The sequence below is a fragment of the Streptomyces rubellomurinus genome, from assembly GCF_000961885.1.
Lineage (GTDB): Bacteria > Actinomycetota > Actinomycetes > Streptomycetales > Streptomycetaceae > Kitasatospora > Kitasatospora rubellomurina.
In genome coordinates this window covers 56126-110680 of sequence record NZ_JZKH01000003.1, presented here as the reverse complement: position 1 = coordinate 110680, position 54555 = coordinate 56126, and the positions used below count along the sequence as shown (strand labels likewise).

The following is a 54555-nucleotide window of genomic DNA, read 5'->3' as shown; positions in this document are numbered from 1 at the left end:
AGCCGGGGAAGGCCGCCCAGTCGGCGTCCTCGGAGGGCAGCAGGACGCGGCGCGGCCCGGTGACCGTCCGCCCGTCCGCGAGCGGCACCGGCAGCGCGCCCAGCGCCTCCGGGTCGGCCCCGCCGAGCGCCGCGTACAGGTTGCGCCACCAGCCGGGGTCGCGGTCCAGGCCGCCGAGCTGGTCGACCACCTCGGCCAGCGGCACCCGTCGCACGTTCAGCACCCGCAGCTCGGTGCGGCGCTCCAGCCCGGCCGGCAGCAGCCCGGGGAAGATCGGCGCCAGCGCCTCGACCACCGATCCGTCCGCGCCCTCCAGCAGCGTCGCGTCCCGGGGCCGCAGCGCGGGCGTTTCCTCCTCGACCGGCGCGGGGTGCGGCAGGAACGGCGTGTCGGGCAGCCGGGAGAGGACGGCCGCGCGCAGCGCGTTGTCCAGCGCGCCCTGCCCGAGCGGGCCGGGGACGAGGCCGAGCGAGCCGAGGTCGGCGCCGCGGGCCCGCAGCAGGTCGGCGTAGCCGTCCGCGGCGCGCTCGGTGAGGAAGTCGGCGAGCGGGCCGGGGGCGACGTGCCGGCGGGTGGAGTCCAGCGGGTAGGAGGCGATCAGCAGCGCGGGCAGGCCGATCGGCTCGTCGCTGGGGGTGGGCGCGTGCAGCACCGGCGCGATCCCGGGCCGCTGCGGGGTACCGTCCTCGGCCACCGGCACCGCCCAGGTGACGGTCCAGTACGGGCGGCTGCGCTCCTCGGTGGGTCGGTCGGCGAGCAGCGCGGCGTCCAGGGTGCCGGAGGCGCCGGCGGTCTGCCAGACGGTGCGGCGCGGCAGCCCGGCCGCGTCGTCGGTGACGGTGACCTCGGTGACGCCGTCCGGGCGGGGCTCGGCGGCGGAGCGGGTGAGCGTCCGGACGCCCTCCGGGGTCTCCACCACGACCTCGGCCAGGCCGGGCAGGGTGAGCAGCAGCGCGTCGTCGATCCCGGCCAGCAGCCGGCGGGTGAGGTCCTCGGCGGCGGCGTCCCGCAGCGGCAGCACCACCACGGTGTCGTAGCCCGTGGGGGCCTCGCCCTCGGCCCCGAACGGCAGCCGCAGCAGCGGCACGTGGCCGTCCCGGCGGCGCAGCTCGTCGGCCAGCGCGGGCTGCGCCTCGGCGAGCGAGCGGGCCTCGGCCAGCGACCAGCGCACCCCGCCGGCGGCGCCGAGCACGGCCGGCTCGTCGGTGACGGCGAGGACGGCGGCGAAGCCGACGCCGAAGCGGCCCACGCTGGGCGCCTCGCCGCGCTTGGAGGAGGCGCGCAGGGTGGACAGCGACTCGACGGCGGCCGCGTCCAGCGGGGCGCCGGTGTTGGCGGCGGCCAGCACGCCGTCCGCGAGGGTGAGCCGCAGCCGCCCGGGGCCGTGTCCGGCGCGCAGCGCGGCGTCGGCCGCGTTCTGCGCCAGTTCGACGACCAGGCGGTCGCGGTAGCCGCCGAGCGCCAGTTCCTCCTCGGCGTTGGCGTCCTCCCGGAACCGGGCCGGCGAGGCGGCCCAGGCGTCCAGCACCCGCCGACGCAGCCCGGCGCACCCGAAGGGGTCCGCGAGGTGCTCGTCCGTGCCGCTGCCGATGATCCGAGGTTCCACGGGACCTGCCGCCTTCCGCCGCCCTGTACGTCGTAGGGGCATTCTTCCCTGCCCCACTGACTGCTCCGGACCACGGCCCCGCCGGAGCACCGCCGCGGGGAACGCCGAGGCCCGCCCCGCCGGATCGGCGGGACGGGCCTCGGGACGGAGCGTCAGGAGTGGCCGAGCTCCTCGGCCGGGGCGTCCGGCTCGACCGAGCCGGAGGCGCGGTCCGGGTGCAGCTGCATCGGCTCGACGACCAGCTCGTCGAGGATCAGCTCGGCCGGCGCCGGCGGGGCCGGGATCACGGCCGCCTCGGAGTGCCCGCCGCAGCCGTACGCGAAGGAGACGATCTGCCCGTCCGCCGGGCCGAACTCGTTGCCGCACACGCCGAAGGCCTGCCCGAGCGAGCCGCCGATCGGGATCAGGAAGCCGCAGCTGACGCACGCCGCGGGCGCGGCCTGCGCCATCGGGGACTGCGGGCCGTGCGCCTTCTCCCAGCGGTCGGCGGCCAGGTGCAGGCCGAGCCGGGAGAGCACCCGGCTGCGGCCCATGCCGAGCTCCTCGGCGACGGCGTTGATCTGGGCGCGGGCCGGGGCGGGCTGCACGTGCGGGTCGGTGACGACCACGTCCTCGTCGGCCACCAGCGCGACCGCGGAGTTCGGCGCCGGCTCGTCCTCGCCGCTCCAGCCGGGCTCCAGCCGCTCGTCGTCGGCGCCGGTGGGCAGCAGGTCGCCGGGGCCCATGTCGCCGGGGCGCAGCCGCTCGCTCCACGGCACCCACTCGGGGGCGAGGACGGCGTCGGCGCCGGGCAGCAGCACGACCTCGTCCAGGGTGACGTTCTTGGCGCGCGGGGCCCGGGCGACGGTGACCGCCCAGTGCCAGCCGCGGTAGGCGGCGTCCAGGCACTCGAAGGTGTGGGTGACGACGCGGTCGGCGTCCGCCTGGACCCCGAGGTGCGGCCCGACGACCTCCGCACCGACGGCCTCCTCGGCTGCCTGACGGGCGAGTTCGACGGCCTCGGCACAGAGCCGGTCGGGGGTACGGCTTCGCATCGCAGCACTCACGGCGTCGATTCTCTCCCAGTTCTTCTGTCGCCCACGGCGTGTTTGCCTGTTCCGTCGCGGCTCGGTGGTCCCTGGTCCATTCTGCGCGACCGTGGCCCGCCGCGGTACCGGCCGCGCCGCTCGTCCGGGCCGGTCGGCGCCCCGGCCGCGGGGTAGGACCTTGGGCAGGCTACCCGCCGGTCGGCGCCCGGGCACAGTCCGGGGCGGGCGGGCGGTCCGCCGGGGGCCGCGCCGAGGGCCGCACAATCCCGCGTCACCGCGGTGAATCTGGGGCAGGATGGGCTTGTGGCGGACGAGAAACCGTCGCAGCACGCACTGCGCGCCCCGCAGGCCGGCAGCCCCGACGACGCGGACGCCGTGCCGCGACGGCAGACCCCGGTCCTCGGCGCGGGCGAACCGCGGCCGGAGGGCGGCCCCGGGGCGCCCGGCACCCCGGTGAGCCTGGTCAAGCACCCGAAACCGGCCGAGCGGCCGCCGGCCGACGAGCCTCCTCCGGAGGAACCTCAGGACGAGGACCGGCTCGACGAGGACGCCCCCGAGCCCCGCCGCCACTTCCTGATCCGCACCGCCTCCGCCGCCGGCGCCCGCACCGGCAAGGTGGTGCACGGCACCGGCCGCCGGATCCGCCGCGCCACCTCCGCCGAGGGCGCCGGCGAGTCCGGCCTGGCGAAGCTGATCGAACTGCACGCGCTGAACTCCTTCGGCGACATGCTGATCACCGTCGCGCTGGCCTCGACCATCTTCTTCTCGGTGCCCACCGGCGAGGCCCGCGGCCGGGTCGCCCTCTACCTGCTGATCACGATGGCCCCCTTCGCCCTGCTCGCCCCGGTGATCGGCCCCCTGCTGGACCGGCTGCCGCACGGCCGCCGGGCCGCCATGGCGATGGCGATGCTCGCCCGCGCCGTCCTGGCCTGGACGATGGCCGGGGTGATCACCGGCGGCGGCCTCGCGCTCTACCCGGAGGCGCTGGGCGTGCTGGTCGCCTCCAAGGCGTACGGGGTGGTGCGCAGCGTGGTGGTGCCGCGGCTGCTGCCGAGCCGGCTGTCCCTGGTCAAGGCGAACTCCCGGGTCACCCTGGCCGGGCTGCTGGCCACCGGCGTGGCCGCCGGGGTGGGCGGGCTGCTGCACCTGATCGGGCCCGGCTGGCCGCTGCGCGGCGCGTTCCTGGTGTTCGTGGTCGGCACCCTGATGGCCTTCCACCTGCCGCACGAGGTCGACTCGGCGAAGGGCGAGCAGCGGGCCGTCCTGCACGCCGAGGTGCACGGCGAGGGCTCCCACCTCCTGCCCCACCGCACCCCGCCGGTCAAGGCCTCGCTGCGCACCGTCGGCCCGTCCGTGGTGCTGGCGCTGCGGGCCATGTCGGCGATGAAGTGGCTGGTCGGCTTCCTGGTGATGTTCCTGGCGTTCCTGCTGCGCACCGACCCGATCGGCGGACTGCGGCCGACCCTCGCCCTGGGCCTGGTGGCGCTGGCGGCGGGCACCGGCAACGCGCTGGGCTCGGTGCTGGGCTCCTGGCTGCGCACCCGGGGCCCGGAGGCGACGGTCACCGCGATGCTGCTGCTGGCCACCTGCGTGACGGCGGCGGCCGCGCTCTGGTACGGCGTGGTGACGGTGGTGCTGGTGGCGGGGGTGTCCGGGATGGCGGCCTCGCTGGGCAAGCTGGCCCTGGACGCGCTGATCCAGCGGGACGTCCCGGAGGCGGTGCGCACCTCGGCGTTCGCCCGCTCGGAGACGCTGATGCAGCTGTCCTGGGTGGCGGGCGGCGCGGTCGGCATCCTGCTGCCGCTGAACGGGGTGCTGGGCCTGTCGGTGGCCGCCGCGGTGGTCGGGCTGGTGCTGCTGTGGACGGCCCGCACCCTGCTGCGGGTGGGCCTGCGGCGGCGTCAGGCCGCGCCCCGGGTGGCCTGAGCGGCCGGCCGGGCCGCCCGCCCGGCAACACGCGGTGGCCACCCCCGCGTAGCGTGATCGCCCCGGCCCGGTAGATTCTGACCCATGAGCCTCAATCCCCGTGTCATCGCCGCCCTCGGCGCCGTCGTCGTGGTCGGCGCCGGCACGGTCGGCGGGTCCATCGCCGTCGCGTCCGACAAGCAGGAGATGAACGACCACCGCGTCACCCTGACGGTCGGCCGCTCCTCCTCGGCCCACGACCCGTTCTGCTACAACGACGGCAAGCCGCTGTCCGACGCCGACCAGGAGAAGTGCCTGGCGGACGCGAACAAGGCCTCCAAGGACGGCACCCTGCCGGGCTCCGACGTCAAGCTGAGCGACCGCGTCGGCATCGGCGTCTCCCCGCAGGTGGCGGACCAGGGCTGGATGGCGCTCAGCAACGGCGGCGGGGCGACCGGCAGCCGGCAGTTCCTGATCTCGGCCTACAGCAAGACCTCCACGTTCTCCGGCCTCCACCCGGCCGGCAGCGTGCTGAACAACAACGGGCAGCCGACGGTCATCACGGTGTTCGAGGGCGAGAAGGGCCTCGAGAACCCGACCGCCATCTGGTACTTCCAGCTGAACCCGCAGGACAGCTGACGGTCCTGCGATGACCGCGCAGACCGCGCCCGCCGTCACCGGCGCGCAGCACGAGCAGTCGGGCCCCGTACCGGCCCGGCTGCTCGTCGTCGTCGCGGTCCCGGCCGAGGCCGAGGCCGTCCTGCGCGGACTGCCCGGCCCCGCCGAGGCGCTGCCGCTGCCCGGCGGCGGGCTGTGGCGCTGCCCGGCGGCCGCCGTGGACGTGCTGGCGGCCGGCGTCGGCCCGGCGGCCGCCGCGGCCGGCGCCTCCGCCGCGCTGGCGGCGCGCCGCTACGCCCTGGCCGTCTCGGCCGGGATCGCCGGCGGCTTCGCCCCGCACGCCCCGGTCGGCGCCACCGTGCTGGCCGACGCGATCGTGGCCGCCGACCTCGGCGCCGAGACCGCGGAGGGCTTCGCCGACGTCGCCGAGCTGGGCTTCGGCACCGCCCGGCACACCCCGCCCCCGGCCGTCCTCGCGGCGGCCGTGAAGTCCCTGGACACGCCCGTCGTCGGCCCGGTGCTGACCGTCTCCACCGTCACCGGCAGCGCCGAGCGGGCCGCCGCGCTGGCCGCCCGTCACCCGGGCGCCGCGGCCGAGGCGATGGAGGGCTTCGGCGTGGCCGAGGCCGCCGCCCGGCACGGCGTGCCCGCCCTGGAACTGCGGACGGTGTCCAACCCCGTGGGCCCGCGCGACCGGGCCGCCTGGCGGATCGGCGAGGCCCTCGCCGCCCTGGAGCGGGCCTTCGCCGCGCTGCCCGTCCCCGTACTCATCGAGGAGGCCGGCCGTGGCTGAACGGCTGAGCATCGCGTACTCGCCCTGCCCGAACGACACCTTCGTCTTCCACGCCTGGGCGCACGGCCTGGTGCCCGGGGCGGACGCCCCCGAGGTGACCTTCGCCGACATCGACGTCACCAACGGCCTGGCCGAGCGCGGCGAACTCGACGTGCTGAAGATCAGCTACGGCGCGCTGCCGTGGGTCCTCGACGAGTACGCCCTGCTGCCCTGCGGCGGCGCGCTCGGGCGCGGCTGCGGCCCGCTGGTGCTCACCCTGCCGGGCGTCGACTCCCCCGAGGCACTGGCCGGCAGGACCGTCGCCGTCCCCTCCGAGCGCTCCACCGCCTACCTGCTGTTCCGGCTCTGGGCCGCGAAGGCCGTGCCGGGCGGCTTCGGCGAGATCGTCGTCCTGCCGTTCCACGAGATCATGCCCGCCGTCCGGGACGGCCGGGTGGACGCCGGCCTGGTCATCCACGAGGCCCGCTTCACCTACCAGCAGTACGGGCTGCACAGCCTCGCCGACATGGGCGAGGCCTGGGAGCGGGAGACCGGCCACCCGATCCCGCTCGGCGCGATCGTCGCCAGGCGTTCGCTCGGCGCCGAGCGGCTGCACGCCCTCGCCGAGACCGTCCGGGCCTCCGTCCGGCAGGCGTGGGCGGACCCCGCCGCCAGCCGGGAGTACGTGCTGGCGCACGCCCAGGAGATGGACCCGGACGTCGCCGACCAGCACATCGGGCTGTACGTCACCGAGTTCACCGAGGACCTCGGCGACGAGGGCTACGAGGCCGTCCGCGCGCTGCTCACCCGGGCCGCGGCGGAGGGGCTGGTGCCCCCGCTCGACCCGGGTGCGCTCGCGTTCCGGCCGTCCTGACCGGCCTCGGCCCTCGGACCGCCCGCACGTCTCACACCACTCGCACGGCTCGTACGCCTCGCACGGCCCCCGCGTCTCACACGTCGAACTGGTCGGCCACCGCGCGCAGCAGGCCGGCCAGCTTCTGGCCGGTCGGCTTGGCCGGGTAGCGGCCGTGCTGGAGGCCCGGCAGCACCGCGTCCAGCGTGGTGATCAGGTCCTGGACGATCGGCGCCATGTCGTCGGCGCTGCGGCGCTGGGCGGCGGCCACCGAGGGCATCGCCTCCAGCAGCTGCACGGCCATCGCCTGGTCGCCGCGGTGGCCGGCGACCACGCCGAACTCGACCCGCTGGCCCGGCTTCAGCGACGTGATGCCGGCGGGCAGCGCCTTGGTGTGCACGAAGACGTCGCCGCCGTCGTCGCGCGACAGGAAGCCGAAGCCCTTCGTCTCGTTGAACCACTTGACCTGGCCGGTGGGCATCTCGAACAGTCCTCGAATGGGTGTGAGGGATTCCCGGCCCGGGCCGGGGATCACGGGGTGATGGGGAAACTGCGGCCGATCTCGACTCGGCGCCCGCGGGCGCTCACGGTCGGCACGCTGTCGGGAGCAGACTAACGGTCCGTCACGGCCTCATCCGCGTACCGCGAGGGATCGGCGGTCCAGGATCCGCTCGGGGCGGTGCGGACGCGGGGATCTCGCGCACACGGGCGACCCGGTCCTGGCACGGCCGGGGCGCGGCTCTGCACTGTCCATCGGCTCACACCCCCGGATCAGAGGACACGGGGCGCACCAGTCGCACCCCTCGGCATCCCGGGCATACCCCCGCTCAGCAGGGATCAAAACGCATCGCTGCCGGAAAACTGCGCAACGTGACCGGTCCGCTCCGGCGGACCGGCCCGGCGGCCGCTCTGCGAGACTGGTGGCAGCACAGCCCACCCCGAGGAGCGAGCAGTCGTGAGCAGCCAGAGCGCCGACCCCGGCGACGCGTACGTCAAGGCCGGGACGATCGTCTTCGGCGTCGGCGCGCTCGTCACGCTGGCCACCTTCGTGCCGCTGTTCCTGCACCTGACGCGGCTGCCGACCGCCGCGTACTGGCTCAGCATGCTGATGCCGGCCGGCTTCCTGTGCGCGCTCGTCGGGCTGCTCCTGAACGCCCGGGCCCAGCGCCGCCGGGTGCAGCCGTAGCGGTCCCTCAGCCCAGGTGCCCGGCGAGCCAGGCCGGGAAGGCGGTGAGGTCCGCCAGTACCACGTCGGCGCCCGCCGCGCGCAGCTCGTCCGCGCCGAACGGGCCGGTGGCCACCGCCACGGCGACGGCGTCCGCGTGCCTGGCGCCGCGGATGTCGCCGAGGTGGTCGCCGACGTAGACGCTCGCGCCGTGCGCGCGCAGCGCCTCCCCCTTGGTCTCCGCCCACAGGTCGCCGACCACCGCGTCCGCCGTCAGCCCGGCGTGCTCCAGGTGGAGGACGGCGTTCGGCTCGTACTTGCCGGTGATGACCGCGACCCGGCCGCCGTGCGCGCGCACCGCCTCGACGGCCTCGTGCGCGCCGGGCAGGGCCACGGTCGGGGCGAAGGCGTGGTCGCGGTAGAGCGTGCGGTAGCGGGTCGCGATCTCGTCCAGGTGCTCGGCCGGGAACCAGTTGCGCAGCTCGTCCAGCAGCGGCGGGCCGAGCCGGGTGACCACCAGGTCGGCGTCGATGAAGGCGCCGGTCTCGGCGGCGAGCGCCAGGTAGGTGGCGTGGATACCCGGCCGGGTGTCCAGCAGCGTCATGTCGAGGTCGAAGCCGACGGTGAGCGGGGCGGGCGCGGACGAGGTATCGGGCATGCCGCCAGGCTATCCAACCGATCGCCGCACCCGCCCCGGGCGCCGATCGGGCACTTAGCGGAAATCCACCCACCAATCCGGACATAATCGACGCACCCCGAAGCCCCGGCCGCCCGAGGACCCCGCCGATGCACCGCACCGCCCGCCGCACCCAGCTCACCCGTCGCGCCCTGCTCGCCGGCCTCGGCGCGGCCGCCCTGGCCGGGTGCACCGGACGGCATCCGGCCGCGCCGACCACGGACGGCGTGGAGACGGCGGCGCAGCCCTCCCCCGCCCCGCTGCCGCAGGTCACCGTGACCGCCGCGACCGGCCCGGTCCTGGTCCCGGGCGCGCCGATGCGGGTGGTCGTGCTGGACACCGACGCCCTGGACTCGGCGCTGACCCTCGGCATCACGCCGGTCGGCGCCGCGCTCCCGGCCGGGGACACCGGCTTCCCGGACTACTGGCCGGCCTCCCGGGTGGCCGGCATCCGCCTGGTCGGCCCGGCCGGCGCCCCCGACCTGGCCGCCGTCCGCGCGCTGCGGCCGGACCTGCTGCTCTCCAACCAGACCCGCGACGGCGACCGGTACGAGCAACTGCGGGAGATCGCCCCGACCGTGCTCAGCCAGACCACCGGGGCGCCGTGGAAGGCCGACTTCCAGCTGCACGCGCAGGCGTTGAGCCGGGAGGCGGCCGCGGCGGCCTTCGTCGCCGCGTACCAGAAGCACGCGGGCCAGGTGGCGCAGGCGCTGTCGGCGGCCAAGCTGTCGGGGCGCAAGGTGAGCCTGGTGCGGTTCACGGCGGGCGGCGGGGTGCGGATGTTCGGGCGGCAGAGCTTCCCGGGGATCGTGCTCGCGGACGCGGGGGTGGCGCGGCCGGACGCGCAGAACACCGACCAGTCCGACGTCGAGCTGCCGCCGGACCAGCTCGCGCGCGCGGACGGCGACCTGCTGCTCTACGCCACGTACGGCGATCCGGCCGCGGCGGGCACCGCGGCGGTGCTGGCGAGCCCGGGCTGGCAGGCGCTGGGGGCGGTGCGGGCGCACCGGGCGTTCCCGGTGGACGACCAGCTGTGGTTCCAGGGCATGGGGTACACGGCCGCCAACTTCGTGCTGGACGAGCTGCAGCGCCTGCTCGGGGCCTGAGCCGGCCGGCGCCTCAGCGTGAACCCGCGTAGCGGGCCGGGGAGATGCCGACCGCGGCGGTGAAGTCCCTGGTGAGGTGGGCCTGGTCGGCGTACCCGAGCTCGGCGGCGAGCGCGGCCAGGTCCAACTCGCCGCCGGAAACCGCCCGTTGCGAGGCCTCGTGCAGCCGGGCGCGGCGCAGCACCCACTTCGGGGAGGCGCCGACGTACTCGGCGAACAGGCGCTGGAGGCGGCGCACGGGCAGGCCCGACTCCCGGGCCAGTTCGTCGACCCGGCGCAGGTCCGGCGAGCGGGTGATCCGGTCGACCAGGGCGGCGGCCTCCTCGGCGAGGGGGTCGGGCGCGGGCAGCCGGGGGCGGAGGAAGGCGTCGACGCGCCCGGCGTCCGGCGCACCGTCGACCAACTCCTCGTTGAGCCGGTCGACTTCGGGCCCGAAGTAGTCGGCGGCGGGGACGGACCGGTCGGCGAGGTCGCTCACCGGGTGCCCGGCGAGGCCGCGGAACGCGCCGGGGAGGAACCGGACGCCCAGCACGTGCCCGGCGCCCTCCAGCCGGCGGACGAACAGCGAGCGGTCCACCCCGTACACCCGGGCCCGGGGCGCCTCGAGGACCAGGTGGACGTTGGGGTGGGAGAGCACCTTCTGCTCGTACGGGGCACGGCCGTTCAGGTCCCAGCGCACCAGCCAGTAGTACTCGACGAACCGCGCCACCTCGGGGTGCGGGGCGAGCCGCTCGACGGTGATCAGTTCGGCGGCCCGGGCGGGGTGGAGCACGCCGCGGCCGAGCTCGGGTGAGTCCATGACCGCCAGCGTAGGACGTGTCGCGTTTCTTCAAGACCGGGCGGCACCGGCCCGCGCAGGATCGGGGGCATGACCGTTCACCCGATGCACCCCTTCCTGGCCCGCGCCGCCGCCCTCGCCGCCGGAGCGGCCGCCGCCGTCCCGGCCGGGCAGCCGCTGGACGCGCCGACTCCCTGCACGGAGTTCGACACCCGGGCGCTGATCAACCACTGGGTGCTGTACACCGGGCACGGCCTGGAGCACCGGGCCCGGCGCACCGAGCTGCCCGGGGAGCTGATCGCCCGCGACTTCGCCGCCGACGCCGACTGGCGCGCGGCGTACGCGGCGCAGCTGGAGCGGGCCGCCGCGGCCTGGGAGGCACCGGCCGCGTGGGAGGGCGAGGTCGACCTCGGCGGGTCGCCGGTGCCGGCGGTGGGGATCGCGCGGATGCTGCTCCTGGAGCTGGTGCTGCACGCCTGGGACGTCGCCGTGGCGACCGGCGGGCAGGTCGCGGTCGACGACGAACTCGCCGCGCTGGTGCGGGAGATCGCCGAGGAGAACGCCGAACTGTACCGCCAGTACGCGGGCTTCGCCGGGGCGGTCGCGCTGCCGGAGGGCGCCTGCGCGTGGGAGCACGCGCTGGCCGCCTCCGGCCGCGACCCGCGCTGGAAGGCCTAGCCCGGGAAGGCCTGGCCCGGGGAGGCCTCGCCGGCCTCCTGCGAGGTGGTGTGCACGACCCGGTCGCAGACGTGGCACACGGCGGGGCCGCCCTGCCGCCACCAGCGGCAGGTCGGGCGAACGGCGCACGGCGGCAGCGGGCCGCCCAGGCCGTCCGCGCCGACCTCCTGCGCGGCGCCCGCCAGCGCGTCGCCGATCGAGCACCGCTCCGCCACCCACTGACCGCAGGCCGCCCCGACGCAGGGCCCGGCGAAGCGGAATCGCGCCTCCGGCGGGCGCAGGCCGGGGGCGGCGGCCCGGGCCGCGAACTCGGCGTCCACCGTCAGCGGCCGACGCAGCGCGGCGACGGTCCCGTCCGGCCGGACGATGCCGAGCAGCAGGTGGCCCGGAGCGCAGAGACTGCTCGGGCACGTCACCCCTGCCCCGGCCGCCCCGGCCTCGGCGTCGCCCACTACTTCTCCGGCGCCATGACGATCCCGATCGGACCCGGCCGCTTGATCACCGCCTCCACCGCGTCGCGCAGGCCTCCGTGCTCGCCGAACGGCACCTCGTGCAGCGGGTGTGCGAGGTCGAGCGACGCGACCTCGCTGAGGACGGCCCTGCGCACCGCCTCACCGATCCGCTCCAGCACCTCGTGCGGCAGCTCCCCCTGGACGGTGACCCGCAGTCCTTCCTTGGCCATGGCGTTTCCTTCCCTCGGAACGGTCGGCCGGCGGCCCGACGGCGCCGGCTCACCGACGACGCTGTCACCGGGCCCCGGGCCGGGCGAGCGCTGCTGGCCGATTGGAGTGAGCCGGCTACGGCCTCGCGGCGCGCTCGGCCTCGGGGGCCCGAACGGCTTCGGGAACACCCGCCGTCCGGGCTCCCGGCCGCAGGGCGAGGACCAGGACGGCCAGCCCCGCGAAGATCGCCGCCGCGACGAGGCCGGTGACGTGCAGGCTCGCGGTGAACGCCGCCCGCGCGCCGCGCAGCAGCTCCGCGCCCCGGTCGGCGGGCAGGTGCTCGGCGGCGGCGAGCGCGCCGGCCAGCGAGTCCGAGCCGCCGGCCGCCCGGTCCCGGTAGACCACCGCGGCGAGCACCCCGAGCAGCGCGAAGCCGAGCGAGCCGCCGAAGTAGTTGCCGGTCTCCGACATCGACGCGGCCGAGCCGGCCCGCTCGGGCGGCACGGACCTCATGACCAGCCCGGTGCCCAGCGCGAACAGCGGCCCGGTGCCCAGCGCCAGGACGGCGATGCCGGCCATCACCAGCGGCAGCGAGCCCGGCCCGTCGACGCCGACCAGCAGCAGGGCGCCGAGCGCCGACACCGCGAGGCCGCCCGCGATCGCGGTGGTCTGCGGCACCCGCTCGGCGAGGGCCGGCGCCGTCATCGTCCCGACCGCGACGCCCAGGCCCATCGGGGCGAACAGCAGCGCCGACACGACCGGGGAGTGGCCCAGTACGCCCTGCAGGTACTGGGTCACCAGCAGGCCCGTCCCGGCCATCGCGACACCGGCGAGGACCAGCGAGACCAGCACCGCCGCGAACGGGCGGCCGCGCAGCAGGCGCAGGTCCAGCAGCGGGGTCTCCAGCCGCAGTTGCCGCCGGACGAAGACGGCGCCGACCGCCGCGCCCAGGACCAGCGCCGCCGCCGGGACGACCGCCCCGCCCGAAGTGCCCCGCACGGCCAGCTGCTTGATGCCGTAGACCATCGGCAGCACCGCGGCGAGCGACAGCGCGACGCTGGTCGGGTCGAGCCGTCCGGCCGCGCCGCCCCGGAACTCCGGCAGCACGAACGGCCCGGCGAGCAGCAGCACCGCCATCGGCGGGACGGCGGCCAGGAAGACCGACCCCCACCAGAAGTGCTGCAGCAGCAGTCCGGCCAGCACCGGCCCGGCCGCGCCGCCGGCGAACTGGCAGGTGGCCCACAGCGCGATGGCCCGGCCGCGCTCGCGGTCGTCCCGGAACAGGTTGGTGATCAGCGCGAGGGTGGACGGGGCGAGGGTCGCCCCGGCGACGCCCAGCAGCGCCCGGACGACGATCAGCATCAGCGGCCCGGCCGCGAAGGCCGCGACGACGGACAGCGCCGCGAACGCCGCCGCGCCGCCCAGCAGCAGCCGGCGGCGGCCGATCCGGTCGCCGAGCGTGCCCATGGTGATGACCAGGCCGGCCACCATCAGCCCGTAGCCGTCGCTGATCCACAGCTGCTGGACGTTGTCGGCCCCCAGGTCGGCGCTCAGCCGGGGCAGCGCGAGGAGCAGTGCCGTCGTGTCCATCGCGACGATCAGGGTCGGCAGCATGAGGACGGCCAGTCCCAGCCGTGCCCGGGTGACTCGCATCTCGGGAACTCCGTGTTCTCTCGGGTCGTGGAGCGTTCGGACCGGGGTCGGAGCGGCCGGGCGTTTCTTGACACCGGCGCGGCCGGCCGCGGTGACCGGAAAAGTCGTGGGAGATTTCCGCCGCGGGACGTCAAGAAGGCGGCGGCCGCTCCGACCACCCGTCGAAGGGCCCCGCCGGGGCCCGCGCACCCGAGGGAGTCCCGAGATGAAGTTCCTGATCAGCCTGCACATCAACCCGGCCGTGCTGGAGGCGCTGACCGACGAGGAGAAGGCCGCGATCGGCGCCGGCCACGGCGCGTTCATCGAGGACCTGAAGGCGTCCGGTGAGCTGATCACCACGCAGGCCCTGGTCGACCCGGCGCAGGCGGCCGTGGTGACCGTCCGCGGCGGGCAGCCGGTCGTCACCGACGGCCCGTTCCTGGAGGCCAAGGAGTTCCTCGGCGGCTTCTACCTGGTCGACTGCGAGGACCGGGAGCGCGCGATCGAGCTGGCCGCGCGCATCCCGGACGCCGCCGTCGAGGGCCTGGGTGTCGAGGTGCGGCAGGTGATGTTCTCCGACGGACACTTGGAGGCATGACAGCACCGGACTTCGAGGGCCTGCTGCGCGAGCTCGCGCCGCAGGTCCTCGGCACCTTGGTACGCCGCTACGGACAGTTCGAGGGCTGCGAGGACGCCGTGCAGGAGGCCGTCCTCGCCGCGACCGTCCAGTGGCCCGAGGAGGGGGTGCCGGGCAGTCCGCGCGGCTGGCTGGTGACGGTCGCCTCCCGGCGGTACGTCGACCAGCTGCGCAGCGACCACGCGCGCCGCGCACGCGAGGCGGCGACGGCCGCCGAACCCGCACCGCCCGAGGACGTGCCGGACACCGACGACACGCTGCTCCTGCTGTTCCTGTGCTGCCACCCCACGCTGACCGCCGCCTCCCGGACGGCGCTCACCCTGCGGGCGGTCGGCGGGCTGACCACGGCCGAGATCGCCCGCGCGTTCCTGGTGCCGGAGGCGACGATGGCGGCCCGGATCAGCCGGGCCAAGCAGCGGATCCGGGCGGCCGGCAGCAGGTTCGAGCTGCCGGCCGGCCCGGAGCGGGAGGAGCGGCTGCGGGTCGTCCTCCAGGTGCTCTACCTGATCTTCAACGAGGGCTACACCGCCTCCTCGGGGACCGACCTCACCCGCCCGGACCTCGCGGGCGAGGCGATCCGCCTCACCCGCCTGGTGCACGCGCAGCTGCCCGAGGACGGCGAGGTCTCCGGGCTGCTCGCGCTGATGCTGCTCACCCACGCCCGCCGGGCGGCCCGGACGACGGCCGCCGGGGACCTGGTGCCGTTGGCCGAGCAGGACCGCACGGCGTGGGACGGCGCGATGGTCGAGGAGGGCACCGCCCTGGTGAAGGCCTCGCTGGCGGGCCCGGTGCTCGGCCCGTACCAGCTGCAGGCCGCGATCGCGGCCACCCACGCCGACGCGGCCGAGGCCGAGGAGACCGACTGGCGGCAGGTGCACGCGCTCTACCTGATCCTGGAGCGCATCGCGCCCAACCCGATGGTCACGCTCAACCGGGCGATCGCCCTGGCCGAGGTGGCGGGCCCGGACGCCGGGCTGGCCCTGCTGGCGGCCCTGGACGGCGACGCGCGGATGGCCGGGCACCACCGGCTGCTCTCCGTCCGGGCGCACCTGCTGGAGCGCACCGGCGACACCGCCGGGGCGTACGAGCACTACCTGCGCGCCGCGAAGGCCACGGCCAGTCTCGCCGAGCGCCGGCACCTGGAGGCCCGGGCCGGGCGGGTACGGCCCGTCTCACCGGAGGCGGAGCGGCCTCGCTGAGTTCCTGAGCGCGCTCACGGGCGCGCTCGGGAGCACGCCGACGCTGCCGGTCAGCACTCCCGCAGCCCGGGAGCCGGGTCCTGACCGGTGGAGACGTCGACGGCGGGCACATTGCCCCAGGCGCCGTTGTCGAGCTCGGTCCAGTACCAGATGTCGTTGCCGCCCGGGTGGGGGTCGCCGTGGCCCCAGCACTGGAACCAGCTGAAGGTGCCGTTGAGCTGGCCGCGGGTCGCCGAGCGGTAGGAGCGGTCCGCATAGCCCTTGGCCCCGGCCTTGTTGCCGCAGTACAGCCTCCCGTCCGAGCGGACACCGCATTCGGCGGCGGAGGCCGGGAGGCCGAACGTGGCCAGGCCGGCCGTCAGTGCGGCGGTCAGGGCGAGGACGGCGATGTTCTTGCGCACGTTCACATGTGGTCCCTGCGGGTGAGGCGCCTTCGCGCGGTGGCGGTCGCGCGGGAGTCAGCGGGTGGTCACGGGTTCGGAGAGGCATCTACCCGCCCGCGAGGCGCCGAGCACCACCCGTGCGAGGGAAAGCTCGGCCCCCCTGTTGACGTGCTCGCGGAAGTATCAGCAACCCCCCAGTGCGGCAACGAGCTTGGCGTGCAGCAGGCGGACGGCCGGGGAGTGCTGGTCCGGGCGGGCGACCAGGCCGAGGCGGGAGTGCACGGCGGCGTCGGCGATCGGGACGGTCCGCAGGCCGGGGTTCTCGACCGAGGACGTGCTGAGGACGGCGACGCCCGCGCCGCGCTCGGCCAGGCGCAGGAGGGTGGCCGGGGAGCTGGCGTCGATGTCCACCCGGGCGGCGAGGCCGAGTTGGGCGCAGGAGCGCTCGTAGGCGGCGCGCAGGCCCGTCCCCGGGGAGAGGCAGAGGACCTTCTCGCCGTACAGGTCGGCGAGCCGCAGCTCCGGCCGGTCGAGGCGGTGGCCGGGCTGGACGACGGCGGCGATCGGCTCGTCGATGACGACGGTGGCCTCCAGACCGGGGCCGACCTCTCCCGCGTAGCCGATCAGTGCCAAGTCGATCGATCCGGCCAGGACTTGGGACTGGAGCAGGTCGGAGTGGCCCTCGTGCAGGCTCAGTTCGACGCCGGGGTGGGTACGGCCCAGGTCGGCGACGGCGTCCAGGAACGGCGGGATCGAGCAGCCCATGATCATGCCGAGCCGGACCCGGCCGCGCACCGCGTCGGCGAACTCGGCGGCCGTGTACCGGATGGCGTCGAGCGTGGCCAGGGCGCTCTTGGCCAGCGGCAGGACGGCCTCGCCCGCGGGCGTGAGCCGCACCCCGCCCCGGCCGGGCCGGTCCAGCAGCTGCTGGCCCAACTCGCGCTCCAGCTTGGCCACCTGGGTGCTGATGCCGGACTGGCTCACGTGCAGCCGCGCGGCCGCGGCGGTGAAGGAACCCTCGTCGACCACGGCGGCGAAGTAGCGCAGCTGGTGCATCTCCATGACCGCTGACGATAGGCGACGGGCGGCCGCGCCCCCGCGCGGGGCGGGGGCGCGGCTCCTCGCCGGGCTCCTCACCGGCGAGGGGTCTCCTTCCCCCGGATCCCTTCCGTCCCGCCGGGGAGGTCGGCCTCGATGCGCTCCTTGCGCACCTGGCCGGTGACGGTCTGCTGCTCGACGCGCTCCTCGGTCACCAGCCGCACGCGCTCGACCGGGACGGCCTCGGTGCGCACGACCGCGCGCTCGGCGTGCAGGGTGACCTCGTGCTCGGCCTCCGCGATCGGCTCGCCGGACATCGCGGCGCCCCGGTTGGCGTCGGTGATGGGCTCGTGCTCGACGCGGACCTCCTCGTGCCGCACCGGCACGGTCTGCCGCTCCTCCTCGGTGACGACGTACTTGTGCAGCTTGGCGTGGCCGCTCTCGTAGCGTTCGACGCCGACGCTCATCCGCTCCTCGGACCGGGTCATCGCGCCGTCCCACCCCCGGCGATCGCCCGACCGCGCGGCGGCGGGCGTGGGGGTCACGAGGGGGGATCCGGCCGGCGCCACGGCGGGAGCAGTGGTCCCGCCGCCGGCGGCGGTCCGCTCGACGGCCCTGCCGCCGTTGCCCGTCGCGATGCCGTAGTGCTGGTAGAGGCGACGCTCCTCCCGCCGGGCCAGGTGCCCGCCCTCCTCCAGGGCGACCATCGGCGCGGCCTTGACCTTCTCCTTCGGGTACGGCACCTGCAGGTGGTCGTCGACGACCTTCGCGTCGCCGATCGGCACGAACGACTCGCTCGATCCGAACCATCCGGTCTTGACGCTGACCCACTGCGGCTTGCCAGTGGCGTCGTCGAGGTACACATGGTCCGCCTTGCCGATCCTGACGCCCTCGGCGTCGTGAACCGGGTGGTTCAGCATGGAACGGGCCTGCTGTTGGGTGATCATCGATTCCCGCCTCCTTCGCATTCCAGCTGAGGAGCGCCTTACCTGGTCGGAGCGGGCGAAACCGGGCCAGCTGACATTCACTCAGCGTGAAGGCGGCAACGATGCGTCACTTCCGGGGGCCCGCAGATATCACTGATAGTGATGTTCAGCATCCGATCCATCTGTTGGACGGATGGACGGGCAGCCGGGAGCATGGAGACATGACGACGACGAAGACTGCACGCGAGCTGGCCGAGACCTACTTCACCGCCTGGGAGGCGGGCGACTTCGACACCATCCGGGGGCTGCTGGCCGACGACGTGGACTTCGTCGGCGCGCTCGGCACGGCCTCGGGGGTCGAGGAGGCCCTGGGCGGGCTGCGGGGGCTCGGGCAGGTACTGGAGAAGATCGACGTGAAGGTCCGGGTGGCGGAAGGCGACGAGGTGATCACCTGGTTCGAGCTGCGCACCAGCATCGCCCCGCCGGCGCCGACCGCGAACTGGATGCACGTGGAGAACGGGAAGATCGTCCGGATCCGGGTGACCTTCGACCCGCGCGGACTGCTGGCGGGGTTCGAGAAGAAGAACTGAGCCGGCCGGCGGGGCCGCAGCCGCCACGGGGGCGGCTGCGACCTGGTCCGGTTCGACGGGCTGGGGCGAAGAACGGGGAAGGCACCCGTCCCGTACGGGTGCTGGCGCCCGCGCGGGAGCGGAGACCCCCCGGTCGTTTCAGGTGAAGTTCCGGGCGCGGCGATCCTCGGTGTCCGGCGCCCCGGGAAGCCTCTGGCGTGACGGCCGCTCGCTCGGAGCGGCCGCGCACCACCCCAGAGGATCCCCATGCGCATCGCCGCGCTCGCAGCCGCCGCCCTGGCCGTCACCGCACTGGCCGGCCCGGCCCCGGCCACTGCCTCCCCCGCCGTCCACGGCGCCCCGCAGGCCCCGGCCGGCCGGTACCTCAACCTGCACCAGTGCGTCTACAACAGCCCGCTCGGGCGGGCCAACTTCGATCTCATGACCACCCTGGTCCCGAGCCTGGACGGCCGGTTCATCGCCGGCACGGACATCTCCGACACCCCCGCCTCCGCCGCCGTGTGCGGCCCCGGGGACGGCACCTACGAGCTCAACGTCTACACGGGCGCCGAAGGCTACGACCTCACCGCCGGGCGCTACCTGAACCTGCACCAGTGCATCTTCTGGAGCGACTACGACCAGGACCACCTCACCACGGTGGTGGGGGCCACCGACCCCAAGTTCTACACCGCCACCAATGTCTCCAACTCGCCCGACAGCCAGGTCGTTTGCGGCGGCGGGGGCGCCGACCTCCCCATTCCCCTGCTGTCGAGCGCCACACCCCTGGACCTGACCGCCGGGCACTACCTGAACCTGCACCAGTGCATGTACTACTTCGACCGTTACCACGACCACATGACGACCTTCGCCCCGAGCCAGGACGGGCGGTTCAAGGCCGGGACGAACATCTCCAACACCCCCGACACGCAGCCCTCCTGCGGTCAGGGCGACGGGCAGTACCAGTTCGTCCCGATCCTCTCGGGCGTCAAGTCCTTCCGCATCGCCTGACGCCCCCGGCGCACCCGGCCTCGCACCGGCCCCGTCGACGCGGGGCCGGTCTCACCCGGCCCCGGGCCCCCCGAACAGCTCGTCCAGGTGGTGCCGGAGGATCGCCAGCGCCTGCTCGCCGTCCCGCTGCCCGCCCAGCACGCTCGACCCCAGCCCGTTCACCATCGCCAGCAGCCCGGCCGCCGCCATCTCGACGTCCCGCTCCGGCGCGATCTCCCCGGCCTCCCGCGCCGCCCTCAACTGCTTGGCCAGGAAGCCCTCCAGGACGGCCGGCGGCTGCGCGGCCTGCTTCGCCAGCACCTCCGGGTCGTTCAGCACCAGCGTGTAGTACGCCGCGTACGTCCGCGTGATCCGGCGGCTCTCGGCATCGGTCGGCAGGACGCAGGACAGGACCGCCGTCACCACCGCCCGGGGGGCGCGCGCCTCGCCGATCCACCGTTCCATCCGGGCCTGCAGCTGCGCACCGAGCCGGGCCAGGGCGTCCAGCAGCAGGCCCTCCTTCGTCGTGAAGTAGTACTGCACGAGCCGCAGCGAGACGCCCGCCTCGGTCGCGACGGCCCGCATGCTGGCCGACTGCAGGCCCTCGGTGTCGGCGATGCGCAGCAGGGCCTCGGCGATCTGCCGCCGCCGCTCCTCGTGGTCGGCCTTCCCGGTCATCCTCACCCTCCACGATCCGATCCTGGTACACCCGTATCATGCATGTGATACACATGTACCATGCGAATCAGCGAGTTCAGGAACAGCAAGGCCGAAGCCCGCTACCGCACCGCCTACGAGCGTGCCCTCGCCCGGCTCTGGCGCGGCGAACGGACCTCGGTCGACATCACCACCGGCTTCGGCACCACCCGCGTCCACCGCGCCGGGACCGCCCACGGCGAGCCGATCGTGCTGCTCCCCGGCTCCGGCGGCAACTCCCTGATGTGGCACGCCTACATCGAGCCCCTCGCCGCCCGACACCCCGTCATCGCCGTCGACACCCTCGGCGAACCGGGCGCCGGGGTGCAGACCTCCCCCGTCCGCGACGCCCACGACGCCGCCGACTGGCTCGAAGAACTCCTCGCCGCCCTCGACGTCCCCGCCGCCCACCTCGTCGGCTGCTCCTACGGCGGCTGGATCGCCCTCCACCACCAGATCCGCCACCCCGGCCGCACCGCCACCCTCACCCTGGTCGACTCGGCCGGCCTCGCCGACCTCCGCCCCGGCTTCTACCGCTGGCTCGTCCTCGGCGGCATGGCCGCCATGGCCCCGCGGCGCCTGCGCCACCGCCTCGCCCGCCGGCTCGGCAACAGCGCCCTGCTGGACGACGAGCTGATGACCCTGCTCCGCGCCTCGACCGGCTTCCGCCGTCGTCTCCCCCTCGCCACCACCCTCACCGACGACGAACTCCGCGCCGTCAGCGCCCCCGTCCTCGCCCTCCTCGGTGAACGCAGCGCCCTCCACGACGCCCCCAGCACCGCCGAACGCCTCCACCGCCTGCTCCCGGCCGCCGAGATCCACACCGTCCCCGGCGCCGGCCACTCCCTCACCACCGACGACCCGGCCGCCGTCCTCGCCGCCGTCCTCAGCGCGGCCTCCCGCCGGGCGAGTTGACCGCCGCCGGACGCGGTTTCGGCCAGCGCCTCACACCGATGGCGCGCGAGGCACCCTTGCCCCGCCCGGACGCGCGCCGCTTCCATGGCCGCATGGGCCGACGAGACCTCGTTCTTCTGACCGATCACAGCTCGACCGAGGGCACTCGGGACGCGATGGCCGCGGCCGTCCGGCGACTGACCGGCCGCGAGCCCGTCCACCTGGACGCGCGGCACTTCATGACGGACGGAACCGGCACCGGCCGGATCGAGGCGGACGGCGACGGCCTCGCCCGGCTGGAGGCCGAAGGGCGCGTGGTCACCACGGACACGGTGGTCGTCTACGAGATCCCGCCCCACCGGCGCCCCGCGTTCGCCCACTGCCAGCGGCGGCTGCGGGCGTCCGGCGTCCGCTCGCTCGGCACCGACGCCGAGGCCTGGCGCGCGGCGACCGAGAAGGACCGTACGGTCGCCTGCTTCGACCGGGACGGCGTCCCGCACATGCCCACGATCACGCTCCCCTCCCGGCCGAGCCCGGAAGCCGCCGCGGCCGCCTTCGAACGGCTCGGCGGCGACGTCTGGGCCAGGCCGTGCGTCGGGATGGGCGGCGACGACGTCTTCCACGTCACCACACACGCCCAACTCGCCGCCGCCGCGCGGCACTACGCTGGCCTCGACACGGCCTGGCTGATCGCCCGGGACGCCCGGAACTTCACCCCGGACGGGCAGCGCCACCAGTACCGGGTGGTCGTCCTCGGCGGCCGGGTCGTCCGCGCGGTGGAGCACGTCCAGGCGGACCCGGACGCGCCGTGCAACGAGTGCCAGGGCGCCGTCTCCGCCCTGCTGGAGGTCGACGAACTCCCGCCCGGCCTCGCGGAGTTGGCAGTTTCGGCGACCAAGTCCCTCGGTCTCCCGCTGGCCGGCGTCGACCTCGCCGCCGAGAGCGGCGGGGTGGTCTTCGAGGTCAACGTCCACCCGGCGTTCGGCCACGACCGCGGGGTGGAACAGATCGCCGTCCCCTACGTGGCCGCACACCTGCGGCCCTGAACCCGGCCCTGCTACGACGGGCGGCGGCGCAGGCTCAGCAGCAGCAGGACGACGGCCGTGATCACGGCCGAGGTGCGCAGGACGCCCGGGGCCATCGACCAGCTGAACTGGCCCAGTGGGGCGCCCGTCTGCACGCCCGCGCCGCCGCCCGCGCCACCGGCACCGCCGGCCTGCTTGGCGTGCTGCATCGCGAACAGCGTGCTCGCGCTCATCGTGGCCAGCGGGATCCCGATGATGACGAACTTGCGCATCAGGTCCGAGAGTTGGCGGGACAGGTAGCCGAGGCCCCAGCCCGCCAGCATGGCCGGGAAGAAGCCGGAGACCGCGCCGCCGACCAGCAGGCCGCAGGAGAGCAGGATCAGCGGGGACGGCTTGCGGGCACCCTTGGCCGGGCCCGGCTTCGCCTTCGCCGCGGGCGCGACCCTGGCCGCCCTCTGCTTCCGCTGCTTCTTCCCCGCCCCCACCACCGGCGCGGCCTCGACCGGCGGGGCCTCCTCGCCGGCGCGCTGCTCGGGGATCGGCCTCGGCGCGGGCTCCGGCGCGTCCGAGAAGTCGAAGACGGTCATGCTCCACGGGCCGTGGCTCTGCACACCGGAGGGCGGCAGCGCGTCGGCCGCCCGGTCCTGCGGCCCGGCGACGCCGGGCAGGTCCAGCGACACCTGCCGCAGGCCGCCCGCGCTCGCCACCGGCGGGTCGTACACGCTGTCGTCAGCGGCGGCGGCAGCCGGCGGAGCAACCGGAGGAGCCGGAGGAACAGCCGGGACGGCCGGCACGCCCTCGCTTGCCCCCGAAGCGCCGGAACGGCCACTCCACGGCCCGCTCTTGCGCCACCACTCGCCGTCCGTCATCACCGACACCCCGCCTCGCCCGGCTCGCCCCTGACAGCGCGGCCGCCCACCGAACCGCCCTCGGCGTGACGCTACCCACCCTGCCCCCGACCACGCGAGTCCGGCCGGTCCGGTACGGTCCCGGCCGCACGAGGACACCCCGCCGTCCGCCCGCCCGACTAACCTAGGTCGAATGACCACACAGCAGGGCCCTCGACGCCAGGGCAGGTCCGCCCCCGGCCCCCGCACCCTCGCCGAGGAGCTGCGCGCCCGCCCCGACGACGCGCTCGCCGCCCTGCTGCGCTCCCGGCCCGACCTGCTGAACCCCGTCCCCGGCGACCTCACCCAGCTGTCCGCCCGGCTCTCCTCCCGCGCCTCCGCGCTGCGCGCCCTGGAGCGGCTGGACCGCTTCACCCTGCAGGTCGCCGAGGCACTGGCGACCGCCCCGGACGGCACCGGCCTGGCCACCGTCCGCACCCTGCTGACCGGCCCGGCCAAGGTCAAGCCGCACCCCGGCGCCACCCCGCTCACCCCCGCCGACCGCTCGGCCGTCGCCGCCGCCCTGCCCCGCGCGATCGCCACCCTGCGCGACCGGGCGCTGCTGTGGGGCCCGGACAACGGCCTGCGGCTGGTCCTCGCCGTCCGCGAGGCGCTGGCCCCGACCGCCGCCAACCCCGGCCGCACCGGCCTCGGCCCGACCTTCGGCGAGGCCACCGCGGGCATGTCCCCGGCCCGGCTGCAGCAGCTGCTCGCCTCCGCCGGGCAGCCCGCCACCCCCGACCCGGTCACCGCCGTCGCCGCGCTCACCGACCTCCTCACCGACCGCGCCCGCTGCGCCGCGCTGCTGGAGACCGCCCCCGAGCCGGCGCTGCGGCTGCTGGAGCGCCTGGTCTGGGGCCCGCCCACCGGCACCGTCCCGGACGCCACCCGCCCGGTCACCGCCGAGGACGCGCAGAGCCCGGTCGAGTGGCTGCTCGCCCGCGGCCTGCTGCTGCCGAGCAGCCCCGGCAGCGTCGTGCTGCCGCGCGAACTCGCCCTGCACCTGCGCGGCGGCCGCACCCACCGCACCGTCGAGCCCGTCCAGCCGGAGCCCGCACCCGCCGCGCCGCCGCGCGACCCGCACACCGTGGACGCCGCCGCGGCCGGCCAGGCGCACACCGCCGTGCGGACCGTCGAGGAGCTGCTGGAGGCCTGGGGCCTGACCCCGCCGCCCACCCTGCGCGCCGGCGGCCTCGGCGTGCGCGACCTCAAGCGCACCGCCCAGACCCTGGAGACCACCGAGCAGCTGGCCGCGTTCTGGCTCGAACTCGCCTACACCGCGGGCCTGCTGGCCCCGGACGGCGAGGCCGACGAGTGCTGGGCGCCCACCCCGGGCTACGACGCCTGGCTGCAGCTGGACACCGCCGAGCGCTGGTCCGTCCTGGCCGGCGCCTGGCTCGCCGCCACCCGCGTGCCCGCCCTCACCGGCACCCCGGACGGCAAGGGCAAGCCGCGCGCCGCCCTCGGCCCCGAACTGGACCGCACCCTGGCGCCGTCCGTGCGCCGCGCGGCCCTCGCCCTGCTCGCCGAACTGCCGCCCGGCACCCCCGCCACCGCCGCCGAGCTGCTGCCCACCCTGCGCTGGCAGCGCCCGCTGCGCGGCGGCCCGACCGGCCCGGACGGCCACGAGCTGCGCGACAGCCTCACCGCCTGGACGCTCGCCGAGGCCGAACTCCTCGGCATCACCGGCCGCGGCGCCCTCGCCGCCCCAGCCCGCGCCCTGCTCACCGCCGAGGCCGACCCGGCCGAGGTGCTGGCCCCGCTGCTGCCGCAGCCGCTGGACCACGTGATCCTCCAGCCGGACCTCACCGCGATCGCCCCCGGCCCGCTGCTCACCCCGCTCGCCCAGGCGCTGGCGCTGTGCGCCGACATCGAGTCCAAGGGCGGCGCCACCGTCTACCGCTTCACCCCGGCGTCCGTGCGCCGCGCCCTCGACGCCGGACGCACCGCCGCCGACCTGCAGGGCTTCCTGGCGCAGCACAGCCGCACGCCCGTCCCGCAGCCGCTCGGCTACCTGATCGACGACGTGGCCCGCCGCCACGGCATCCTGCGGGTCGGCGCCGCCTCCTCGTACCTGCGCTGCGACGACCCCTCGCTGCTGAACGAGGTCCTCGCCGACCGCCGGGCCGCCGAGCTGCGGCTGCGCCTGCTCGCCCCGACCGTCCTCGCCGCCCAGGCCGCCCCCGACGTCCTGCTCGCCACGCTGCGCGCGATGGGCTACGCGCCCGCCGCCGAGTCCGCCGAGGGAGACGTGCTGATCACCCGCCCGGACAGCCACCGCACCCCGCCCCGCGCGGCGCCGGTGCCCGTCCCGGACGGCCCGCCCACCCCGGACGACACCCTGCTCGCCGCCGCCGTCAAGGCCGTCCGGGCCGGCGACCGCGCCGCCACCGCCACCCGCCGCGAGCCCGTCCCCGACCCGCGCGCGCTGCCCCGCACCGCCGCCGCCGAGACCCTGGCCGCCCTGCAGACCGCCGTCCTGCTCGGCGAGCGGATGTGGATCGGCTACCTCAACGCCGAGGGCATCGCCAGCCAGCGCATCATCGACCCGGTCAAGGTCGAAGGCGGCTTCGTCACCGCCTTCGACCACCACGCGGACGAGCTGCGCACCTTCGCCCTGCACCGCATCACGGGCGTCGCGGAGCTCGACGAATAGCGGCTCAGTGCGCGGTCGCCTCCTTGAACTTCTCCTTGACCGCCTGGTCCGCCACGCTGCCGATCTGCCCCTGCCCGACCGGCAGCTCGCCGCCGCCGACCTGGTCGGCGATCAGGAACCCGGGCGCCGCCAGCAGCCCGCCGGGCCCCTCGCCGATGCCCGCGAGGGCGTGGGCGGAGCCGGCCGAGGAGGCGGTGGCCGCGAAGGCCGTGCCCGCGAGGGCGAGGGCGGTGAGAACACGCTTCGAGGTCTTCATGGCCTGCTCAACGAGCGGGTACGGACCGTGGTCACTCGGAGCGGTTGACGGGCGGGCGCACCCGGCGTAGTCCGGGAACAGGGGGTTCGCGAGAAGGAGGATCCACCATGCTCGGCGAACTGATCGGCGAATTCCAGGGCGAGGACACCGGCCGGCGGGTCATCGGCTCGGCCGAGGGGCACCCGATCGTCGAGGTGTCCTTCCGGGGCACCGGCAGCTACTACGGCATCACCGTCAACACGCTCGGCACCTACGAGTCCGAGCTCCGCGCCGACGGCTCCCTCTACGGCGAGGGCCAGGGCGTCGACATGACCGCCGACGGCCAGGGCGTCACCTGGCACGGCAGCGGCGTCGGCCACTTCACCGCGGACGGCGGCACCAGCTTCCGCGGCGCGCTGTTCTTCTCCACCGTGTCGCCCCAGCTCGAACGCCTCAACGGCGTCGTCGGCATGTTCGAGTACGAGACCGACGCAGGCGGCAAGTCCACCGGCAAGTTCTACGAGTGGAAGTAGCCCGTACGCGCTTCCCGCGGAATGCGCGACACTGGAGGGTCTGCGCCAATCCAGACTGTCAGCCAGTGGAGGGCTCCCCCGCGTGAACGACGGACCGCTCATCGTCCAGAGCGACAAAACTCTTCTCCTGGAGATCGACCACCCCAGGGCCGCCGACTGCCGTCGCGCCATCGCGCCGTTCGCCGAGTTGGAGCGGGCGCCCGAGCACGTGCACACGTACCGGGTGACGCCGCTCGGGCTGTGGAACGCGCGGGCGGCCGGGCACGACGCCGAGCAGGTGGTGGACGCCCTGGTGACGTACTCGCGCTACCCGGTGCCGCACGCGCTGCTGGTGGACGTGGCCGACACCATGGGCCGGTACGGGCGGCTCCAGCTGTTCAAGCACCCGACGCACGGCCTGGTGCTCACCACCACCGACCGGCCGGTGCTGGAGGAGGTGCTGCGCTCCAAGAAGATCGTCCCGCTGGTCGGCGCCCGGGTCGATCCGGACACCGTGGTCGTGCACCCCTCCGAGCGCGGCCAGATCAAGCAGGTGCTGCTCAAACTCGGCTGGCCCGCCGAGGACTTCGCCGGGTACGTGGACGGCGAGGCGCACCCCATCCACCTGGAGGAGGACGGCTGGCAGCTGCGCCCGTACCAGGCGCAGGCCGTCGAGGGCTTCTGGCACGGCGGCTCGGGCGTCGTCGTGCTGCCCTGCGGCGCCGGCAAGACGCTGGTCGGCGCGGCCGCGATGGCGCACGCCAAGTCGACCACGCTGATCCTGGTCACCAACACCGTCTCGGCCCGCCAGTGGAAGCACGAGCTGGTCAAGCGCACCTCGCTCACCGAGGACGAGATCGGCGAGTACAGCGGCACCCGCAAGGAGATCCGCCCGGTCACCATCGCCACCTACCAGGTGATGACCACCAAGCGGAAGGGCGTGTACGCGCACCTGGAGCTGTTCGACGCCCGCAACTGGGGCCTGGTCGTCTACGACGAGGTGCACCTGCTGCCCGCGCCGGTGTTCAAGTTCACCGCCGACCTGCAGGCCCGCCGCCGGCTCGGCCTGACCGCCACGCTGGTGCGCGAGGACGGCCGTGAGGGCGACGTGTTCAGCCTGATCGGCCCCAAGCGCTTCGACGCGCCGTGGAAGGAGATCGAGGCGCAGGGCTACATCGCGCCCGCCGACTGCTGCGAGGTGCGGGTCACCCTGACCGACTCCGAGCGGCTCGCCTACGCGACCGCCGAGCCGGAGGAGCGCTACCGCTTCTGCGCCACCACCGCGACCAAGCGGCGGGTGGTGGAGGCGCTGGTCAAGAAGCACGAGAAGGACCAGACGCTGATCATCGGCCAGTACATCGACCAGCTGGACGAGCTCGGCGAGGCCCTGGACGCCCCGGTGATCAAGGGCGAGACCAGCAACGCCCAGCGCGAGAAGCTCTTCGACGCGTTCCGGAACAAGGAGATCGGCGTCCTGGTGGTCTCCAAGGTCGCGAACTTCTCCATCGACCTGCCCGAGGCGACGGTCGCCATCCAGGTCTCCGGGACCTTCGGCTCCCGTCAGGAAGAGGCCCAGCGCCTCGGCCGCGTGCTGCGCCCCAAGGCGGACGGCCACGCGGCCCACTTCTACTCGGTGGTCGCCCGGGACACCGTGGACCAGGACTTCGCCGCCCACCGGCAGCGCTTCCTGGCCGAGCAGGGCTACGCGTACCGCATCATCGACGCGGACGACGTCCTGTAGGACGACCCGTCAGAGGTCTCAGTAGACACCGTCGCGCCCGAGGAAGATCACGCGCGCGGCGGTGTCAAGGGCGATCCCGACGTTGCGGACGGCGGTGCTCAGCGGGTTGCGGCGGCGGCCCGGCAGGGCGGTGGCGCCGGCCGGGGCGGTGCGGGTTTCGTTTCGGCTGCTCATGTCTTCCACGGTAGGCACCCGACCGGCCCACGGCATCACTCCAAAGGCCGCATCCACCGAGGCGTCCGTCCTCCTCCAGGTGTACGGACGGCCCCGAGACCTGCGGGGCTGGAACCCTGAGACGGACGGGTCTAAGATCGTCCGCCTGCCCCCTCCCGCACCGTGGTACCTGCTGAAGTCCCGCAGGCAGCCGGGGGAGGTCCCGACCGCTCGGCAACCGGTCGGCCGTCCCCACCGTGAGCTCCATCGATCCGCTGCGCCCGCCACCGGGGCAGCCGGGAAGGTTCGCTGTGCCCGCCACCCCCACCACCGACCCCCTCCAGCGCGAACGCGACCACCTGGCCGCGTCCCGGTCCGCGCTGCGGGCGATGCGCGAGGACGTCCAGTCGCTCGACATCCGCGACGTGACCGGCACCTGGGTCACCGCCGTCGTCCTCCAGAACCAGATCGAGGCCAGGATCGCCGCCCTGGCCGACCTCGCCGACACCCCGCTGTTCTTCGGCCGGCTCGACTACCTGCACGCGATCAGCGAGGAGCTCAGCGAGGGCGGCGGCGGGGAGAGCTTCTACATCGGCCGCCGGCACGTCCACGACGCGGACGGCGACCCGATGGTGATCGACTGGCGCGCGCCGGTCTCCCAGCCCTTCTACCGGGCCAGCCGCACCGACCCGCAGGACGTCGAGCGCCGCCGCCGCTTCGGCTACACCGGCGGCGAGCTCACCGCGTACGAGGACGAGCACCTCTCCGACCCGGAGGAGTCGGACACCGCCTCCGCCCTGCTCGCCGCCGAGATCGAGAAGCCCCGCGTCGGCCCGATGCGCGACATCGTCGCCACCATCCAGCCCGAGCAGGACGAGATCGTCCGCTCCGACGTGACGGGCACCATCTGCGTCCAGGGGGCGCCCGGCACCGGGAAGACGGCGGTCGGCCTGCACCGCGTCGCCTACCTGCTGTACGCCCACCGCGAGCGCCTGGCCCGCACCGGCACCCTGGTGATCGGGCCGAACAACGCCTTCCTCTCCTACATCGAGCAGGTGCTGCCCGCCCTCGGCGAGCTCGACGTCGCCCAGGCCACCGTGCAGCAGCTGGTCGGCCACGTCGAGGTGCGCGGCGAGGACACCCCGCAGGCGGCCCGGCTGAAGGGCGACGCCCGGATGGCCGAGGTGCTGCGCCGGGCCGTCCGGTCCGGCATCACGCTGCCCACCGAGCCCTGCGTGGTGGTCCGCGGCTCCCGCCGCTGGCGCGTCCCGGCGTACGAACTGGCCGAGATCATCGAGGAGTTGAAGGGCCGCGAGACCCGCTACGGCGCCGCCCGGGACGCCCTGGCGCAGCGCATCGCGCACGCCGTGCTGGTGAAGATGGAGCAGGGCGGCGAGGCCCCGGACGACCGGGTGCAGGACGCGGTGGCCCGCAACAGCGCGGTCAAGGCCGTGGTCAAGGAGTGCTGGCCGGCCGTCGACCCGGCCAAGCTGGTGCTGCGGCTGCTCTCCGACCCGGAGTTCCTGGCCGGGTGCGCCGAGGGCGTGCTCACCCCCGAGGAGCAGCAGGCGGTGCTGTGGCCCAAGCCCGGCCGCTCGGTGAAGACCGCCCGCTGGACGCAGGCCGACGCCGTCCTGGTGGACGAGGCGACGGACCTGGTGCAGCGCACCCCCTCGCTCGGGCACGTGGTGCTGGACGAGGCCCAGGACCTCTCCCCGATGCAGTACCGCGCGGTCGGCCGCCGCTGCACCACCGGCTCGGCGACCGTCCTCGGCGACCTCGCCCAGGGCACCACCCCGTGGGCGACGGCGAGTTGGCCCGACGCGCTGCGCCACCTGGGCAAGCCGGAGGCGCACGTCGAGGAGCTGACCAAGGGCTTCCGGGTGCCGGAGGAGGTCATCGCCTACGCCTCCCGGCTGCTCCCGGCGATCGCCCCGGGCCTGGCCCCGGCCACCTCCGTCCGCGACGCCCCGGGGTCGCTGACGGTCCGCCGGGTCGCCGAGGACGAGCGGACGCGGGCCGTCCTGGCCGCCTGCCGGGAGGCCCTGGAGCACGAGGGCTCGACCGGCCTGATCGCCGCCGACGCCCGCGTCCCGCTGCTCGGCGAGGCGCTGGCCGCGGCCGGCCTGCCGTACCTGTCCCCGGGGACGGAGACCAGTGCCGAGGCCCGGCTCACCCTGGTGCCGGCCTCGCTCGCGAAGGGCCTGGAGTACGACTACGTGGTGCTGGACGAGCCGGCCGCGGTGATCGCGGGCGAGCCGGACGAGCGGACCGGCCTGCGCCGGCTGTACGTGGCGCTGACCCGTGCCGTCTCCGGCCTGACGGTGCTGCACGCCGAGCCGCTGCCGGAGCAGCTGCGGTAGCTGAGGAGGGGCCGGCCCCGGAGGACCGGCCCCGTGCTCAGCCGTCGATCAGCGCCCGCCACTCGGCGACCTTGGCCGCGTCCACCGGCGTGTGCCAGCCGTCCGCCCGGACCGCGCCGCCGACGTGGAAGGCGTCGAAGCCCTCCGCCCGCAGCTCCTTCAGGTGCTCGGCCCGCAGGCCGCCGCCGATCAGGATCCGCGGGGTGTAGCCGGGCTCGCCCTTGCGGGCCAGCTCGGCCGACAGCACCTCGCGCCCGGCGTCCACCCCGGCGGCCGCGCCGGAGGTGAGGAAGGTGTCCAGGCCGGACAGCGCGGGCAGCGCGGCCACGGCGGCGCGCAGGGCGGCCCGGTCGGCGCTGTGGTCGATCGCCCGGTGGAAGGTCCAGCGGCAGCCGGCCACCGCCTCGGCGACGGCCGTGGTGGCGGCCAGGTCGACGCCGCCCCGGGCGTCGAGGAAGCCGAAGACGAACTCCTCGGCGCCCTCGGCCCGCAGCGCGGCGGCGCGGGCGCGCAGCTCGTCCAGGTCGCCGGGGGCGAAGCCGTCCCGGACGCGGAGCATGACGCGCAGCGGGATCGCGACGGCGGCCCGGATCCGGGCGAAGTCCTCGACGGACGGGGTGAGCCCGTCCGCGGCCATGTCGGTGACCAGTTCGAGCCGGTCGGCGCCGCCCGACTCGGCGGCCTGGGCGTCCTGGGGCGTCAGCGCGATGACTTCGAAAATTGGTCTAGACATATCGGATAGCCTGCCACATCGCACCGAACGCGGCGAGCCCCCGACACCCGGCCGGGGGCTCGCCCGCTCATCTGACGATCAGACGCTCATACGCTTCACGCGCCCACCCACTTCACGCGCCCACCCGCTCGGGCCGCCGCCGCCCCAGCCCGTACGCCACCAGCGCCACCATCGCCAGCACGATCACCACCGGCGCCGCCGTCTGCGCCAGGTGCGAGATCCCGCGCGACTCGCGCCAGATGTTGAACAGGCTGCCCGGCGCCGTCACCGCCAGCACCGCCACGCCCACCGCGGCCGGCACCCGCCGCCCGCGCAGCGCGGTCAGGGCCAGCACCAGCGGGGCGGCCAGCATCAGCACGAACCACTGCCGGTCCACCGGGAAGTTCGTGTCGTCCCAGCGCTGGGCCGTCTCCAGCAGCGCGCCCGCGACCACCGAGGCCACCACCAGGCCGCCCGACCGCAGCGAGGGCCGGGGCAGCAGGTCGGCGGGCGCCGCGAGCAGCAGCAGCGCGGCGAACACGAACGGCAGCGTGGCCATCCCGATGTAGCCCGGCCACCAGAGGTCCGCGAACCGCGAGTCGACGAAGGCCCCGCCCAGCTCACCCAGTGCCAGCACGCCGAGGAACAGCGCGAGCCCGCGCGCCGCCGTCCACCGCCCCAGCGCGGCCGCCACCACGAGCAGCATGGCGCCCACCGGCTGGAGGAACACCTCCGCGTACGCGGAGAGCGAGTCGTTCCAGGTGAGCAGGAAGGTCACCCGGTCCGGATCGGCCAGCCACGGCACCAGCGCCGCCCCGGCCACCGCACCGGCGATCATCGGCGCGACCAGCGCCAGCAGCCGGCCCGCCGCCGTGGAGCCCGTCAGCCCGGCCCGCACCCGCAGGCCGTACAGCGCCAGGTCGAACACCTCGCGGGCGACGGCCGAGCGCCCGGCGTGCGCCGTGGTGTCCGCGAACACCGCGGCCAGTTCCTCCCCGCGCTCGCGGCGGTAGCCGGCCGGGTACAGCTGGAGCACGGCCCGCAGTGCGGCCGAGGGTGCGGCGGGCGCACCGATCGTCGGCGTGGTCATGTGGAGCTCCCCCCTGCCGCGGCGCGGCCCTGCGGCCCCGCGTTCCCCCGCAGCATCGATCGGACCTTGGAGAGGCGGCGCTCCGCCTCGGTGGCGACCGCCCGCAGCCGCTCGGCCTCGGTGGTCAGCGCGACCCGCCCGGCGTCGGTCAGCGCGTAGCTGCGGCGGGCGCGGCCGTCCACGATCTCCTCCGCGGCGACCTCGATCAGGCCCTGCTGGAGCAGCCGGTCGAGCGCGCCGTACAGGGTGCCGGTGCGCATCTTCACCCGGCCGTCCGAGATCGCGGCGATCTCCTGGATGAGCGCGTAGCCGTGTCTGGGGGCATCGGCCAGGGCGGTGAGCAGCAGCAGCGTCGGCTCCTGCATGGAGCGTTCTGTCATACGACTACATATATCGCCGAACGGCATATCTGTCCAGGGGCGCCCGCCCGACACAATGGGCCCATGCCGACCGACGAACCCGAGCGCGCCCCCGCCGCCACCGACGACCTGCTCGCCGCCTGGACCGCCCTGCTGCACCGCTGCGCCGCCACCGTCGACCCCGAGCCGTACGGGCGGGAGCTGCTGCGCCGCTGGTCCGAGCCGCAGCGCCGCTACCACACCGCCGACCACCTGCGCGCGGTGCTCCGGCACGTCGACGACCTCGCCGACCACGCCGCCGACCCGGACGCCGTCCGCCTCGCCGCCTGGTTCCACGACGCCGTCTACCGGCCCGACCGCAGCGAGAACGAGGAGCGCAGCGCCGCCCTGGCCGTCCGCGCGCTGACCGCCGCCGGCCTGCCCGCCGAACGCGTCGCCGAGGTCGAGCGGCTGGTCCTGCTGACCGTCACCCACGACCCGGCCCCCGGCGACCGCGACGGCGAGGTGCTGTGCGACGCCGACCTCGCCGTCCTCGGCGGCCCCGCCGAGGCGTACGCCGGCTACGCGGCCGCCGTCCGCGAGGAGTACGGCTTCGTCCCCGCACCGGACTTCCGGGCCGGCCGGGCCGCCGTGCTGCGCCACCTGCTGGCGCTCCCGGCCCTGTTCCGCACCCCGGCCGCCCACGCCCGCTTCACGGCCGCCGCCCGCGCCAATCTCACGGCCGAGCTCGGAACCCTCTAGCTCAGCTCCCCCACCGGGGCCACCACCGCGCCCCGCTTGCCGCACACCCAGTGCGGCTCGGGGCCCAGCTCGGGCTCGACGCTCAGCGCGTGCGGGTCGCCGTCGTCCGCGCAGTCGGTGCACAGCGGCCACCGCCCGTACGCCTCCAGCAGCGCGTCCTGGACGTCCTGGGCGACCAGCCCGAGCACGTACTCGGTGCCGGCCGGCCACTGCTCCAGCCACCAGCGGCGATGGGTGACGGCCTGTTCCACCAGCGAGACGACGGCGGCGTCCGCCACGTCCCGCGCGGTGAGGTCGGCCAGGATCCGGGCCCGCGCGTGGTGCAGGGCGGTCTCGATGTCGTCGGAAGCCATCCGTCCATTCTCCGTGAGACCGGGAAACGCCGCGTGGGCGGCTCCCCGAAGGGAACCGCCCACGCGGACGAGGAACCAGCCGATCCGATCGGAACCGATCAGGATCAGAAGTCCATGTCACCGCCCGGCATGCCGCCGCCGGCGGCCGCGGCGGCCTTCTCCGGCTTGTCGGCGATGACGGCCTCGGTGGTGAGGAACAGCGCCGCGATGGAGGCGGCGTTCTGCAGCGCGGAGCGGGTGACCTTGGCCGGGTCGATGATGCCCGCGGCGACCAGGTCGACGTACTCGTTGGTGGCGGCGTTCAGGCCGTGACCGGCGGGGAGGTTGCGCACCTTCTCCACCACGACGCCACCCTCGAGGCCGGCGTTGGTCGCGATCTGCTTGATCGGGGCCTCGAGCGCGACCTTGACGATGTTGGCACCGGTGGCCTCGTCGCCGTCCAGCTCCAGCTTGTCGAAGGCGACACCGGCCTGCAGCAGGGCGACGCCACCACCGGCGACGATGCCCTCCTCGACGGCGGCCTTGGCGTTGCGGACGGCGTCCTCGATGCGGTGCTTGCGCTCCTTGAGCTCCACCTCGGTGGCCGCGCCGGCCTTGATGACGGCCACGCCGCCGGCCAGCTTGGCGAGGCGCTCCTGGAGCTTCTCGCGGTCGTAGTCCGAGTCGCTGTTCTCGATCTCGGCGCGGATCTGGTTCACGCGGCCCGCGACCTGCTCGCTGTCGCCGCCACCGTCGACGATGGTGGTCTCGTCCTTGGTGATGACCACCTTGCGGGCGGTGCCCAGCAGGTCGATGCCGGCGTTCTCCAGCTTGAGGCCGACCTCCTCGGAGATCACGGTGCCACCGGTGAGGATGGCGATGTCGCCGAGCATGGCCTTGCGGCGGTCGCCGAAGCCCGGGGCCTTGACGGCGACGGACTTGAAGGTGCCGCGGATCTTGTTCACGACCAGGGTCGACAGGGCCTCGCCCTCGACGTCCTCGGCGATGATGACGAGCGGCTTGCCGCTCTGCATGACCTTCTCCAGCAGCGGGAGCAGGTCCTTGACCGAGCCGATCTTGGAGTTGGCGATGAGGATGTACGGGTCCTCGAAGGTCGCCTCCATGCGCTCCAGGTCGGTCGCGAAGTAGGCGGAGATGTAGCCCTTGTCGAAGCGCATGCCCTCGGTGAGCTCGAGCTCCAGGCCGAAGGTGTTGCTCTCCTCGACGGTGATGACGCCTTCCTTGCCGACCTTGTCCATGGCCTCGGCGATGAGCTCGCCGATCTGGGTGTCGGCGGCGGAGATGGAGGCGGTGGAGGCGATCTGCTCCTTGGTCTCCACGTCCTTGGCCTGGGCCAGCAGCTGGTCCGAGACGGCGGCGACGGCCTTCTCGATGCCGCGCTTCAGGGCCATCGGGTTGGCGCCGGCGGCGACGTTGCGCAGACCCTCGCGAACCAGGGCCTGGGCGAGCACGGTGGCGGTGGTGGTGCCGTCACCCGCGACGTCGTCCGTCTTCTTGGCGACCTCCTTGACGAGCTCCGCGCCGATCTTCTCGTACGGGTCCTCGAGCTCGATCTCCTTGGCGATGGAGACACCGTCGTTGGTGATCGTGGGGGCGCCCCACTTCTTCTCCAGCACGACGTTGCGGCCCTTGGGGCCGAGCGTGACCTTCACCGCGTCGGCGAGCTGGTTCATGCCACGCTCAAGGCCGCGGCGAGCTTCCTCATCAAAGGCGATGATCTTGGCCATCAGAAGTGGTCCTCCGGGACACGGTCGACTGCTCGGACCAAGGGGTGCCCGCGACGGACGGCCCTGGTGCGCGGAGGTCCATTCCCTGCCGCTCCCGGGGGCCTCACCGACCCGGTCCGCTGTCACTCTCACACTGTGAGTGCTAACGCCAATGATTAGCACTCCGGGTGGTCGAGTGCAAGCCCAATCGGCAAGCCCGCGAGCCGCCGCCCCGGCTCCCGCGCCCCCGCCGCGAACACGCCGACGGGCCCGTACGACGCGTGTCGTACGGGCCCGTCGAGAAGCGAGTGGTCACCAGCCGTGGGCCGTGCCGAGCTCCTGGGGGTCGGAAGGGGTCAGCCCTCCACCGCAGCGCGGACCATGTCCGCCTGCGGGCCCTTCTGTCCCTGAGAGATCTCGAACTCGACCCGCTGGCCCTCCTCGAGGGTGCGGTAGCCGTCCATCTGGATCGCGCTGTAGTGGACGAAGACGTCCGCACCACCGTCGACCGCGATGAAGCCGTAGCCCTTCTCCGCGTTGAACCACTTGACGGTGCCCTGAGCCATTCCGAACTCCCCTAGTGCTGTGCTGGCCCTTCACGCGCCCGCAGGTAGCGGGCCCGGGTCTGGAGGCCGGCCCGGGGAACCCCCCCTGGGCGCAGCCGTGGACGCGCCATCCCGGCCCGGTTCGCCGGGCGCGGTGATGAACGTCGACCGCGGCTGAATGTATCCGGATCGACGCCCTCTGCAACAGGGCCAAAGGCCGGGAATTCCGGCGGCCCGTCAAGGGACAAGGTCGAACGAATCGGGAGGAAATCGGAATATCGCGCCGGACAGAGCGGACGAATTACCCCAGAACGCTGCCGGAATTCTGACATCTGCCTGACATGTTTCACGGCCCCGAAGCGGGCCGGCCCCTCGGCCGGGCCCCGCCCCGGCGAATCGTGGGGGGAACCCCCGGTTCCCAGCCGAGGCACACTCTACTCCCACTCGGGGCGGAAATATTCCCGCCGAAATGCAGCCGGCCGCCCGCGCGCACGGAGAACGGAATTCCGTACGCGCGAACGGCCGGTCGAGGGCCTTTCCGGGCCCGGGGCGGGTGGAAAGGGCGGCTCGGAAGCGTGGCTTGAATGCGTTGCTCGAAAGCGCGGCTCAGCAGCCGCCGGCCACCGCCGGAATGATCGAGACGCTGGCGCCGTCCCCGACCTCGGTCGCCAGGCCCTCGGCGAAGCGCACGTCGTCGTCGTTCACGTAGACGTTCACGAACCGGCGCAGCTTGCCGGTGTCGTCCAGGACGCGCGCGGCGATGCCCGCGTGGTTCTTCTCCAGGTCGGCGATCACCTCGCCCAGGGTGGCGCCCTCGGCGGTCACCTCGGCGGCGCCGCCGGTGTAGGTGCGCAGGATGGTGGGGATGCGGACGTTGGCGCTCATGGCTCTCCTATCGGGGTGGTTCAGGCGGACGCGAGGCCGGCGTCGCGGAAGGACTCCAGCGTCGGGCGGATGACGGCGGTCATCCCGGCGTCGGAGACGGCGTCCAGCGTCTTCAGGCCGTCGCCGGTGTTGATCGCGACGGTCTCCTTGGCCGGGTCCAGCCGACCCGTCTCGACCAACTTCTTCAGCACGCCCACGGTCACCCCGCCCGCGGTCTCGGCGAAGATGCCCTCGGTCCGCGCCAGCAGCCGGATCGCCGCCACGACCTCGGCGTCGGTGACGTCCTCGACCGCGCCGCCGGTGCGGCGGGCGATGTCCAGCACGTACGGGCCGTCCGCCGGGTTGCCGATCGCCAGCGACTTGGCGATGGTGTCCGGCTTCACCGGCCTGATCACGTCCCGGCCGTCCTTGAACGCGGTCGACACCGGCGAACAGCCCTCGGCCTGGGCGCCGAAGATCCGGTACGGCCGGTCCTCGACCAGGCCGAGCTTGATCAGCTCCTGCAGCCCCTTGTCGATCTTGGTCAGCTGCGAGCCCGAGGCGACCGGGATCACGATCTGCTCCGGCAGCCGCCAGCCGAGCTGCTCGCAGATCTCGTACGCCAGCGTCTTCGAGCCCTCGCCGTAGTACGGCCGCAGGTTGACGTTGACGAAGCCCCAGCCCTCGCCGGCCGGGTCCCCGATCAGCTCCGAGCAGAAGCGGTTCACGTCGTCGTAGTTGCCCTCGATGCCCACCAGTTCGCCGCCGTACACGCCGGCCATCACGACCTTGCCCTGCTCCAGGTCGTGCGGGATGAACACGCAGGAACGGAAGCCGGCCCGGGCCGCCGCCGCGCCCACCGCCCCGGCCAGGTTGCCGGTCGACGAGCAGGACAGCGTGGTGTAGCCGAACGCCCGCGCCGCCTCGATCGCGCAGGCCACCACCCGGTCCTTGAACGAGTGCGTCGGGTTCCCCGAGTCGTCCTTGACGTGCAGCGGCGCCGTGAAACCGAGCTCCCGGCCCAGGTTGTCGGCCTTCACCAGCGGGGTCCAGCCGGGGTTCAGGTTGGGCTTCTCGGCCACGTCGGCCGGCACCGGCAGCAGCGGCGCGTAACGCCAGATCGAGGCGGGCCCGGCCTCGATCCGCTTGCGCAGCTCCTCGGCGGCGGCACTGCCGAAGTCGTACGCGATCTCCAGCGGCCCGAAGCACTCCAGGCAGGCGAAGCTCGGACCGAGCGGGAAGCGGGTGCCGCACTCCCGACAGGACAGCGCTGCGGCGGGGCCGAGGTCCACGGGTGGGGGTCCCCCCGGCCGAAGGCTGGGGGAAGGTACGGCGGTGTCGATAGCCATGATGGCGAGGCCTCTCTCCTCATCTTCCCCGCGGCGCGGTCGCGCCACAGGCCGGAATTGGCACCTGTCCCGCCGGGGCCTGTCGACGACAGCCGCGCGAGAAGGTTGCCGGGACGTCAACGGGCCGTTCCCTCAGTCCCTCTGGATGAGCTTGTGAAATTGTGGTGGTGCGTGGGCGGCGACCCCGACGTGCGATGGTCCGACCGCTGTACGAAGACTGTATCCGAAGGCGACAAACCCGAAAGGGACTGTCCGCCACGCGAGATGACGCGTCCCACCCGACCCCGCCGAGGAGATTGCCGTGCCCGCCGAACCGACTCCCGAGCTCCTCCCGCCGGTGGCGTCCTGGCTGCGCCGCCGCTCGTGGAGCGCGGCCGACCGGCCGGTCCGCACCCTCCTCCAGGCCAAGGAGCGCACCGGCCAGACCGTCAGCGTCGTCCTGCCCGCGCTCGACGAGGAGGCCACCGTCGGCGACATCGTCCGCACCGTCCGGCGCGAACTGATGGAACGCCTCCCGCTGGTCGACGAACTCGTGGTGGTCGACTCCGGCTCCACCGACGCCACCGCCGCCGTCGCCGCCGAGGCCGGTGCCCGGGTGGAGCACCGCGACGCCGTCCTCCCCCGGCTGCCCGCCGTCCCCGGCAAGGGCGAGGTGCTCTGGCGCTCCCTCCTGGTCACCCGCGGCAGCATCGTCTGCTTCGTCGACGCCGACCTGCGCGAGTTCGACCCCGCCTTCGTCTCCGGCATCCTCGGCCCGCTGCTCACCGAACCGGACATCCAGCTGGTCAAGGCCATGTACGACCGCCCCCTCGAGACGGACTCCGGGGCGGTCGTGCCGGCCGGCGGCGGCCGGGTCACCGAACTCGTGGCCCGCCCGCTGCTCAACCTGCACTGGCCGGAACTCGCCGGTTTCGTCCAGCCCCTCGGCGGCGAGTACGCGGCCCGCCGCTCACTGCTCGAACGGCTGCCCTTCCCCACCGGCTACGGCGTCGAACTCGGCCTGCTGGTCGACGCGTTGGAGCTGGTCGGGCTGGACGCCCTGGCCCAGGTCGACGTCGGAGTCCGGCACCACCGCCACCAGGACGGCCAGGCCCTCGGCAGGATGGCCGCCACCATCTACCGCACCGCCCTGGAACGCCTCGACCGCACCCACCGGCTCAAGGCCTCCGCCGACCTCGTCCACCCCCTGCTCACCCAGTTCACCCGCGACCCGGAGACCCGCGGCTTCACCGCCCACACCCACCCCGTCACCGCCCTCGAACGCCCCCCGATGCACACCGTCCCCGAGTACGCGACCCGGCGTTGAAGGGTTTGCGGAATCCGAACGACGGCAACATCCCAACCATGGGCGATCTCACGACCGAACGTTCGAGTACGACCGGAACCGCCCCCGTCCTGGTGGCCTCCAATCGGGGACCGGTGTCCTTCGGCACCGCCGACGACGGCTCGCTGACCCTGCGCCGCGGCGGCGGCGGCCTGGTCTCCGGCCTCTCCGCCATCGGCGACCCGAACGCCGTCTGGGTCTGCGCCGCCCTCGGCGACGCCGACCGCAGAGCCGCCCGCGAAGCCCCCCACGGCCGCCTCGACCTGGCCGGCCACGACGTCGGCGGCCAGGCCGTCCGGATGCTCGACATCGACCCCGAGACCTTCTCCCGCGCCTACAACGGCGTCGCCAACTCCACCCTCTGGTTCGTCCACCACCTGCTCTACGCCACGCCCACCGCGCCCTCCTTCGACGCCGGCTTCCGCACCGAGTGGGCGGCCTACGAGGCCTACAACGCGGCCTTCGCCGACGCCCTGGCCGCCGAAGCCGCCGGGAACGCCGCCGTCCTGGTGCAGGACTACCACCTCTCGCTGGCCCCCGCTCTGCTCCGCGCCCGGCGCCCCGACCTGCGGATCGGCCACTTCTCGCACACCCCCTGGGCCCCGCCCGAGTACTACCGGCTGCTGCCCGACGACGTCGCCCGGGCCGTGCTCACCGGCATCCTCGGCGCCGACCGGGCCGGCTTCCTCACCGAGCGCTGGGCCCGCGCCTTCGCCGCCTGCTGCGAGGCCGTCCTCGGCGCCACCGTCGACCACGACGCGCTCACCGTCACCCACGAGGGCCGCACCACCCGCCTCGGCGTGCACGCGCTCGGCGCCGACGCCGACTTCCTGCGCGAACGCGCCCACCGCCCCGACGTCGACGAGCGCCTCGCCGCCCTGCGCGCGGCCGTGGGCGAGCGCCGCACCGTCGTCCGGGTCGACCGCACCGAGCTGAGCAAGAACATCGTCCGCGGCCTCCAGGCCTACCGGCACCTGCTCCGCACCCGCCCCGAGTGGCACGACCGGGTGGTGCACATCGCCTTCGCCTACCCCTCGCGCACCGACCTCGCCGAGTACCGCGCGTACACGGCCGCCGTCCGGCGGCTCGCCGAGGAGATCGACGCCGAGTTCGCCACCCCCGGCTGGCAGCCGCTGATCCTGCACGTCGACGACGACTTCCCGCGCTCGCTGGCCGCCTACCGGCTGGCCGACGTCGCCCTGGTCAACCCCATCCGGGACGGCATGAACCTGGTCGCCAAGGAGGTGCCGGTCGTCTCCGACCACGGCTGCGCCCTGGTGCTCTCCCGCGAGGCCGGCGCCCACGCCGAACTCGCCGAGGACGCGCTGAGCGTCAACCCGTACGACGTCATCGCCACCGCCGACGCCCTGCACGCCGGCCTCACCATGCCCGCCGGGGAGCGCGCCGACCGCACCAAGCGCCTGGCCGCGGCGGCCACCGCGCTGCCCCCGCAGCAGTGGTTCCTCGACCAGCTCAACGCGCTCTGACCGCCTCCCCCAGGGCGCTCAGCAGCTCCACCACGCCCTCGGGCCCGTCGACCACCACGTCCGCCCGGTCGGCGAGCTCGCGCACCGGCGCGTCCCCGACCGCCCCGGCGCACACCAGCACGCCGGCCAGGCCCTGCGCGCGCAGTTCCTCCACCGCCGCGAAGGCCGCCAGGTCCCCGAGGTCGTCCCCCGCGTAGAGCACCGAACGGGCGCCGCGCTCCCGCAGGAAGCCGGTCAGCGCGGCCCCCTTGTCCACCCCCGGCGGCCGCAGCTCCAGCACCAGCCGCCCCGGCTCCACCACCAGCCCGTGCGCGGCGGCCAGTTCGCCCACCGGCGCGCGCAACAGCTCCAGCGCCCGCTCCGGCGCCGCCGTCCGCCGGGTGTGCACGGCCAGCGAGCGGCCCTTGTCCTCCACCCAGGTCCCCTCGGGCGCCCCCGCCGCGGCCAGGACGTCCGGCAGGGCCGCCCGCGCCCGGGCCACCCCGGGGTGCACCTGCGGCGCCGACAGCTCGCCGCCCTCCCAGCGCTCGGCGCCGTAGTGCCCCAGCACCACCACGCCCGGCACCCCGGCCAGGCCCCCGTACTCCACCGCCAGCCCGGCCGGCCGGCCGGTCACCACCGCCACGGCCCCCACCGCCGAGGCCAGGCCGCGCAGGGCGTCCAGCACCCCGGGGTGCGCCCGCGCCGCGCTCGGATCGGCCACGATCGGCGCCAGCGTCCCGTCGAAGTCCAGCGCGATGACGGCGTCCCCTGGCGCCGCCAGGATGGCCCGCACCCCGTCCCGCCCGGCCTCGGTGGCCGGCGTCCACGTCTCCTCGAATCCCATGCCCAGGCCATACCCCGCGGCCCGCGGCGGCTACCGCGCGGCCCGGCGGGCCTCCCGGACCCGGCGCAGCCGGTTCACCAGGACCGGCGCGTGGGCCAGCGCCTCCTGGCGGTCCAGCAGCGCGTTCAGCAGCTGGTAGTAGCGGGTCGACGAGAGCCCCAGCTCCTCCCGGATCGCCCGCTCCTTCGCCCCGGCCGTGCGCCACTGCCGCCCTTCCAGCGCCAGCACCGCCCGGTCCCGCTCGGTCAGCTCGCCCACCGCAGCCCTCCTCCGTTCTCGGCCCGCGGTGCCATTCTCGCGCCGACCGCCGACCGCCGACCGCTGCCCGCTGCCCGCTGCCCGCTGCCCGCTGCCCGGCCCGCGCTACTGCTTCCGGACCCGGGCCGCCTCCTTGACCGCCGCCTCCTGGAGCTCGGTGAGGACCTGCTTCGCGTCCCCGGTCACCGCCTGCCCGATCCCGGCCTTGATCCGGTTGCTGACGTCGCCCCAGGCCGGGTCCCCGAACGGGTAGAAGCTCGCGTTGGTCAGCCCGGACGCGAACTGCTTGAGGTCCTCGTGCTTCGGGTCGGTGGTCATCTGGTTGAACGCGTCCTGGGTGACGGGCAACAGGTTGTACTGCTCGTCGAACTTCAGCTGGTTGTCCTTGTTGTAGACGAAGCTGATGAACTTCTTGATCTCGTTCTTGTGCCCGTTGGCCTTGAACGCCATCATCCAGTCCGCGACGCCGAGGCTGCCGGTCTTGCCGACGCCGTCCTTCCTGGGGATCGGCGCGGTGCCGAAGTCGATCTTCCCGGCGGTGGCCATCCGCAGCAGCGTCGGGTGCCCGTTCAGCATCGCGACCTTCCCGGCCACGAAGTCCTGGAACACCGGCGTGCGGTTCATCTTGCCGGGCTCGGGGTAGGTCAGTCCGGTGCTCACCAGGTTGCTCTTCAGCCAGCTGAAGGTCGCCTGGTTCTGCGTGCTGTCGATGGTGTAGTTGCCGACGTCGTCGGAGAGGCTTCCGCCGCCGCTCAGCGTCCACAGCATCGACTCGGCGGGCGCCTCCTCCGGGCCGAGCGGCAGCCCGTACGGGGTCACGCCGGGCACCTTGGCCTTGATCTTCTCGGCCGCCTGCCGCAGTTCGTTCCAGGTGGTCGGCGGCTGCGTGATGCCGGCCTGGCGGAAGACGTTCTTGTTGTAGAACAGCACGCGCGAGGAGGACACGAACGGGATGCCGTACTGCGTGCCGAGGACCTGGCCGGCGTGCGCGAAGTTGTCGAGGAACTTGGCCTGGGTGTCCATCGAGAGCACGTCCGCCGCCGGGTACAGCCGCTCCGCGGCGACCTGGTCGGCGAAGCCGCCGGTCTGCAGCAGGTCCGGGGACTTCCCGGCCGCGATCATGTCGTCGACCTTCTTGCCGATGTCCGTCCAGCTGTCGACCTCGACGTCGACCTTGATGCCGGGGTTGGCGGCCGTGAAGGCCTTGGCGACCTCGTCCCAGTAGTGCTTGGAGCTGGTCTCGACGTTCTCCCCGTAGTCGGCGGCGACCAGCTTGAGGGTCACCGGGCCGTCGCCCTGCCCACCGCAGGCGCTGACCGCGGTGAGCACCAGTGCTCCGGCCAGCGCGGTGCCGAGCACACGAACGGAAACGTGGGCGCGCCTGTTCAACGCGGGTACCGCCTTCGGGGGGAGGAACGCGGCCGGACCGGGAAGACCGGGGAATCCGACAGGGGGGAGGCGCAACACTGCCAAATCCACCGCGCAGTGGTCCACACCACTCAGGGGTACCCGCCGAGTAGTTATCGAAGTGCGGAGGGTCATTGCACGATGCGCAACAGCGGGTGAACACCGGGCGACCCCGGCACCCTCCGGAGCCTCCCGCCACAAAGCCGCACAGACCCGCCGCAGCTGCGACAAAGCTCACCCATGATGGACCAGACCAATCCGACAACTGGACTAGACCTCTTCGACCCGGCCAAGGGAAACTGTCCCCCGTGAAGCACGTCATCGCACTCGATGTAGGCGGCACCGGCATGAAGGCCGCGCTGCTCGCCCAGGACGGCTCCGTGCTGTTCGAGGCACGCCGACCGACCGGGCGGGAGCACGGCACGGACGCCGTCGTCGCCGCCATCCTCGACTTCGCGGCCGACCTCGCGGACGAGGGCCGGGCCCGCTTCGGCGTCGCCCCGCTCGCCGCCGGCGTCGCCGTCCCGGGCACGATCGACGAGAAGAACGGCATCGCGGTCTACTCGGCGAACCTCGGCTGGCGCGACCTCCCGCTGCGCAAGCTGCTCGGCGAGCGCCTGGCCGGCCCCGGCGGCTCCGCGATCCCGGTGGCGCTCGGCCACGACGTGCGCTCCGGCGGCCTCGCCGAGGGCCGGCTCGGCGCCGGCCGGGGCGTGGGCCGCTTCCTGTTCATCGCCCTCGGCACCGGCATCGCCGGCGCCATCGGCATCGACGGCCGGATCGAGGCCGGCGCGCACGGCTACGGCGGCGAGATCGGCCACGTCGTGGTCCGCCCCGGCGGCCCCCGGTGCGGCTGCGGCGCCCGCGGCTGCCTGGAGACCCTGGCCTCCGCCTCCGCCGTCTCCCGCGCCTGGGCCGAGGCCACCGGCGACCCCGACGCCGACGCGGCATCCTGCGCCGCCGCGGTGGACGCCGGGGACGACCGCGCGCTCGCGGTCTGGCAACGGGCCGTCGACGCCCTGGCGGACGGCATCGTGCTGGCCCAGAGCCTGCTCGACCCGTCCACCGTGATCGTCGGCGGCGGGCTGGCCGAGGCCGGGGACACGCTCTTCACCCCGCTGCGCGCGGCGGTCACCGAGCGCCTGACCTTCCAGATGCCCCCCGAGGTCGTACCCGCCATGCTCAAAGACACCGCCGCATCCCTCGGCGCGGGCCTGCTCGCCTGGGATCTGCTCACCTTGGAGGTGACCGCGTGACCACCGCGGACCGTGACCGTACCGCCCTGGCCGGCGCCCGCCTGGTCCTGCCCGGCGGCGTCGTCGAGGGCGACCGCATCAGCGTCGAGGGCGACCGCATCGCGGGCCTCGGCGGCGCGAGCGAGCCCGGCGACCTCGACCTGACCGGGTACACCGTCGTGCCCGGCTTCGTCGACCTGCACGTCCACGGCGGCGGCGGCGCCTCCTACGCCTCCGGCATCGCCGAGGAGGCCCTGCGTGCCGCCCGCACCCACCTCGAACACGGCACCACCACCACGATCGCCTCCACCGTCACCGGCGAGATCGACGAGGTCGCCCGCCAGGCCGCCGTCCTCTCCGAACTCGTCGAGGACGGCATCCTGGCCGGCATCCACTTCGAGGGCCCGTTCATCTCCCACAACCGCTGCGGCGCCCACCGCCCCGACCTGCTGCGCGACCCCGACCCGACCCTGGTGCGCAAGCTCGTCGACGCCGCCCGCGGCCACGCCAGGATGGTCACCCTCGCCCCCGAACTCCCCGGCGGCCTCGACTCGGTGCGCATGCTCGCCGACCTCGGCATCATCGCCGCGGTCGGCCACACCGACTCCGACTACGCCACCACCCTGGAGGCGATCGACGCCGGCGCCACCGTCGCCACCCACCTGTTCAACGCCATGCCCGCCATCGCCCACCGCGCACCGGGCCCCATCGTCGCCCTGCTCGAGGACGAGCGGGTCACCGTCGAGCTGATCAACGACGGCGTGCACCTGCACCCCTCCGTCCTCGACCTCGCCTACGGCACCGCCGGCGCCGACCGGGTCGCCCTGATCACCGACGCGATGGGCGCCGCCGGCATGGGCGACGGCCTCTACCCCCTCGGCCCGCTCCAGGTCGAGGTCAAGGACGGCGTCGCCCGGCTGGTCGAGGGCGGCTCCATCGCCGGCTCCACCCTCACCCTGGACGTGGCCTTCAAGCGCTCGGTGACGGTCAACCGGCTGAGCCTGAACCAGGCCGTCGAGTCGCTCTGCGCCACCCCGGCCCGGCTGCTCGGCCTCGCCGACTCGATCGGCTCGCTGGAGACCGGCAAGTTCGCCGACCTGGTCGTGGTCGACTCCGAGAGCTACGACCTGGTCGCCGTCATGCGCCGAGGCCGGTGGATCCGCGGCGGCGACGCCTTCGCCACCGTCAAGCCGGCCTGACGAACGGCACCGGCCGCCCGTCCCCACCGGGGAAGGGCGGCCGTCGTCGTGTCCGGGGCCGGATCGGGCGTCAGCTGCTCGGCTCGACGGTGATCTGGTCGATCAGCACCGAGGCGCCGCCCGGCGCCGCCAGGGTGACGCTGTTCTGGCCCGCCTGCAGCTGCGGGAGTATGTACGTGCTGAACCACGAGGACGCCGGGTCCTTGCCCGGGACGTAGTTCCGGTACGTGACGCCGCTCGGCCAGTCCTTGCCGTTGACCGACGCCGCGCCCTTCACGTCCCCGCCGGGGTTGTTGTAGTGGATCGTCAGCTTGTACGTCCCGGCCGCCGCGACCTGGCCGTTCCAGGTCACCGTGCCGCCCTGCTGCAGCGTCAGGTAGCTGCCGTCCGCCGACTTCGCGCCCTTCACGCTGTTGCCGGACGGCGCGTTCTGCGCCTGCAGCTGGCCCGCGTCCACGGTCGACGGCCCGGAGGTCGCGCTCGCCGAGGGCGAGGCGGACGGCGTGCCGGTGGCGGTCGGCGCCGCGCTGGTCGGGGCCGGCGGCGCGGCGGTCGTGGTGCCGCCCTTGGCGCTCTTGTCGCCGTCCCCGGTGGACAGCGCGATCCCGGCCCCGATCGCGATCGCCGCGACCACGGCGACCGCGCCGATCACCGCGCCCCGGCTGCGCCCGCTGCTGCTCGGCCGCTCGTCCCCCGGCTGCGGCCGGGAGTGCTCGGCGTAGCGGTTCTGCGCCTGGGTCGGCGCGGCACCGTACTCGGGCTGCTGCGGCGGGTACTGCTGCGGCTGCCCGCCCGGACCGCCCTGGTGCTGGTACGGGGCCTGCTGCTGGTACGGCGGCTGCTGCCCACGCGGCTGGCCGCCCTGCTGGTACGGCTGGCCGTACTGCGCGCGGCCGACCTCCATCGGGCGGTTGTACGACGTCCGGGGCACGCCCTGCTGCGGCTCGCCGGGCTGCGCGGGCGCACCCTCGGCCGGGCGGTACAGGTAGCCGAACGGGTCGTCGTCCTGCGGGGCACCGCCCCCCTGGCCCTCGGGCACTCCGTTGCTGCCGGCGGTCGTCACGGTGCTCTACTCCCCCATCCGGTGCGCACCGCCGGGCTTCGGGCCGGCCGTGCGGATCGTGGACGCTGTCGTTCCCGCGAACCCTACCTGCCGCACCTGACGACCGGGAAAGAACCCTTGACAACTCGCGGGTAACCTGCGCGCCCCCGACGCAACCCCGGCCCGCGGCAGCGCCCGCGCGCCAGCCCGCTCGCTAGCCCGCGCGCCGGTGCGAGCGCTCGCCCCGCGCCCCGCGCACCGCCCCGCCGCGCGCCCGCTTCTCGTCGTACATCCGCTCGTCCGCGGTGTGCAGCACCTCCTCGATGCTCATCCCGCAGCCGGCCCAGCCGATCCCGAGGCTCACCCCGACCCGCATCCCCCGCCCGTCGATCCGCATCGGCGGGATGATCGCGTTGCGCAGCCGGTGGGCCAGGTCCTTGGCCTCCTCGCGCCCGATGCCGTCCGCGAGCACCACGAACTCGTCGCCGCCGAGCCTGGCCACCGTGTCGCCGTCCCGGACGGCCCCGCTGAGCCGCCGGGCGACCTCGACCAGCACCGAGTCACCCGCGTTGTGCCCGAACCGGTCGTTGATCGACTTGAAGCCGTCCAGGTCGCAGAAGATCACCGCGAGGCCCTTGTCGGCCGGCACCGCGGCCCCCCGGAACGGCGCCGACCAGGCCTCGCCGCCCGGCCCGTGGTCGTCCGGGACGACCGCGTGCACGTGCTCCCCGTAGCCCGGCGGCAGGTCGGCGAGCGGCCGCCCGTCCGCCGAGCCGTAGTCGTGGCCCGCGCCGCCGTACGGGTCCGCGCCCTCGAGCCCGTCGTAGGCCGGGTGCGCGCCGTACGGGTCGGCCGGGTAGTCCGTCCGGTAGCCGTACGCCGGCTGGTACGCCGGCTCGACCGGGCCGCCGGCGGCGCCGACCGGCGCGCCCGAGGGCACCTCGGCGCACAGCCGGCGGGCCAGCCGGGCCTTGAGCTCGGCGCCGTTGGGCAGGCCGGTGAGCGCGTCGTGGCTGGCCCGGTGGGCGAGCTGCAGCTCGTGCCGCTTGCGGTCCTCGATGTCCTCGACGTGGGTGAGCAGGAAGCTCGGGCCCTCGGCCGCGTCCGCCACGATCGAGTTGCGCAGGCAGACCCACTGGTAGCCGCCGTCCCGCCGGGACAGCCGCAGCTCCGCCCGGCCGCTCTCGGCGCTGGTGCGCTCCAGCAGGGCCCGGTCGTCCGGGTGCACGAGGTCGGCGAAGCTCTGCTGGCGCAGCACCGCGCGCGGGCGGCCGAGGAGCCGGCAGAGCGCGTCGTTGACCCTGGTCAGCTGGCCGCGCCCGGCGCCGTGCAGCTCGGTGATGGCCATCCCGCTGGGCGCGTACTCGAAGGCCTGGCGGAAGCTCTCCTCGCTGGCCCGCAGCGCCTGCTGCTCCTTCTCCAGCCGGGCCAGCGCGCGCTGCATCTCGGCCCGCAGCCGGGCGTTGCCGATCGCGATGGAGGCCTGCAGGGAGAACATCTCCAGCGCCTCGCGGGTCCACGCGCCGGGCCGCTTGCCGCTGCGCGGGCGGTCCACCGAGAGCACGCCGAGCAGGTCGCCGCCGGCGCTGTACATCGGGGCGAGCAGGCCGTCCGCGGGGTGCCAGTCGTTGGCGTAGACGGGCATCGGCCCGTCCCCGATCCAGCGCGGGATGTCGCTGGCGACGGCCCAGCCGCGGTCGTACGGGAGGAAGCGCAGGGTGCCCCAGTGGTCGCTGACGCCGAGCAGCCGGTCCCAGGACTCCCGGGAGCCGACCTGGCCGAGCAGCACGGACGGGCCGCCCATGGTGCTCTCCTCCAGCTCCCAGACGGCCGCCACCACCAGGTCGCCGTCCGGCCGCACCAGGCTCACCGCGGCGGCGTCGAATCCGAGTCCGTGCACCGCGCCCTCGACGACGGCCTGCAGCGTGCCCGCCAGGCTGCGGGCAGCGTTGAGGTCCGCCACGACCCGGTGCAAGGTGCGGAGGGTCGCGAGACGGACGTACGGCTCCGACTCGGCTTCCATGCGGGGGCTCCCCGGCTGCTTCGGATAGTTCTTGATTGGTTATCGTCCGATTGCCAGAAGAACTGAATCACAGGGAGCACAGCGTTCGGCACGCTCGGTCAGCAATAGGCCACTACTTGTGACTTAAATCACACGACACTAATGCACCCTTAATCAGTTCATCCGCCCCATAGCGGGCATCAAGCGCTATCGGAACATTTCCGGTGGTCGACCGCATGGGCCGCGCCCTGAAGCCCACTGCCGCCCGGCAGGCCCCTCCCTTCACTCCTGAGAGTGAGCTCGGCCACCCGGCGTGACCGCGCGACTGCGCCGGTGGTCCTACGACCAGGGCCCGATACCGCCCCACCGGAGCGACGACTACCGTGCGGTACGTGTACCCGTCCCCGCAGCCCGAAGCTGCCTCCCACGCCACGCCCGACGAGTTCCGGGCAGCACTCTCCCAGCTCGCCGCCGGCGTGAGCCTGGTGACCGTCCACGACCCGGAGGACGGCGAGGACGTCGGCATGACCGCCACGTCCTTCCTCTCCGTGTCGCTGGAGCCGCCGCTGGTGCTGATCTCGGTGCGCGAGGACTCCCGGATGGACGAGGTGCTCTCCCGAACGGACGGCTGGGCGGTCTCGGTGCTCACCGAGGGGCAGAAGACGATCGGTTCCCGCTTCGCCATGAAGGGCCGGCTCAGCGACCGGCTGCTCTTCGCGGACACCCCGCACCGCCGCGGCCCGCACACCGGCGCCCCGCTGATCGAGGGCGCGCTCGCCACCGTCGAGTGCCGCACCGAGCAGCGGATACCCGCTGGCGACCACACGCTGCTGGTCGGCCGCGTCCTGGAAGCCACCGTCCCCGACCCCGGCGGCCGCCCGCTGCTCTACTTCCGCGGCGGCTACCGCACCCTCGGCTGAGCCCGCGCGCCGCTACTCGCCGCGCGGCGCCTGGCGCCCCTGCTTCAGCTCGGAGCGGTGCCGCTTGTTGAACAGCCGCCGCTCGACCATCCCCCGGCTCGGCTTGGTCGCCCGCCGGGTCTTCGGCGGAGGCGCGCACGCCTCGCCCAGCACCGCCGCCAGCCGGGCCGCGGCCGCCTCCCGGTTGCGCCACTGCGAGCGGAACTCCGAGGCGTGGATCACCAGCACCCGGCCGTCCACCAGCCGGCCGGCCAGCCGCTCCAGGGCACGCTCGCGCCACACCTCGGGCAGCGCCTTCGAGGACGCCAGGTCGAAGCGCAGCTCGACCTTGGAGTCGGAGGTGTTGACGTGCTGGCCACCGGGGCCGGAGGAACGCGAGAAGCGCCAGACGAGCTCGGCGTCGGGGACGACCACCGACCCCCGTACGCGGATGGGCTCGGGCATGCGCCCATCATCCCAAGCCCGCCCCCGCCAGGTCACCCGGTTATCCGGTACTCGCCCGCTCGCCTCCGGCTCGGGGCGGGGCGGTTACCCGCACGGTCCCCGAGCCCCGACAATGGCCTACGTGATCGAGCTCGGCTACTCCCTCTCCAACCGCTTCCCCGACCCCCCGCAGACGGACTACCGCACCGCCTCCGTCCACGCGCTGCGGTACGACCTGTTCTGCGGCGACGTCTACCTGGACGCCGAGGGCGCCGAACTGTCCACCGCCTGGGGCTGGGTGCCCGTCCTGGACTTCGCCTGGGCGCTGTGCGACATCGCCGAGCAACTGGACCAGGACCCGGCCGGCAGCCGCGCCGCCCGGGTGCAGACCGCCGACCTCGACTTCACCCAGAACACCGAGCTGCTGCGCTTCGCCCGCCGCTTCAACTGGGTGGAGATCAGCGCGACCTGGCTGCCGGACGAGCCGCCCGCCGTCGTCCGGCACGACGAACTGCGGCGCGAGGCCCGGGACTTCCTCCAGGACACCCTCGCCGACCTGTTCGACATGCACCCGGACCTAGCCGACAATCCGGCCATCTGGTCGCTGCAGGGCCGGTTCCGCCGGATCTGACCTGCGCATTGCCCGGACTTTGCCCGTCGTTGACGCCCGGCCCGGCTGACCGGACATTCCGCCCGGCGGAGAATCGGCGGCCGGCGCGGAACCAAGCCACCGGAGATCCGCGTTGTCCCGGAAAACCGCGACATGCGATCGAAGGGACTGCAACCGTCATGCCTGTGAGCCTCACCAAGGGTGGCAACGTCTCGCTGACCAAGGAGGCCCCGGGCCTGTCCGCGGTCCGCGTCGGCCTGGGCTGGGACGTCCGCACCACGACCGGCGCCGAATTCGACCTCGACGCCAGCGCGATCGTGCTGAACGCGGACGGCAAGGTGCTCACCAACGCGCACTTCGTGTTCTTCAACAACACCAGCACCCCGGACAACACCGTCGTGCACACCGGCGACAACCGCACCGGTGAGGGCGTGGGCGACGACGAGTCGATCGACGTCGACCTGGCCGGCCTGCCCGCTGAGGCCGTCAAGATCACCTTCCCGGTGACCATCTACGACGGCACCGCCCGCGGCCAGAACTTCGGCCAGGTCCGCAACGCCTACATCCGCGTGGTGAACGCCGCCGGCGGCGCCGAGATCGCCCGCTACGACCTCTCCGAGGACGCCGCCACCGAGACCGCGATGATCTTCGGCGAGCTGTACCGCAACGGCGGCGAGTGGAAGTTCCGCGCGGTCGGCCAGGGCTACGCCTCCGGCCTGGCCGGCATCGCCCAGGACTTCGGCGTCCAGATCTGACCCACCCCGGTCGTACGGACCCGGCACGACTCCGAGCACCCGTCCGACGCACCCCCGGGACCACGACGGCGCGGGAGGCCCCAGGCCTCCCGCGCCGTCTCCGTCTCCGTCCCTGCCCGAGCCTCCGGTCAGCGCGAGGCGCGCAGCTCCGGCAGCTGGATGAGCTCGGTCTCGTCCTCCGGCGTCAGGTCGACCACCTCGGGCACGCCCGCCGGCCGCCCGTCCGGCTCCTGCGCCGCCACCGGCCGCCCGGCGGCCTCGGCCTTCGCCTTCGCGGCGACCGCCTCGTCGCCCACCACGTCCGCCAGGTCGGCCCGCTCGCCCAGCTCGGCAACGCTGCCCACCGCCGGCACCGGGGCCGCGGCCCGGACGGCCGCGCCGGGGGTGCGGCCGAAGAAGCTGAAGCCCTGCCCGCGCCCCTGCCCGGCCTGCGCCGGGCGCGGACGCTGCCGCTCCACCGGCACGGGCACCGCCTTGGCCGGGACGTTCGACGCGGCGGCGTTGGCCGCCCCGCCGAGCTGCCCGACCGTCGCGGTCAGCGCCGGGCGCACCGGCGCGGGCGGCACCGGCGCGAGCCCCTCCGGAGCCTCGGCCACCGGTGCCTGCGCCGGGGTGGGCACCGTGGGCGCCACCGGCGCCGGCACGGCCACCGGCGCGGGAGCCGCGGGAGCCGGCACGGCCGGAGCCACTCGCGCGGCCGGGGCCACCGGCACGGCCGGGGCGATCCGCGACTCGGGCGCGGGCGCCCGCAGCGCGACCTCCGCGCCCGCGGTCCGCGCCCACTGCGCCTCCCGCTCCGCCGCCCGCCGCGCCAGCAGCCGCAGCACGGCCCCGGCCCGGACGAACGCGGCCGGGCTGGCCGGGTACTTGGGCCGGCTCGCGGCCAGCGCCCGCTGGGCCGCCTCGGCCTCCTTCAGCGCCTGCTCGGCCACCATCACGGCGCGCTCCCGCAGCAGCCGGGCGGTCTCCGTCTCGGCCTTCGCCAGCCGCGACTTCTCCGCCGTCAGCCGGCGCCCGAAGCGGGTGGCCCGCTCCTCGGCGACCTCCGCCGCGTACTCGGCCTCGGCCAGCTGCTCCTCGAACCGCTCCTCGGCCCGCAGCCGCTGCGCGGCGGACACCTCGGCGGCCGCCCGGGCCGTCTTGTCCCGCTGGCGCAGCAGCAGCGCGAAGCCGAGCGTCGCGATCACGGCCGCGACGCCCACCGAACGCACCAGGACGGTGTCCTGACTGAAAAGCAGGGCCGCCAGCGCGGCGACGAGAAGCACGCCGGCGGCGGTGGGGGGAAAGATCCGGCCGAGGACGGAGGAATGACGGTGGCGTCCGCGAGACATGCCAAGAAACTAGCGTGCGAATTGGGGCTCTGTCAGCCCAGGGTCCGCTTCGGCCCTTGACAGTGCGCAAGTTTTACCGCACGTGCCCGGCCTTTCACCCAAGATCACCGCGAAAGCCCTGCTCAGCGGTGGGTGGCCGCCGGGCCGCCCGGATCGTCGTGGTTCTCCGGGAGCTTGCACACGTGCTGGATCCACAGCGCCGCCGCGATCACCGCGGCCCCCGCCAGCACCGCGAGCCCGGCCGTGACCGCCTGGTCCTTGCGGGCCGACACGTCCAGCTCGCCGAGCAGGTAGATCCCGGCGCCCGCGTAGATGCCGGTGACCACCGCCGAGACCAGTGCGCTGGCCTGCCCCAGCACCACCGCCCGGGCGGCCAGCAGCGGGTCGACGCCCTTCGCGCCGGGCTGCCGCTCGCGCACCGACTTCAGCCGCGAGCGCAGCGAGAGCGCGGTCGCCAGCAGGATCACCGCCACCGCCGCCAGTACCGCCGGCGCCGCGGCCGGCACGGCCGGCAGCGTGTCCAGGGAGGCCCACAGCTTGGAGCCGGCCCAGGACAGCGCCGTCGTGGCGGCGGTGATGCCGATCAGCAGGCGGAGGCGAAGCAGCTTCACTCGGAGCGGGTCCTTCCCAAGGTCGCGGACGGAGTCCGCCGGCCGTCCGGTGGCCCGGCGCGGCGGCGCCCAGCCACCGTACCGGGCCCGGCCGGTCACTCATCTACTCGTACGGCCGGGCCCCCTGGCCGAGTTCCCCGCCCGGACCGCGAGGGGCTACTCCGGCAGCGTCAGCCGGATGTCCTCGCGCCGCTTGACGCCCTGCGCGGCCGGGCCGCCGAGCGCCTCCAGCAGCGCGTCCACCCGCCCGTGCCCCGGCACCTCGGCCTCCGGCTGGGCGTCCAGCCAGGGCGCGAGCACGAAGGCCCGCTCGTGCGAGCGCGGGTGGGGCAGCAGCAGCTGCGGGTCGTCGCTCAGGACGCCCTCGTAGGCCAGGATGTCGACGTCCAGGGTGCGCGGGCCCCAGCGGACCTCCCGGACCCGCCCGAACGCGTCCTCGATCGCGTTGCCGCGCTCCAGCAGGTCCCGCGGCGGCAGCGAGGTGCGCAGCACGACGACCGCGTTGTAGTAGTTCGGCTGCTCCTCCGGCCCGCCGACGGCCTCGGTCTCGTAGACCGAGGAGACGGCCTTGATCCGCAGCCCGGGGGTGTCGGCGAGCGCGTCGACGGCACCCTGCAGGGTGTCCAGCCGGTTGCCCAGGTTGCTGCCGAGCGCGATCACCGCGCAGTGCTGGCGGTGCAGCGTGGTGTCGGCGGAGTCCACCCGGCTCTCCAGGTCGAACGCGTTCGGCTCGGCGGTCGGGTCACTGCTGCTCATCGAAGAATTCCCTCTGCATCGGTGACCGGGCGCGCGGTGGCGGTCATGCGCGGCCCCGGTGGATGGTCACGGTCACGTCGTCGAACGGCACGGTGATCGGGGCGTCCGGCTTGTGCACGGTGACCTCGACCTCCTCGACCGCCTCGTGCTTCAGGCACTGGTCGGCGATCCGCTGCGCCAGGGTCTCGATCAGGTCGACCGGCTCCCCGGAGATGATCGCGGTGACCTCCTCGGCCACGATGCCGTAGTGCGCCGTGCGGGTGAGGTCGT

The 54555-nt window shown here is 74.5% G+C and carries 58 protein-coding genes and 1 riboswitch (2 of these 59 only partly in view); of the genes, 25 read left to right on the top strand and 33 right to left on the bottom strand.

The features are described 5' to 3' along the window. Positions 1 to 1606, bottom strand: the beginning of a protein-coding gene (locus VM95_RS02775; RefSeq protein ID WP_078859536.1) for a sacsin N-terminal ATP-binding-like domain-containing protein. 1691 nt of this gene lie to the left of the window's left edge; the window shows 1606 of its 3297 coding nt (coding positions 1-1606); it begins with the start codon at positions 1604 to 1606; the stop codon falls past the left edge of the window. A 152-nt stretch (positions 1607 to 1758) separates the two neighbouring features. Beyond that, positions 1759 to 2640: a DUF3027 domain-containing protein gene (locus tag VM95_RS02770; protein ID WP_045692350.1), complete on the bottom strand. Its 882-nt coding sequence runs from the start codon at positions 2638 to 2640 to the stop codon at positions 1759 to 1761. Between the two features lie 570 nt (positions 2641 to 3210). Between VM95_RS02770 and VM95_RS02765 the strand changes: the two genes are divergently transcribed. The 4 genes from VM95_RS02765 to VM95_RS02750 all read left to right on the top strand — a co-directional run bounded on the left by VM95_RS02765 (position 3211) and on the right by VM95_RS02750 (position 6803). Next, entirely contained in the window at positions 3211 to 4560 is a 1350-nt protein-coding gene (locus VM95_RS02765) for an MFS transporter (protein ID WP_078859553.1), read from the top strand. Positions 4561 to 4644: 84 nt separating this feature from the next. Beyond that, the gene (locus VM95_RS02760; protein ID WP_045692349.1) at positions 4645 to 5178 is read left to right on the top strand and encodes a hypothetical protein; all 534 of its coding nucleotides are present in this window, start codon (positions 4645 to 4647) and stop codon (positions 5176 to 5178) included. Between the two features lie 10 nt (positions 5179 to 5188). Then, positions 5189 to 5950, top strand: a complete 762-nt coding sequence (locus VM95_RS02755; protein WP_052707102.1) for a futalosine hydrolase — start codon at positions 5189 to 5191, stop codon at positions 5948 to 5950. Then, complete coding sequence (locus tag VM95_RS02750; RefSeq protein ID WP_045692348.1) at positions 5943 to 6803, top strand: 1,4-dihydroxy-6-naphtoate synthase; 861 nt, start codon at positions 5943 to 5945, stop codon at positions 6801 to 6803. Before VM95_RS02755 ends, VM95_RS02750 begins: the two co-directional genes overlap by 8 nt. A gap of 76 nt (positions 6804 to 6879) precedes the next feature. Here the strand turns inward: VM95_RS02750 and VM95_RS45055 are convergent, their stop codons facing one another. Continuing rightward, positions 6880 to 7263, bottom strand: coding sequence for a cold-shock protein (locus VM95_RS45055; protein ID WP_045692347.1), 384 nt, complete (start codon positions 7261 to 7263; stop codon positions 6880 to 6882). Positions 7264 to 7737: 474 nt separating this feature from the next. Here VM95_RS45055 and VM95_RS02740 point away from each other — a divergent pair, with 474 nt between their 5' ends. After that, positions 7738 to 7968 carry a hypothetical protein gene (locus VM95_RS02740; RefSeq protein WP_045692346.1) on the top strand — a complete coding sequence of 77 codons (231 nt, stop codon included), beginning with the start codon at positions 7738 to 7740 and terminating at the stop codon, positions 7966 to 7968. A 7-nt stretch (positions 7969 to 7975) separates the two neighbouring features. On the opposite strand, the gene VM95_RS02735 is transcribed toward VM95_RS02740, so the two are convergent. Further along, entirely contained in the window at positions 7976 to 8605 is a 630-nt protein-coding gene (locus VM95_RS02735) for an HAD family hydrolase (protein WP_045692345.1), read from the bottom strand. Between the two features lie 128 nt (positions 8606 to 8733). Between VM95_RS02735 and VM95_RS02730 the strand changes: the two genes are divergently transcribed. After that, positions 8734 to 9729 (top strand): ABC transporter substrate-binding protein, encoded by a 996-nt coding sequence (locus tag VM95_RS02730; protein ID WP_045692344.1) that lies wholly within the window; start codon positions 8734 to 8736, stop codon positions 9727 to 9729. 13 nt (positions 9730 to 9742) lie between these two features. On the opposite strand, the gene VM95_RS02725 is transcribed toward VM95_RS02730, so the two are convergent. Next, positions 9743 to 10528 carry a helix-turn-helix domain-containing protein gene (locus tag VM95_RS02725; RefSeq protein ID WP_045692343.1) on the bottom strand — a complete coding sequence of 262 codons (786 nt, stop codon included), beginning with the start codon at positions 10526 to 10528 and terminating at the stop codon, positions 9743 to 9745. A 69-nt stretch (positions 10529 to 10597) separates the two neighbouring features. On the opposite strand from VM95_RS02725, the gene VM95_RS02720 reads away from it, so the two are divergent. Then, positions 10598 to 11185, top strand: a complete 588-nt coding sequence (locus VM95_RS02720) for a TIGR03086 family metal-binding protein (protein ID WP_045692342.1) — start codon at positions 10598 to 10600, stop codon at positions 11183 to 11185. Here the strand turns inward: VM95_RS02720 and VM95_RS02715 are convergent. The 3 genes from VM95_RS02715 to VM95_RS02705 all read right to left on the bottom strand — a co-directional run bounded on the left by VM95_RS02715 (position 11182) and on the right by VM95_RS02705 (position 13500). Beyond that, positions 11182 to 11637 carry a hypothetical protein gene (locus VM95_RS02715; RefSeq protein ID WP_045692341.1) on the bottom strand — a complete coding sequence of 152 codons (456 nt, stop codon included), beginning with the start codon at positions 11635 to 11637 and terminating at the stop codon, positions 11182 to 11184. The two genes, VM95_RS02720 and VM95_RS02715, sit on opposite strands and share 4 nt — an antisense overlap. Next, positions 11637 to 11867: a hypothetical protein gene (locus tag VM95_RS02710; RefSeq protein WP_045692340.1), complete on the bottom strand. Its 231-nt coding sequence runs from the start codon at positions 11865 to 11867 to the stop codon at positions 11637 to 11639. Before VM95_RS02710 ends, VM95_RS02715 begins: the two co-directional genes overlap by 1 nt. Positions 11868 to 11982: 115 nt before the next feature. Next, positions 11983 to 13500 carry an MFS transporter gene (locus VM95_RS02705; RefSeq protein ID WP_045692339.1) on the bottom strand — a complete coding sequence of 506 codons (1518 nt, stop codon included), beginning with the start codon at positions 13498 to 13500 and terminating at the stop codon, positions 11983 to 11985. 205 nt (positions 13501 to 13705) lie between these two features. Here VM95_RS02705 and VM95_RS02700 point away from each other — a divergent pair, with 205 nt between their 5' ends. Together VM95_RS02700 and VM95_RS02695 are read left to right on the top strand one after the other, a co-directional pair. Beyond that, entirely contained in the window at positions 13706 to 14077 is a 372-nt protein-coding gene (locus VM95_RS02700; protein WP_045692338.1) for a YciI family protein, read from the top strand. After that, entirely contained in the window at positions 14074 to 15315 is a 1242-nt protein-coding gene (locus VM95_RS02695) for an RNA polymerase sigma factor (RefSeq protein ID WP_045692337.1), read from the top strand. Before VM95_RS02700 ends, VM95_RS02695 begins: the two co-directional genes overlap by 4 nt. 50 nt (positions 15316 to 15365) lie before the next feature. On the opposite strand, the gene VM95_RS02690 is transcribed toward VM95_RS02695, so the two are convergent. The 3 genes from VM95_RS02690 to VM95_RS02680 all read right to left on the bottom strand — a co-directional run bounded on the left by VM95_RS02690 (position 15366) and on the right by VM95_RS02680 (position 17683). Next, positions 15366 to 15722, bottom strand: a complete 357-nt coding sequence (locus tag VM95_RS02690) for a hypothetical protein (protein WP_045692336.1) — start codon at positions 15720 to 15722, stop codon at positions 15366 to 15368. A 159-nt stretch (positions 15723 to 15881) separates the two neighbouring features. Next, positions 15882 to 16760 carry a LysR family transcriptional regulator gene (locus VM95_RS02685; protein WP_045692335.1) on the bottom strand — a complete coding sequence of 293 codons (879 nt, stop codon included), beginning with the start codon at positions 16758 to 16760 and terminating at the stop codon, positions 15882 to 15884. A 71-nt stretch (positions 16761 to 16831) separates the two neighbouring features. Next, positions 16832 to 17683, bottom strand: coding sequence for a PRC and DUF2382 domain-containing protein (locus tag VM95_RS02680; RefSeq protein ID WP_045692334.1), 852 nt, complete (start codon positions 17681 to 17683; stop codon positions 16832 to 16834). Between the two features lie 200 nt (positions 17684 to 17883). On the opposite strand from VM95_RS02680, the gene VM95_RS02675 reads away from it, so the two are divergent. Continuing rightward, positions 17884 to 18252 carry a nuclear transport factor 2 family protein gene (locus tag VM95_RS02675; protein ID WP_045692333.1) on the top strand — a complete coding sequence of 123 codons (369 nt, stop codon included), beginning with the start codon at positions 17884 to 17886 and terminating at the stop codon, positions 18250 to 18252. Positions 18253 to 18498: 246 nt separating this feature from the next. Then, positions 18499 to 19239 carry a hypothetical protein gene (locus VM95_RS02670; protein ID WP_045692332.1) on the top strand — a complete coding sequence of 247 codons (741 nt, stop codon included), beginning with the start codon at positions 18499 to 18501 and terminating at the stop codon, positions 19237 to 19239. A gap of 51 nt (positions 19240 to 19290) precedes the next feature. Here the strand turns inward: VM95_RS02670 and VM95_RS02665 are convergent, their stop codons facing one another. Then, on the bottom strand, positions 19291 to 19896 hold the full coding sequence (locus VM95_RS02665) for a TetR/AcrR family transcriptional regulator (protein WP_045692331.1): 606 nt from the start codon (positions 19894 to 19896) through the stop codon (positions 19291 to 19293). A gap of 60 nt (positions 19897 to 19956) precedes the next feature. Between VM95_RS02665 and VM95_RS02660 the strand changes: the two genes are divergently transcribed. Beyond that, the gene (locus tag VM95_RS02660) at positions 19957 to 20829 is read left to right on the top strand and encodes an alpha/beta fold hydrolase (RefSeq protein WP_045692330.1); all 873 of its coding nucleotides are present in this window, start codon (positions 19957 to 19959) and stop codon (positions 20827 to 20829) included. 92 nt (positions 20830 to 20921) lie between these two features. Beyond that, the gene (locus VM95_RS02655) at positions 20922 to 21854 is read left to right on the top strand and encodes an ATP-grasp domain-containing protein (protein WP_045692329.1); all 933 of its coding nucleotides are present in this window, start codon (positions 20922 to 20924) and stop codon (positions 21852 to 21854) included. 11 nt (positions 21855 to 21865) lie between these two features. On the opposite strand, the gene VM95_RS02650 is transcribed toward VM95_RS02655, so the two are convergent. Then, positions 21866 to 22540 (bottom strand): hypothetical protein, encoded by a 675-nt coding sequence (locus tag VM95_RS02650; RefSeq protein WP_157881978.1) that lies wholly within the window; start codon positions 22538 to 22540, stop codon positions 21866 to 21868. Positions 22541 to 22874: 334 nt separating this feature from the next. Between VM95_RS02650 and VM95_RS02645 the strand changes: the two genes are divergently transcribed. Beyond that, entirely contained in the window at positions 22875 to 25376 is a 2502-nt protein-coding gene (locus tag VM95_RS02645; protein ID WP_045692327.1) for a helicase C-terminal domain-containing protein, read from the top strand. Positions 25377 to 25380: 4 nt separating this feature from the next. Here VM95_RS02645 and VM95_RS02640 read toward each other — a convergent pair whose 3' ends face one another. Then, entirely contained in the window at positions 25381 to 25632 is a 252-nt protein-coding gene (locus VM95_RS02640; protein WP_045692326.1) for a hypothetical protein, read from the bottom strand. Positions 25633 to 25739: 107 nt separating this feature from the next. Here VM95_RS02640 and VM95_RS02635 point away from each other — a divergent pair, with 107 nt between their 5' ends. Both VM95_RS02635 and VM95_RS02630 read left to right on the top strand, forming a co-directional pair. Continuing rightward, a complete protein-coding gene (locus VM95_RS02635; protein ID WP_045692325.1) occupies positions 25740 to 26144 on the top strand; it encodes a hypothetical protein in 405 nt (134 codons plus the stop codon). Between the two features lie 82 nt (positions 26145 to 26226). Continuing rightward, entirely contained in the window at positions 26227 to 27864 is a 1638-nt protein-coding gene (locus VM95_RS02630; protein ID WP_045692324.1) for a DNA repair helicase XPB, read from the top strand. Between the two features lie 18 nt (positions 27865 to 27882). Here the strand turns inward: VM95_RS02630 and VM95_RS42240 are convergent, their stop codons facing one another. Further along, positions 27883 to 28038 (bottom strand): hypothetical protein, encoded by a 156-nt coding sequence (locus VM95_RS42240; RefSeq protein WP_157881977.1) that lies wholly within the window; start codon positions 28036 to 28038, stop codon positions 27883 to 27885. Between the two features lie 290 nt (positions 28039 to 28328). Between VM95_RS42240 and VM95_RS02625 the strand changes: the two genes are divergently transcribed. Continuing rightward, complete coding sequence (locus VM95_RS02625; RefSeq protein WP_244178593.1) at positions 28329 to 30380, top strand: HelD family protein; 2052 nt, start codon at positions 28329 to 28331, stop codon at positions 30378 to 30380. Between the two features lie 37 nt (positions 30381 to 30417). On the opposite strand, the gene VM95_RS02620 is transcribed toward VM95_RS02625, so the two are convergent. The 3 genes from VM95_RS02620 to VM95_RS02610 form a co-directional block, all read right to left on the bottom strand. Further along, positions 30418 to 31113, bottom strand: a complete 696-nt coding sequence (locus VM95_RS02620; RefSeq protein ID WP_045692323.1) for a copper homeostasis protein CutC — start codon at positions 31111 to 31113, stop codon at positions 30418 to 30420. A gap of 112 nt (positions 31114 to 31225) precedes the next feature. After that, entirely contained in the window at positions 31226 to 32182 is a 957-nt protein-coding gene (locus VM95_RS02615) for a hypothetical protein (RefSeq protein WP_045692322.1), read from the bottom strand. Next, positions 32179 to 32562, bottom strand: coding sequence for a PadR family transcriptional regulator (locus VM95_RS02610; protein ID WP_045692321.1), 384 nt, complete (start codon positions 32560 to 32562; stop codon positions 32179 to 32181). Before VM95_RS02610 ends, VM95_RS02615 begins: the two co-directional genes overlap by 4 nt. Before the next feature lie 63 nt (positions 32563 to 32625). On the opposite strand from VM95_RS02610, the gene VM95_RS02605 reads away from it, so the two are divergent. After that, positions 32626 to 33282: an HD domain-containing protein gene (locus VM95_RS02605; RefSeq protein WP_045692320.1), complete on the top strand. Its 657-nt coding sequence runs from the start codon at positions 32626 to 32628 to the stop codon at positions 33280 to 33282. Here VM95_RS02605 and VM95_RS02600 read toward each other — a convergent pair. From VM95_RS02600 to thrC, 5 genes are all read right to left on the bottom strand, one after another. Beyond that, the gene (locus VM95_RS02600; protein WP_045692319.1) at positions 33279 to 33635 is read right to left on the bottom strand and encodes a hypothetical protein; all 357 of its coding nucleotides are present in this window, start codon (positions 33633 to 33635) and stop codon (positions 33279 to 33281) included. The two genes, VM95_RS02605 and VM95_RS02600, sit on opposite strands and share 4 nt — an antisense overlap. Before the next feature lie 104 nt (positions 33636 to 33739). After that, on the bottom strand, positions 33740 to 35362 hold the full coding sequence (gene groL, locus VM95_RS02595; protein ID WP_045692318.1) for a chaperonin GroEL: 1623 nt from the start codon (positions 35360 to 35362) through the stop codon (positions 33740 to 33742). Positions 35363 to 35697: 335 nt separating this feature from the next. Beyond that, positions 35698 to 35907, bottom strand: a complete 210-nt coding sequence (locus VM95_RS02590) for a cold-shock protein (RefSeq protein ID WP_045692317.1) — start codon at positions 35905 to 35907, stop codon at positions 35698 to 35700. Positions 35908 to 36492: 585 nt separating this feature from the next. Beyond that, the gene (locus VM95_RS02585) at positions 36493 to 36771 is read right to left on the bottom strand and encodes a ubiquitin-like small modifier protein 1 (RefSeq protein ID WP_045692316.1); all 279 of its coding nucleotides are present in this window, start codon (positions 36769 to 36771) and stop codon (positions 36493 to 36495) included. Between the two features lie 20 nt (positions 36772 to 36791). Then, entirely contained in the window at positions 36792 to 38099 is a 1308-nt protein-coding gene (thrC, locus tag VM95_RS02580) for a threonine synthase (protein ID WP_045692315.1), read from the bottom strand. A gap of 16 nt (positions 38100 to 38115) precedes the next feature. Next, a riboswitch (SAM riboswitch) is annotated at positions 38116 to 38251 on the bottom strand. A 149-nt stretch (positions 38252 to 38400) separates the two neighbouring features. On the opposite strand from thrC, the gene VM95_RS02575 reads away from it, so the two are divergent. Both VM95_RS02575 and VM95_RS02570 read left to right on the top strand, forming a co-directional pair. After that, complete coding sequence (locus tag VM95_RS02575; RefSeq protein ID WP_045692314.1) at positions 38401 to 39405, top strand: glucosyl-3-phosphoglycerate synthase; 1005 nt, start codon at positions 38401 to 38403, stop codon at positions 39403 to 39405. Between the two features lie 38 nt (positions 39406 to 39443). Further along, positions 39444 to 40910, top strand: a complete 1467-nt coding sequence (locus tag VM95_RS02570; RefSeq protein WP_045692313.1) for an alpha,alpha-trehalose-phosphate synthase (UDP-forming) — start codon at positions 39444 to 39446, stop codon at positions 40908 to 40910. Here the strand turns inward: VM95_RS02570 and otsB are convergent. From otsB to VM95_RS02555, 3 genes are all read right to left on the bottom strand, one after another. Then, complete coding sequence (otsB, locus tag VM95_RS02565) at positions 40897 to 41736, bottom strand: trehalose-phosphatase (RefSeq protein WP_045692312.1); 840 nt, start codon at positions 41734 to 41736, stop codon at positions 40897 to 40899. The two genes, VM95_RS02570 and otsB, sit on opposite strands and share 14 nt — an antisense overlap. Positions 41737 to 41766: 30 nt before the next feature. Then, on the bottom strand, positions 41767 to 41994 hold the full coding sequence (locus VM95_RS02560; protein WP_045692311.1) for a DUF3263 domain-containing protein: 228 nt from the start codon (positions 41992 to 41994) through the stop codon (positions 41767 to 41769). Between the two features lie 105 nt (positions 41995 to 42099). Further along, a complete protein-coding gene (locus VM95_RS02555; RefSeq protein WP_244178592.1) occupies positions 42100 to 43353 on the bottom strand; it encodes an extracellular solute-binding protein in 1254 nt (417 codons plus the stop codon). A gap of 356 nt (positions 43354 to 43709) precedes the next feature. On the opposite strand from VM95_RS02555, the gene VM95_RS02550 reads away from it, so the two are divergent. After that, positions 43710 to 44657 carry an ROK family protein gene (locus VM95_RS02550; RefSeq protein ID WP_045692309.1) on the top strand — a complete coding sequence of 316 codons (948 nt, stop codon included), beginning with the start codon at positions 43710 to 43712 and terminating at the stop codon, positions 44655 to 44657. Beyond that, a complete protein-coding gene (nagA, locus tag VM95_RS02545; protein WP_045692308.1) occupies positions 44654 to 45835 on the top strand; it encodes an N-acetylglucosamine-6-phosphate deacetylase in 1182 nt (393 codons plus the stop codon). Before VM95_RS02550 ends, nagA begins: the two co-directional genes overlap by 4 nt. Positions 45836 to 45905: 70 nt before the next feature. On the opposite strand, the gene VM95_RS42235 is transcribed toward nagA, so the two are convergent. Both VM95_RS42235 and VM95_RS02535 read right to left on the bottom strand, forming a co-directional pair. Next, a complete protein-coding gene (locus tag VM95_RS42235) occupies positions 45906 to 46898 on the bottom strand; it encodes a carbohydrate-binding protein (RefSeq protein ID WP_045692307.1) in 993 nt (330 codons plus the stop codon). Between the two features lie 193 nt (positions 46899 to 47091). Beyond that, on the bottom strand, positions 47092 to 48900 hold the full coding sequence (locus tag VM95_RS02535; RefSeq protein WP_045692306.1) for a GGDEF domain-containing protein: 1809 nt from the start codon (positions 48898 to 48900) through the stop codon (positions 47092 to 47094). Between the two features lie 362 nt (positions 48901 to 49262). Here VM95_RS02535 and VM95_RS02530 point away from each other — a divergent pair, with 362 nt between their 5' ends. After that, the gene (locus tag VM95_RS02530) at positions 49263 to 49799 is read left to right on the top strand and encodes a flavin reductase family protein (protein WP_045692305.1); all 537 of its coding nucleotides are present in this window, start codon (positions 49263 to 49265) and stop codon (positions 49797 to 49799) included. Between the two features lie 12 nt (positions 49800 to 49811). Here VM95_RS02530 and arfB read toward each other — a convergent pair whose 3' ends face one another. Then, complete coding sequence (gene arfB, locus VM95_RS02525; RefSeq protein ID WP_045692304.1) at positions 49812 to 50243, bottom strand: alternative ribosome rescue aminoacyl-tRNA hydrolase ArfB; 432 nt, start codon at positions 50241 to 50243, stop codon at positions 49812 to 49814. A 112-nt stretch (positions 50244 to 50355) separates the two neighbouring features. Here arfB and VM95_RS02520 point away from each other — a divergent pair, with 112 nt between their 5' ends. Continuing rightward, positions 50356 to 50853, top strand: coding sequence for a hypothetical protein (locus tag VM95_RS02520; protein ID WP_425265277.1), 498 nt, complete (start codon positions 50356 to 50358; stop codon positions 50851 to 50853). Between the two features lie 158 nt (positions 50854 to 51011). Beyond that, a complete protein-coding gene (locus tag VM95_RS02515; RefSeq protein WP_045692303.1) occupies positions 51012 to 51587 on the top strand; it encodes a TerD family protein in 576 nt (191 codons plus the stop codon). A gap of 128 nt (positions 51588 to 51715) precedes the next feature. On the opposite strand, the gene VM95_RS41180 is transcribed toward VM95_RS02515, so the two are convergent. The 4 genes from VM95_RS41180 to folB all read right to left on the bottom strand — a co-directional run. Continuing rightward, a complete protein-coding gene (locus tag VM95_RS41180) occupies positions 51716 to 52918 on the bottom strand; it encodes a hypothetical protein (RefSeq protein WP_157881976.1) in 1203 nt (400 codons plus the stop codon). 122 nt (positions 52919 to 53040) lie between these two features. Further along, positions 53041 to 53529, bottom strand: a complete 489-nt coding sequence (locus VM95_RS02500; RefSeq protein WP_045692419.1) for a DUF3180 domain-containing protein — start codon at positions 53527 to 53529, stop codon at positions 53041 to 53043. 156 nt (positions 53530 to 53685) lie between these two features. Further along, complete coding sequence (gene folK / locus VM95_RS02495; RefSeq protein WP_045692302.1) at positions 53686 to 54285, bottom strand: 2-amino-4-hydroxy-6-hydroxymethyldihydropteridine diphosphokinase; 600 nt, start codon at positions 54283 to 54285, stop codon at positions 53686 to 53688. Positions 54286 to 54328: 43 nt separating this feature from the next. After that, a protein-coding gene (gene folB / locus VM95_RS02490) for a dihydroneopterin aldolase (protein WP_045692418.1) crosses the window boundary here: on the bottom strand, positions 54329 to 54555 show its 3' portion. The gene runs 133 nt beyond the window's last position; only the last 227 of its 360 coding nucleotides appear in the window; its start codon lies off the right edge, out of view — the gene reads right to left on this strand; its stop codon occupies positions 54329 to 54331.

Excerpts from the sequence above, each read along its gene's own strand:
- VM95_RS02645 (WP_045692327.1), top strand. The coding sequence starts at position 22,875 with ATGACCACACAGCAGGGCCCTCGACGCCAGGGCAGGTCCGCCCCCGGC.
- VM95_RS02770 (WP_045692350.1), bottom strand. The coding sequence starts at position 2,640 with ATGCGAAGCCGTACCCCCGACCGGCTCTGTGCCGAGGCCGTCGAACTC.
- VM95_RS02730 (WP_045692344.1), top strand. The coding sequence starts at position 8,734 with ATGCACCGCACCGCCCGCCGCACCCAGCTCACCCGTCGCGCCCTGCTC.
- VM95_RS02725 (WP_045692343.1), bottom strand. The coding sequence starts at position 10,528 with ATGGACTCACCCGAGCTCGGCCGCGGCGTGCTCCACCCCGCCCGGGCC.
- VM95_RS02710 (WP_045692340.1), bottom strand. The coding sequence starts at position 11,867 with ATGGCCAAGGAAGGACTGCGGGTCACCGTCCAGGGGGAGCTGCCGCAC.
- VM95_RS02585 (WP_045692316.1), bottom strand. The coding sequence starts at position 36,771 with ATGAGCGCCAACGTCCGCATCCCCACCATCCTGCGCACCTACACCGGC.
- VM95_RS42240 (WP_157881977.1), bottom strand. The coding sequence starts at position 28,038 with ATGAGCAGCCGAAACGAAACCCGCACCGCCCCGGCCGGCGCCACCGCC.
- VM95_RS02535 (WP_045692306.1), bottom strand. The coding sequence starts at position 48,900 with ATGGAAGCCGAGTCGGAGCCGTACGTCCGTCTCGCGACCCTCCGCACC.
- VM95_RS02665 (WP_045692331.1), bottom strand. The coding sequence starts at position 19,896 with ATGACCGGGAAGGCCGACCACGAGGAGCGGCGGCGGCAGATCGCCGAG.
- VM95_RS02660 (WP_045692330.1), top strand. The coding sequence starts at position 19,957 with ATGCGAATCAGCGAGTTCAGGAACAGCAAGGCCGAAGCCCGCTACCGC.
- VM95_RS02735 (WP_045692345.1), bottom strand. The coding sequence starts at position 8,605 with ATGCCCGATACCTCGTCCGCGCCCGCCCCGCTCACCGTCGGCTTCGAC.
- VM95_RS02570 (WP_045692313.1), top strand. The coding sequence starts at position 39,444 with ATGGGCGATCTCACGACCGAACGTTCGAGTACGACCGGAACCGCCCCC.
- VM95_RS02635 (WP_045692325.1), top strand. The coding sequence starts at position 25,740 with ATGCTCGGCGAACTGATCGGCGAATTCCAGGGCGAGGACACCGGCCGG.
- VM95_RS02605 (WP_045692320.1), top strand. The coding sequence starts at position 32,626 with ATGCCGACCGACGAACCCGAGCGCGCCCCCGCCGCCACCGACGACCTG.
- VM95_RS02615 (WP_045692322.1), bottom strand. The coding sequence starts at position 32,182 with ATGACCACGCCGACGATCGGTGCGCCCGCCGCACCCTCGGCCGCACTG.
- VM95_RS02685 (WP_045692335.1), bottom strand. The coding sequence starts at position 16,760 with ATGGAGATGCACCAGCTGCGCTACTTCGCCGCCGTGGTCGACGAGGGT.
- VM95_RS02695 (WP_045692337.1), top strand. The coding sequence starts at position 14,074 with ATGACAGCACCGGACTTCGAGGGCCTGCTGCGCGAGCTCGCGCCGCAG.
- thrC (WP_045692315.1), bottom strand. The coding sequence starts at position 38,099 with ATGGCTATCGACACCGCCGTACCTTCCCCCAGCCTTCGGCCGGGGGGA.
- VM95_RS45055 (WP_045692347.1), bottom strand. The coding sequence starts at position 7,263 with ATGCCCACCGGCCAGGTCAAGTGGTTCAACGAGACGAAGGGCTTCGGC.
- VM95_RS02515 (WP_045692303.1), top strand. The coding sequence starts at position 51,012 with ATGCCTGTGAGCCTCACCAAGGGTGGCAACGTCTCGCTGACCAAGGAG.
- VM95_RS02670 (WP_045692332.1), top strand. The coding sequence starts at position 18,499 with ATGCGCATCGCCGCGCTCGCAGCCGCCGCCCTGGCCGTCACCGCACTG.
- VM95_RS02675 (WP_045692333.1), top strand. The coding sequence starts at position 17,884 with ATGACGACGACGAAGACTGCACGCGAGCTGGCCGAGACCTACTTCACC.
- VM95_RS02640 (WP_045692326.1), bottom strand. The coding sequence starts at position 25,632 with ATGAAGACCTCGAAGCGTGTTCTCACCGCCCTCGCCCTCGCGGGCACG.
- VM95_RS02680 (WP_045692334.1), bottom strand. The coding sequence starts at position 17,683 with ATGATCACCCAACAGCAGGCCCGTTCCATGCTGAACCACCCGGTTCAC.
- VM95_RS02520 (WP_425265277.1), top strand. The coding sequence starts at position 50,356 with ATGGCCTACGTGATCGAGCTCGGCTACTCCCTCTCCAACCGCTTCCCC.
- VM95_RS02755 (WP_052707102.1), top strand. The coding sequence starts at position 5,189 with ATGACCGCGCAGACCGCGCCCGCCGTCACCGGCGCGCAGCACGAGCAG.
- VM95_RS02600 (WP_045692319.1), bottom strand. The coding sequence starts at position 33,635 with ATGGCTTCCGACGACATCGAGACCGCCCTGCACCACGCGCGGGCCCGG.
- VM95_RS02610 (WP_045692321.1), bottom strand. The coding sequence starts at position 32,562 with ATGACAGAACGCTCCATGCAGGAGCCGACGCTGCTGCTGCTCACCGCC.
- arfB (WP_045692304.1), bottom strand. The coding sequence starts at position 50,243 with ATGCCCGAGCCCATCCGCGTACGGGGGTCGGTGGTCGTCCCCGACGCC.
- VM95_RS02760 (WP_045692349.1), top strand. The coding sequence starts at position 4,645 with ATGAGCCTCAATCCCCGTGTCATCGCCGCCCTCGGCGCCGTCGTCGTG.
- VM95_RS02655 (WP_045692329.1), top strand. The coding sequence starts at position 20,922 with ATGGGCCGACGAGACCTCGTTCTTCTGACCGATCACAGCTCGACCGAG.
- VM95_RS02720 (WP_045692342.1), top strand. The coding sequence starts at position 10,598 with ATGACCGTTCACCCGATGCACCCCTTCCTGGCCCGCGCCGCCGCCCTC.
- VM95_RS02705 (WP_045692339.1), bottom strand. The coding sequence starts at position 13,500 with ATGCGAGTCACCCGGGCACGGCTGGGACTGGCCGTCCTCATGCTGCCG.
- VM95_RS02700 (WP_045692338.1), top strand. The coding sequence starts at position 13,706 with ATGAAGTTCCTGATCAGCCTGCACATCAACCCGGCCGTGCTGGAGGCG.
- VM95_RS02620 (WP_045692323.1), bottom strand. The coding sequence starts at position 31,113 with ATGTCTAGACCAATTTTCGAAGTCATCGCGCTGACGCCCCAGGACGCC.
- groL (WP_045692318.1), bottom strand. The coding sequence starts at position 35,362 with ATGGCCAAGATCATCGCCTTTGATGAGGAAGCTCGCCGCGGCCTTGAG.
- VM95_RS41180 (WP_157881976.1), bottom strand. The coding sequence starts at position 52,918 with ATGTCTCGCGGACGCCACCGTCATTCCTCCGTCCTCGGCCGGATCTTT.
- otsB (WP_045692312.1), bottom strand. The coding sequence starts at position 41,736 with ATGGGATTCGAGGAGACGTGGACGCCGGCCACCGAGGCCGGGCGGGAC.
- folK (WP_045692302.1), bottom strand. The coding sequence starts at position 54,285 with ATGAGCAGCAGTGACCCGACCGCCGAGCCGAACGCGTTCGACCTGGAG.
- VM95_RS02590 (WP_045692317.1), bottom strand. The coding sequence starts at position 35,907 with ATGGCTCAGGGCACCGTCAAGTGGTTCAACGCGGAGAAGGGCTACGGC.